Below are 56,117 nucleotides of genomic sequence, written 5' to 3' on the forward strand. Positions count from 1 at the left end.
GGTGCCAACCCCGAAGGGGCTCGGCCGCCCGTTGTTATCAAAAACGGGCGCGGGAACGGCGTTGCGGCTCCCTTGTGCAGAATGACTGCACGGCGGTCACCGCGCCTTGTTCGCGCGCAAAAGCGACTCGAGCGCGAGCGTGTACATTGATCAGTGTTTCCCTAGTTCTGGAGACCGCCGAATGGCCGCCCCCGAAGTAACGCACCTGCCCCACCTCCCCAACGACGTGGAGGGCCTGCGGCAATCGATTCGCGATGCCGTCGTCCGCGTGGTGGGAGAGGACCCGCGTGAGGCCAGCGACCGCGACTGGCTCGAGGCCCTGGCCTTCGCCATCCGCGAGCGCATGATCGAACGTCGTCTGCTGACCCGCCGCCAATTCGTCGAAGAAGACGTCAAGCGCGTCTACTACCTGTCGATGGAATACCTGATCGGGCGCATGCTCGAGGCGAACCTGCGCAACATGGGGATCCTCGACGAGGCACGCCAGGCGATGGCCGACCTTGGGGTGGACCTCGACGGCATCATAGACCTCGAGGATGACGCGGCCCTGGGCAACGGCGGCCTCGGTCGGCTCGCCGCCTGCATTCTGGAATCGCTGGCCACCCAGGGCTTCCCCGGTTACGGCTATGGCATCCGTTACGAATACGGCATGTTCCGTCAGGACTTCGAACCCTACCGGCAGGTGGAACACCCGGACACCTGGCTGCGGTACGGAAACCCCTGGGAGTTCCCGCGCTCGGACCGGAAGTTCCCGGTCCACTTTTACGGCTACGTCGTCGAGCACCACCACCCCCGTGGTGGCACCCGCTATACCTGGGAAGACGGAGAAGAAGTCCTGGCCATGGCCTACGACTACCCGACCGCGGGCTACGGAAGACGCAACGTCAACAACCTGCGCCTGTGGGCCGCCAAGGCGACCCGCGACTTCGACCTGCGCTACTTCAACGAAGGGGATTACATCCGGGCGGTGGCAGACAAGGCCGAGTCCGAGACCATCTCCATGGTGCTGTACCCGAACGACGCCACCGCAATCGGCAAGGAACTGCGTCTGAAGCAGGAGTACTTCTTCGTCTCCGCCTCGCTGCAGGATGCCCTTGAGCGTCACCTGGCGCTGGGCTACTCACTGGACGCCCTGCCGGACAAGGCCGCGATCCAGCTGAACGACACGCATCCCGCAATCGCCGTGGCCGAACTGATGCGACTGCTGGTCGACTGCCACGAAGTGCCCTGGGATCGCGCCTGGGACCTGACACGACGAACCCTCGCCTACACCAACCACACCCTGATGCCCGAGGCCCTGGAAACCTGGCCGGTCCCGCTGATGCAGCATGTACTGCCGCGCCACATGGGCATCATCTACCAGATCAACCACGAGTTCCTGGAAGAGGTACGGCACCGCTACCCGGGGGACAGTGACCGCCTGGCGCGCCTGTCGATTATCGACGAGGCAGGCGAACGCCGGGTCCGCATGGCGCACCTGGCGGTGGTCGGATCGCACCACATCAATGGCGTCGCCGCGCTGCATACGCGTCTGCTACAGGAGACCCTGTTCGAGGACTTCTACGAGCTCTGGCCGGAACGCTTCGTCAACGTCACCAACGGCGTAACCCCGCGGCTGTGGATGATCCAGTCCAACCCGGCCCTGACCGAGCTCCTGGGCCGGCGTATCGGCAACGACTGGCAATATGACCTGGAGCGCCTGCGCGCCCTGGAACCCTACGCCACCGACCCCGAATTGCAGCGGGAATTCATGTCGGTGAAGCGCGCCAACAAGGTCCGGCTCGCGGAACTGGTGCGCGAGCGCACCGGCGTGGAGCTGAACCCGGACGTGCTGTTCGACGTCCAGGTGAAGCGCATCCACGAGTACAAGCGCCAGCTGCTGAAACTGCTGCACGTGATTGACCTGTACCGCCGCATCCGCGCCGGCGAGGACATCCCGCCGCGCGTCGTGCTGTTCGGCGGGAAGGCGGCCCCGGGCTACGCCCGCGCCAAGGCGATCATCCAGGTGATCAACGAGGTGGCCGACATCGTGAACCACGACCCGGCCGTTGGCGACCGCCTGAAGTGCGTGTTCTTCCCGAACTACGAAGTCAGCGCGGCCAGCATCATCATCCCGGCCGCGGACCTCTCCGAACAGATCTCGACAGCCGGTTTCGAGGCCTCCGGCACGGGCAACATGAAACTGGCCCTGAACGGGGCCCTGACCATCGGCACGCTGGATGGCGCCAATATCGAGATCCGCGATGCGGTAGGCGACGACAACGTCTTCATTTTCGGCATGACCGCCGCCGAGGTTGTCGAACACCGCGCCCGCGGCGAACAGCCATCCACCATCCTTGAGCGCGCGCCCGGTCTGGCGGCCGCCGTGGACATGATCGAGTCCGGGTTCTTCACCCGTGACGATCCGGAGACCCACCGCGACCTGGGGCGCTACCTGCGCGAGGACGACCCGTTCTTTGTGCTGGCCGACTATCAGGCCTATGCGGAGGCCTGCGATCGAGCGGACGCCCTGTATGCGGACACGTCCGCCTGGGCCGAGGCGGCGATCCACAACGTCGCGCGCATGGGCTTTTTCTCCATCGACCGCACCGTGCGCGACTACGCCAACCAGATCTGGGACGTCGTCCCCGAACCGGTCGCCCCCTCCAAGACCAACGGGGCCGCCTGAGCCGGACTCCGCCTCAGTGCGCGGAGGGTTCGGGTGCGATCGCGCTGTAGATCGCGGAGTAGTCGGCATCCGCCAGCCCGCGCTCCTGCGCCTGCTCCAGCAGCTGCGCCAACAGGGGCAGCCACGGGGCCACCAGCTGTGCATCTTCGGCGGCCCGTTCGACCAGGTGCACGTCCTTCAAGAGGTGCTTGACAGGGAAATTCGCCTTCCCGAAATCGCCGGAAAGCATCTTGTCCAGCTTCTTGTCGAAGGTCGGCGCATACAATGCCGACTCGCGCAGGATGTCCATGAAGGTATCGATGTCCGCCCCCTCGCGGCGGACCAGACCCAGACTTAGCGAGAAGGCCGCGGTCAGGCTGGCGATCAGCTGGTTGAACGCGAGCTTCAGGGCCGCGCCCTGGCCCACCGGTCCGACATGGCGCGGGTTTTCACCCAGTGCGGCCAGCACCGGGGACGCCCGCGCAAACTCCGTCTCCTCGTCAGCGCCCGCCATGATCAGCAGCCTGCCCTCGCGTGCCTCCGGGATCGACCCCAGCACCGGGGCCTCGACATAACAGGCCCCGGCGCGGCGCAGGTGCTCGGCGAGCTGACGGCTCTCGGCCGGCAGGATCGTTGCCATCTGGATTACGCAGCGCCCGCTCAGCGCGCCTTGCGGCAATGCCCCCAGTGCGGACTGGATCGCGGTGGCGTCCGAGAGCATCAGCACCAGGGTATCGGCCCCGGCTACCGCGGTCGCCGGTTCGCTGTGTACCGGCACCCCCTCGCTGGCCAGCTCGCTGGCTCGCTCCGGCGTGCGGTTGTAGGCCTCGACATGGAAACCGGCGCGCAGAAGACGCAGGCCCATGGGTTGCCCCATGAGCCCACAGCCCAGCAGCGCCACGCGGGACGCAGCCATAGTGACCTCCTACTTGATCTTGTCGTCCAGATCGTCGGTATACCCGAGCAGGGTATGTGGCGGTGGCGCCTCTTTCTGGTACTTGGTGGGCGTGACGGCCTCGGTCTGATGCAGGCTTTTCCAGAGCCCGATCACCATCACCAGCATTACCACCGAAAACGGCAGGCCAACACTGATCGCCGCCGCCTGCAGCGCGGCCAGCCCCCCCGCCAGCAACAGGATCGAGGCCACAACCCCCTCGAGGACCGCCCAGTAGACCCGCTGGGTCACGGTCGGGTTGCGCACGTCGCCGGACGCCAGGGTGTCGATGACCAGCGAGCCCGAGTCAGACGAGGTCACAAAGAAGGTCACGATCAGGACCGTCGCAGCGGCCATCACCGCCACCGCAAACCAGTCCCACAACGGCATGGCCTGAATGGTCGCGAACAACGCGGTGGACACGCTTTCCTCGACCGCCCCGGTCAGGTCGGCCACGCCACCGAGCTCGTAGCTCATCGCGGTACCGCCGAACACGGCCAGCCAGACGAAGGCCGCAGCGGTCGGGGCCAGCAGCACGCCCACCACGAACTCGCGAATGGTGCGCCCGCGCGAGACGCGCGCAATGAACATGCCGACATACGGTGCCCAGGAGATCCACCAGCCCCAGTAGAAGATGGTCCAGGCGGTGGCCCAGCCGGTCTCGTCGATGGTATCGGCCCACAGGCTCATCGCGGGCAGGTGCTGCACGTAGGTGCCGGTGGACTCCACCAGCACGCGCAGGATAAACAGCGTCGGCCCCATGATCAGCAGCAGCGCGAGCAGGATCACCGCCAGCCCGATATTGAAGTTGGACAGCCGCTTGATGCCCTTGTCGATCCCGAGGGCAACCGAGCCCACCGCAATCAGGGTGATGATCGCGACCAGGGTGATCTGCATGGTCGTGGATTCCTCGATCCCGAACACGAAGTTCAGGCCCGAGTTGATCTGCATGACCCCGAGACCCAGCGAGGTCGCCACCCCGAACATGGTCCCGAACAGGGCCAGGATATCGATCAGGTGCCCCCAGGGGCCGTAGATGCGATCACCGATGAACGGATACAGCGAGGAGCGGATCAGCAGCGGCAGGTTATGCCGGTAGGCGTAATAGGCCAGCGACAGGCCGACGACGATGTAGATCGCCCAGGCGTGCAACCCCCAGTGGAAGAAGGTATAGCGCATCGCCTCGGCGGCGGCCTCGCTGGTCTCGCCCTCGGCATGCGGCGGACTCAGGTAGTGGTACATCGGCTCGGCGATGCTCCAGAACAGCAGCCCGATCCCCATGCCCGCCGAGAAGAGCATCGCAAACCACGCGGCGTAACTGAAACGGGGCGCCTCGAACTGGTCCCCGAGCCGTATGCCGCCGTAACGCGAGAACATCAAGTAAAGGGAAAAGACCAGAAAGACCGTCACCACCAGCATGTAGTACCAGCCGAGATACTCGGAGATGCCGGTCTGGAGCTGCTCGAAGATGCCCTCCGCCGTCTCCGGAAACAGTGCCCCGAACAGTACGAATACGGCGATAACGGCAGTGGAAATCCAGAAGACCGGGCTGCAGATCACACCGAATCCGGCGATCCGAGTCTGGTTCAGCCCCGGGCTCGAAGACGACTCTTCCATGGGTGGCTCCCCTTTCTTGTGTTGCGTTCCAACGCCGCACCGGCATGCTCGGTACACCCCCGGGACATTGCATCCCGAGCCTTCCCGTGTACCTGACGGTCGGGGACGCGCTCAGCCAGCGCAATCGCGGAGCCGACTGACGACGCCCTTACCGTAGCCAATGGCCTGACAAACTGCAAAGCACATTCCTGGCGCCCCTTCTCACGCACTTCGCGTCAGGAGAAGGCCTCGGGCCTGTCCGCCCACCCGTTCGCGCTCGATGTCCCAGCCGGCACCGGCCACGAGCGCCGGATCGAGGTCCGATTCCAGCTCCGCATAGACGCGCGCACCGGGGGCCAGCCAGCCCTGCGCGACCAGGGCCGCCAGTGCCGGCGTCACACGCTCCTGCCCAAAGGGGGGATCGAGAAACACGAGATCAAAGGGGCCGCCTTCGGGCGGCTGGCTTAACAGGCGGGCTACGTCGTCGCGCCGGACATGCACCTGAACGGCACCGAGCCGTTCCCGGTTGGCCTCGAGCTGAGACGCAGCACGCGCGTCACGCTCGACCAGCCAGACCTCCCGGGCTCCCCGCGAAGCCGCCTCGAACCCCAGGGCACCCGTCCCGGCATAAAGATCCAGCACCCGCGCCCCCGGGAGTTGCCGCTGCAGCCAGTTGAACAGGGTCTCGCGCTGGGCATCCGCGGTCGGACGCAGGCCACCGACGGACGGCACCGGCAGCCACTGCCGGCGCCAGGCCCCGCCAATAATGCGGATGCGCGCGCTGCGCCCCGGCGGACCTCGCCTAGTCTTCCTGGCCACCAACGATGACCGTCACCAGGGCTTCGGGGTTGAGACGCTCGGCCAGCTGCGCATTCATCGTCTCCAGTTCCACCGCCTGCATGCGCTCGACATAGCGCTCCAGGTAGTCATCGGCCAGGCCGTAGAAGCCCATCATGCCCAGCAGACCGACGATGTCGCTGTTGGACGCCAGCGACAACGGGAACGAGTTGATCACGTTCTCGCGCGAGGCCTCCATCTCGTCGGGCTCCACGCCGTTGGCATGCCAGCGCAGCACCTGTTCGCGCAGGACCTCGACGGCTTCATCGGCCTGATGTACACCGGTCTGCATATTGATCATGAAGGGGCCTTCGACCGCCATCGGCTGGAAACGGCTGTGCACGGAGTAGGCAAGGCCGCGGGCACTGCGCACCTCCTGGAACAGCCGCGACGTGAAACCGCCTCCGCCCAGGGCATGGTTGGCCAGCGTCAGCGCGAAATGGGCCTCGTCACCGCGGCTCAGGGCCGGAGCCCCCATGTAGATATGCGCCTGTTCGGACGGGAATGCGATCCGCTCCTCCACCGGCTCCTCGCGCATGGGTACCGGTGGCAGTGGATCCACCGCCCCACCAGCGGGCAGCGCGGCGGAGATCCGGTCGGCCAGTTCCTCGGCCTGCTCGCGGCTCACACCACCGGTGATCGCCAGCGAGCCGTTGCCCGCCGCGTAGTGGCGCTCGAAGAAGGCCCGCGCGTCGTCGCGCGTCATCGCCTCCAGCGAATCGACCTCGCCACCCGGCCAGCTGGCATACGGGTGGCCCTCGTACATCAGCTCGTAGAAGCGTCGGCTGGCCACTGCCGCAGGTTCCTGGCGCTCGCGCTGGAGGGACTGCAGGGCCTGGCGGCGGCTGCGCTCGAAATCGGCCTCGGGGAAGGCGGGGGCGGACAGCGCATCGGCCAGCGTGCCGACCGCCGTCTCCATCCAGTCCGGTTCGGTCAGCGTGCGCAGACTGACGATCGCCATGTCGCGCAGGGAACTGGTGCTGAAGCGCGCGCCAACGGACTCGAAGCGCTCGGCCAGCTCGGAGGCATCCATGTCCTCGGTGCCGTGGCGCAGACTGCGGGAGGTCATCATGGCCAGCCCCGGCAGATCGCCATCCCGTGCCGCACCGCCATCAAAGGTCAGGCGCAAGTCCACCATCGGCAGATCGGGCGCCTCGACATACAGGACCCGCAACCCCTCGTCGGTTTCCCAGCGGTCGACCTCCACCGCCTGTACCGGGATCGTCAGCAGGGTCAACGGCACCAGGGCCAGTCCCGCGAACAGAGACCGGCGCGATAGTTTCTTGATTGCGTGCAGCATTAGTGATCCCCCTCCGGATAGCCACCATCGAGGTCCGGGGCACCATAGGCCCCGGGTGCCGGGGCCTCCTCGTCATCCATCGGCTGCGGGTCGAGGACCCCGACCGTAAGCCGCTCGGGCACCAGGTACTCGCGCACCACGCGCTGGACGTCCTCGGCCGTCACCTCGCGCACCCGCTCCAGGAAACGATCGTTCTCCCGCCAGCCCACACCGACGGTCTCGAGCATACCCAGCTGGAAGGCCTGTGCCCGCACCGAGTCGCGCTCGTAGACCTCCGAGGCAATCACCCGCGCCTGCACGCGCTCCAGTTCGCGATCATCCACGGGCTCGTCAGCCAGGCGATCGATCTCGTCCAGAAGCGCCTGCTCCAGGGTCTCGATATCCGTGTTCGAGGTCGGCACGGCGGCAACCATGAACAGGTCGTCCAGCCGCGCGAACGGGCTGTAGCGTGCCGAAGTGGCGCTCGCCAGCTCCTGCCCCCGGACCAGTTCGCGCGCAAAGCGCGAGGCCTCGCCCGAATCCAGGATCCCGGCAGCCACCAGCAGGGCGTAGGCGTCCTCATGCGAGTCCAGCGTGTTCAGCACCGGGGTCTTCCAGCCCATCATCAGAAACGGGACCTGGGCCGGGGCCTGCACGGTAATCCGGCGTTCCCCCGTCTGCGGGGTCTCCCGGCGCGGCTTGGCCTCCGGCACATTACCGCCGGGGATGGCGCCAAAGTGCTTCTCCGCGGCCGCAACCACCTCGTCGGCGTCGACATCGCCCACGACCACGACCACTGCGTTGCTGGGGTGGTAGTAGCGGTCGTACCAGTCCTGGAGATCTTCCAGGGTGTAGGACTCGATGTCGGTCATCCAGCCGATCACGGGCTGACCGTACGGGTGGTTGAAAAAGGCCGTGGCCATCAGCTGCTCGCGCAGCAGGGCGTTCGGCTGATCCTCCACGCGCAGGCGCCTCTCTTCCTGCACCACCCGCAGCTCCGGACGGAACTCGTCCTCCTGCAGCCGCAGGTGCTGCATGCGCTCGGCCTCCATGGCCATCACGGTCTCCCAGTGGTCGGCCCCGATCACCTGGTGGTAGCCAGTATAGTCACGCCCCGTAAACGCGTTCTCGCGACCACCCATACGCGCGACGACACGCGAGAACTCGCCCGGCTCGTACTTCTCCGAGCCGCGAAACATCATGTGTTCCAGCATGTGCGAGACACCGGTGATACCGCTGTGTTCATCAGCGGATCCCACGCGATACCAGACCATGTTGGCCACCACGGGTGCGCGCCGGTCCTCCAGCACCAGCACGGTCAGACCGTTGTCCAGCGTGGCCTCCACCACATCCGATTCGATCTCCAGCTCCCCGGCCACAACACTGGCACCGAGCAGCCAGACCACCATCCATCCAACGAGACTTCCGAGCACTGCTCTACGCATTGCAATACGATCCCCGTGCTAGCATGAACACTTTCTACTGGACCTCCTGAAACATGTTCGGTTTCCGCAAGAAGAAATCCGAAGAATCCGCCACGCCCCGCCCCGAACCCCAGCCGGAGGCCCCGCCGGAATCCGCAGCGGCCCCCGAGCCGGAACCCGACGCGCAACCGGCCCGAGGCGGCTGGTTCCAGCGCCTGCGCCAGGGCCTGGCCAAGACCGGTCAGGCGCTCGGCGGCGACCTCAAGAGCCTGTTTCGGCGCAAGATCGACGACGAGCTGTTCGAGGAACTGGAAGAGCGCCTGCTCCTGGCTGATGTCGGCCTGGATGCGACCCAGCGGATCATGGATCGTATCACCCGCGAGGTAAAACGGCGCGAACTGGACGACGCCGACGCACTGATGGACGCGCTGGAGACCGCGATGGTGGAGATCCTGGAACCGGTCTCGCGGCCGCTGGAGATCCCGCAGGCCGAGCGGCCGTTTTCGATCCTGGTGGTCGGCATCAACGGCGCCGGAAAGACCACCACCATCGGCAAGCTGGCGCACCGCTTCCAGGCCGAGGGCCGCTCGGTGCTGCTGGCCGCGGGGGATACCTTCCGCGCGGCCGCCGTGGAACAGCTGCAAACCTGGGGGGATCGCAATGGCGTCGCGGTCATCGCCCAGGGGACCGGGGCCGACTCGGCCTCCGTGGTCTACGACGGCCTCCAGGCCGCCCAGGCGCGCAGCACCGATATCCTGATCGCCGATACCGCCGGGCGCCTGCACACCCAGACCAACCTGATGGACGAGGTGCGCAAGGTGAAGCGCGTGATGGGCCGGCTGGACGAAAACGCCCCGGACGAAGTACTGCTGGTGGTCGATGGCGGCACCGGGCAGAACGCGCTGAGCCAGGCACGGCAGTTCCACGAGGCCCTGGGGCTGACCGGGATCGTGGTCACCAAGCTGGACGGGACCGCCAAGGGCGGCGTCCTGTTCGCGCTGGCGGAGCAACTGGGGGTACCCGTGCGCTTTATCGGCGTGGGCGAGAAGGCCGAGGACCTCCAGCGCTTCGATGCCCGCGCGTTCGTGCGGGCGCTGCTGGGTCGCGAGGAAAACTAGCCGGCATGATCCAGTTGCAGCGCGTAACCAAGCGCTTTGGCAGCGCGTCCGATGCGCTGTCCAGTGTCAGCCTGCGCGTGGATGCCGGCGCCATGGCCTTTGTCACCGGCCCGTCCGGGGCCGGCAAGAGCACCCTGCTGCGCCTGATTGCCGGACTGGAACGGCCCACCCGCGGCCGCATCCGCGTGAACGGGCACGAACTGGACCGCCTGTCCGCGCGCGCCATCCCGCGTTTTCGCCGCAGCATCGGGCTGGTCTTTCAGGACCACCGCCTGCTGTTCGACCGCCCCGTGTTCGATAACGTCGCCCTGCCCCTGGAGATCCTGGCCTACCGCCGCCCGGAGATGCGCAAGCGGGTGCGCGCGGCGCTGGACAAGGTCGGGCTGCTGCACAAGGAGACAGCCAATCCGCGCACGCTCTCGGCCGGGGAGCAGCAGCGTGTCGGCATCGCCCGGGCCATCGTGCACCGCCCCGTGCTGCTGCTCGCAGACGAACCGACCGGCAACCTGGACCCGGCCCTGTCGCAGGAGATCCTCGCGCTGTTCGACGACTTCAACCGCGTGGGCATGACCGCCCTGATTGCCAGCCATGACCAGGAACTGATCGGCCGCATGGGCAAACCGGTGCTGCACCTGGAAAACGGCCGCATCGAGGCCCGCGGCGGGGCCAGCGCATGAGACCCGGGCGCCGCCTGATCGATGCCCTGCCCGCCTGGCTGGACAGCCACCGCGATGCCGCCCGGCGCAGTCTTGGCCGACGCCTGCAGGCACCGATCCTGAGTCTGATCACCATCGCGGTACTGGGCTTCATCCTCGCGCTCCCCGCGTATCTCTGGGTACTGCTGGACAATGCGCGCGCCCTGTCGGCGCACATCGACCACGACCCGCGCATCGCGCTCTATCTCGATCATGTCGACGAAGAGACCGCCGGGCGGCTCGAAGATGCGCTGGACGACGACGAGCGCGTTGCACGCTGGGAGCGCATCGACGCCGACACCGCACTCACCACGTACCGCGACAGCCTGCCGGACCCGGAGCTACTGGACTGGCTGGAGGACAACCCGCTGCCGGACGTAATCGACGTCGTACCCGCCAGTACGCAGCCCGACACGGTGGCCGCACTGCGCGAAGACCTGCGGGCGCTGGCGCCCGAGGCCGGGCTGGTCGCCGACGACGAGTGGGTACGCCAGCTCAACAGCCTGCACGAGCTGGGCCTGCGCATCCTGTCCGTAGTCGCCGCGCTGCTGGGCCTCGGGGCGGTGCTGATCCTGGCGCTCGCCACTGCCTCCGAGCTGCGCGAACGCCAGGAGGAGATCGCGATCTCGCGCATCAGCGGCGCCACCCACCGATTTCTGCGCCGCCCGTCGCTGTACGGGGGCGTGCTGACCGGGTTTGGCGGGGGCGTCTTCAGCGTGATTCTGCTACTGGCGGGGGTCGCGCTGAGCCGCGAACCGCTAACCGAGGCCGCCGCCGCCTTCGACCTGGAGTTCACCCTGCGCCTGCCGCATGCCGGGGATCTTCTGGGCCTGATCCTGGCAGGCCTGATATTGGGCTGGCTGGGCGCGCGACTGGGCAGCGGCCATGCCCTGCGCGATGCCCCCTGAGGCCGGCGGGATACCGGGTGAAGGGGGTGGAACTCCCGGAACTTTCGCCGGGTTTAGCACTCTATTTGCATGAGTGCTAATCTCTAACTTTATTCTCAGGAGGCATCCATCACGATGAGCAGCAAGGCCCTGGCAACCGTGCATGCAGACCTGCCCGTTCCCGTCGGGAACCTGGACCATTACATGCAGGCGGTCAGCCGAATCGAGGTACTGGACCCGGAACACGAGCGCGAGCTCGCGCGGTCGCTGCATGAACGCAACGACCTGGACGCGGCGCGCCAGCTGATCCTGCACAACCTGCGCTTTGTCGTGCATGTGGCCCGCGGCTACCAGGGCTACGGCCTGCCCCTGGGCGACCTGATCCAGGAGGGCAATGTCGGCCTGATGAAGGCCGTGCGGCGCTTCGACCCGAACCAGGGGGTGCGCCTGGTCTCGTTTGCGGTGCACTGGATTCGCGCGGAGATCCACGAGTTCATCCTGCGCAACTGGCGGATCGTGAAGGTGGCGACGACCAAGGCCCAGCGCAAGCTGTTCTTCAACCTGCGCAGCGCCAAGCAGCGCCTCGGCTGGATGTCGAACGACGAGGTCTCGGCCGTCGCCCGGGACCTCGGGGTATCCGAGAAAGATGTCTGGGAGATGGAGCGGCGCCTGTCCAGCCAGGATGCGAGCTTTGATCCCGTGCCCGAGAGTGACGACGAGCAGACCTACCTGGCCCCGGCCCAGCGCCTGAGCCTGGAAGACATGAGCGACGACCCGGCGCAGATGGCCGAAGACGAGGACTGGGACCGCCATTATCAGGAACAGCTGGCCACCACGCTGGGCAAGCTGGACGACCGTTCGCGCAACATCCTGGCGCGGCGCTACATGAGCGAACCCAAGGCCACGCTGCACGAACTGGCGTCAGAATACGGCGTCTCCGCCGAGCGCATCCGCCAGATCGAGAACAGCGCGATCAAGCGTATTCGCGCGGCCTTCGCCGACTGACGCACCGCGTCGGCAACGCCCAACGAAAAAGGCCCCGACCGCTTGCGCGATCGGGGCCTTTTTCATGGCTGCCTGCGCCGCTCAGGCGGCGCCCGGAAATCCCCGGCTCAGCCGCCGAACAGGATGACCGAGAAGAAGCTCAGCCAGGAGAAGATAATCAGGCCGGCCGTGAAGGTCAGCGGGAAATTCTCGAAGGTAAACCAGTCACGCATGGCGCAATCCCCTGAAACGGTTCGAATTCGTATGCGCAAAGGGTACGCCGGAGCGCCAGGGGCGCGCAAGTTTCCGGATCGCTCTGCTCAGTCTTCCCGATCCCGGCGCGCGCCGGATTCGTGCTCGTTGTCGTTATCCGGGGTCGGAATGCGCGGATCATCGTCATCCATCAGGATGCGGTGGGCCGGCCCCTCCAGATCCTCGTACTGACCCGACCGGATCGCCCAGAACAGGACCAGGCCCACGACCAGTGCGAACAGCATCGCCAGCGGAATCAGCAGGTAAAGAATCGTCATAGTGAACAGTCTAAGGAAACGCGAATCCCTGCCTCAACCCGGGGGGGCGGCCGAAACCGCACTCGCTGCACGGCTCGCGCGCTCGGGCGGCACAGCGACCCGGTCGCGCCCTGGACGCAGGCGCAGGGCATTCCCCACGACCAGCAGCGAGCTCATGGACATCCCCAATGCCGCCAGCCAGGGAGTGAGGAGGCCGGAAGCGGCGAACGGCAAGGCCACTACGTTGTAGCCGATCGCCCAGGCGATATTCTGGCGCACGACCCGGGTGGTTCGGCGGGCCTGGTCCAGCGCCTCCGGGAGCCGATCCAGGCGATCCGATGTCAGCACGAGATCGGCCTGGGTCTGCGCCAGTCGGGTGCCGCCCCCCATGGCCAGCGAGACATCGGCCCCCGCGAGCACCGGTGCGTCGTTGATCCCCTCCCCAGCCATCAGCACCGTCCGGCCCCGGGCCTGGAGTTCGCGCACGTGGCGCAGTTTGTCCTCCGGCGTCAGGCCGCCATGGACACGCTCGATCCCCAGGTGTTCGGCGAAGCGCTGCCCCGCCTCCGGCCGGTCCCCGGTCAGCAGGACCACCTCGAGCCCGCGGGCGCGCAGTGTCGCAACAGTCTCCGCCGCCTCGGGCCGCGGTGTGTCAGCGAGCCAGAAGGTAGCGACCGGCTGGCCGTCCACCACCAGCCAGACCGGGGATGCGAACGGGCGGTCCACAGGGGCCTGTGCATCAGGGGGTTCCGCGCCAGGCAGCATCGCACGCCCCCCAATCGCCGCCTCGTGCCCGTCAATGCGCCCGGACAAACCGCTTCCCGGCTCGTTGTGTACGTCCTGCGCCTCCACACCAGGGGCAGGAACGGCTTCGCGGAAAGCCCGAGACAGCGGGTGCTCGGAATGGGCCTCCAGTGCCGCTGCCCAGGCACGCCAGTCCTGACCCGCGGGTGGCGCGGCATGATCCTGCTGGGCGACCAGGCGCGGGCGGCCCTCGGTCAGGGTTCCGGTCTTGTCGAGGCAGACGGTATCAACGCGGGCGAGGGCCTCCAGGGTGCGCCCGCGTGTGACCAGGAGTCCGAGACGCGAGAGCGTACCCGTGGTCGCCGTCAGGGCAACCGGCGTTGCGAGCGCCAGCGCACAGGGGCAGGTGGCGACCAGCATGGCGACCATCACCCACAAGGCTCGGCTCGGGTCGATCCACGCATACCAGACCAGACCCGCCAAGGCAGTCAGGATCAGGACGGCTGCGACAAACCACCCGGTACCAGTCTCTGCGAGGCGGGCGATGCGGGGTTTCTCGCTCTGGGCACGATCGAGCAGGCGCTGGATCGCGGCCAGAGTGGTTTCGGCACCGACGCGACGGACCTGCACCACCAGCGGGCCATCGACGTTGACGGTACCGCCTACGACTTCGTCGCCGATGGCGACCGGATCGGGATCCGGTTCGCCGGTAAGCAGGGCGCGATTGATGGTGGAGCGCCCCTGGACGACCACTCCATCAGCGGGGACCGATTCTCCGGGACGGACCCGCACACGGTCGCCGGGGACGAGCTCGCCAAGGGCGACGGGCGCCTCGTGGCCGTCGCCATCCAGACGATGCGCCAGGGCCGGCACAAGTCGGTCCAGGCGATCGATCTCCTGACTCGCGTGCTGACGCGCGATCAATTCGAGGTAGCGGCTGGTGAGCAGGAAGAAGACAAACATGACCACGGACTCGAAATACACATGCTCGCCCGTTCCGAGAAAGACCGCGTAGAGACTCGCCACGTAGGTCACGATAATCGCCAGGCTGACCGGGACATCCATGCCGAGGCGCCTCTGGCGGAGGTCACGCCAGGCACTCTGGTAGAAGGGAATCGCCGAATAGAAGACCACCGGAGTGGTCAGGCCGGCCGCCACCCAGCGCATGAACTGCATCAGGTCGGCGTGCTGGGGATCGTCCTCGCCCAGCCAGATGGCGACCGCCAGCATCATCACCTGCATCATGCCGAGCGCCGCAACCCCGATCCGGCGCAGCGCCAGGCCACGTTCGCGGGCAATGGCTTGTTCGCGGGTGCCCGGGTCGTACGGGTGGGCGTGATAGCCGATATCGCGAATCGCCTTCAGGATCGCGGACAGGGCAATACGTTCCGGGTCCCAGACCAGGCGGGCGCGGTGGGTCGAGTAGTTGATGTTGAATTCGAGCACACCCGGGAGCGACTGCACGTGTCGCTCGTTCAGCCAGACACAGGCGGCACAGGTGATCCCCTCGAGAATCAGTGCGGCTTCGCGCCGGGCCTCGCCATGCCCCATGGCCGGGTCGTTACGGGTGACGAAAGAGCGCTGGACGGCCTCGGTGTCGAATAATTCAAGTTCGCGCAGTTCGTCGGGCACCAGTGGCTGGCCCGCCTGACCCGGTGGCGCTGGACGGTGGTGATAGTAGGCACCGAGCCCACGCTCGATGATGGCTCCGGCCACGGCCTGGCAGCCGGGGCAACAGGTGGGCCGTTCGCGCCCTTCGAACTCGACCGGATAGTGAGCGCCCTCCGGTACCGGAAGGCCGCAATGAAAGCAGTCAGCCACCGCCCCGGCAGTTCCAGCGGGCGATTCCGGCACGGGACGAGATCCCCTCACCGGCGGTTACGCAAACCTAGCTCGACTCGCCACGAACGCGCGTACGCGCCTGCTGCTCCACAAGCTGTCCGTCGTGCTCGACGTGGAACCGCAGGTCCCAGCGCCCCGGAGCGGGCAGCGTGAGCTCAACCTGATAAAGCCCCTCGCCTACGGACTGCATTCGGAAGGCCTGGTCTTGTCGTTCGTCGGCGACCCACATGAACAGGCCGTTGATATCGGCATCGGAGATCGGGCGCCCCTCGGCGTCGTGGACCTCTACCTGGAACGTGGCGGTCTCGCCCTGAACCGGGCTTTCCACCCAGCCCTGGCGCACCTGCCAGCCCAGTTCGCGCTGCTCCTGGAGACGCGACATGCGGTGGACTGCCAGGGCCTCGTCACGCTCCTGGATGCCGCCGACGGTTCCGGGGAAGGCCGAGGTCACGCGCTCAGCGGGTGTCTCGGGCTCGGGCAGCAGGGTACCGATATAGCGCTCCGGCATGCCGTTATGGGCCAGCGTGATCAGCACGGCCTGAACTGAGGCAATGATCGTGAAGAAGCCAACGATCACCAGGGGCGCCCAGTGGAAGCGGAAGCTGCCCTTCTCGCCGTTCGCGGCCTCCGCCTCCTTCTGCGTGAGGATGATCCCGAGCCCGTACGGGACGATGATGTACAGGGCCAGATGGATCGCGAACACGTCGGCGCCCTGCCACGTCAGAATCGAGGCCGGGATAAAGACGAACAACATGATCGCCACCACGACCGCAGCGGTGTGGTAGGCGCGAAGGCGCGTGAACTTGTAGATCAGCGCGAACAACAATGCCAGTGCGGCACTGCCAAGCCCCAGGGAAATGACAAGGTTACTCATGATGTCTTCATCGTCTCGTTCCGGCGCAGCAGGGTATCACTCGGCTGGCGGTGCGCCAGTTTCGTCAGCCGTATTGTCGGTTTTCGGGGCTTCAGCGATGGCTGAAGCGGGCATCGGCCTCGACCGGGTCAATCCGGCCCTCGCGGTCACTGATCACGAAGTAGAAACGGATGGGTGAATCCGCCCCGTCCTCGACTTCGTGGCGCACGCGCGCCAGCACCGTCAGCCGCTGCCCGGGCTCAAGCTGGATATCGCGAACCTGCCCCAGGTCGAGCTCCGCGCCTTCGAGCCCCTCAAGGTCGAGGGTGAAGTCCAGTTCCTCCTGGGAGACATTATTCAGGCGCAGTTCGTAGCTGTTCTGTACGCGCCCATCGGACATCTGCACGAACAACGGCTGCCGCACCTGGTTAACGTTCACGTCCACCGGGGGGCGCTCAATAATGCTGAACACGAGCGCCCCGAGGACCACCAGTATGGCCGCCCCGTAACCCAGGCTCTTGCCCTTCAGCCAGCGGGTCTTCTCGCCCTGCAGCTCGCGTTCCGAGGAGTAACGGATCAGACCGCGCGGCCAGCCCTGCTTGTCCATGATCGTGTCGCAGGCATCAATGCACAGCGCGCAATGGATACACGACACCTGCAAGCCGTCGCGGATGTCGATCCCGGTGGGACAGACCTGAACGCAGTAGCCACAGTCGATGCAGTCACCGACCCCCGCCGCCTGACGCTCCTCGCGCGTCTTCAGTCCGGCCTGGACCTTCGCCCGCCCGGCCGTCCCCTCGCCCCGGTTCGGATCGTAGGAGACGATCAGGGTGTCGCGGTCGAACATCACGCTCTGGAAACGGGCATACGGGCAGATGAAGGTACAAACTTGCTCGCGCGCCAGCCCGGCGAAGGTGTACGTCGTAGCGGTCAGCAGCCCCGCGGTCACATAGGCGGCAAACCGCGCATCCCCGGTGACGAAATCGCGCACGAGCGTCGGGGCATCCCCCCAGTACAGCACGAACCCAAGCGCCGTGGCGAAGGCGACAAGCAGCCACGACAGGTGCGTCGCACCCAGCTTCAAGACCTTCTCGGCATTCCAGGGTTGCTTGGACAGGCGGATACGGGCCGGACGCTCGCCCTGGATCTTCCGCTCCAGATACATGAACACGTCGGTCCACAGCGTCTGGAAGCAGAAATAACCGCAGAAGACGCGGCCCAGCACGCCGGTCACAAAGAACAGCAGCAAGGCCGCCAGGACAAGGATTCCCGCGAGCCAGAAGATATCCTGCGCGTAGACGACCAGATCAAACAGGAAGAACTGCCGGTTCGGGATGTCGAACAGCACGGCCTGGCTCGGCCCGAACTCGCGATCCCAGCGCAGCCACGGGAGTCCGAAGAACACCCCGTAGGCCAGGAAGAGGATCCCGGTCTTGAGGTTACGGAAGCGCCCCTTGACCGATCGCGGATGGATCGGGATGCGGGCCTCGTACATTGGCTGGGCTTGCGCCATGAATCCTCCCGGGCATGAACCCGGCGTGCGCACACCACTATGTGCGTGGGAATGTCTTCCCAACGGAAGCAGGGCCCGGTGCGGCGGTCAAGAAACCCGCGCGCGAGCCCTGTAGTGCGGCCCGGGACTCTTTACGTGGAGAGAGCCCCGGGATCCAAATCCTTACTGACCACCACCCAGCGAATGCACGTACGCCGTCAGCATCTTGATTTCGTCATCCGAAAGCCGATCGGCGAAGCCGGGCATCTCGCGCTGAATGCCATCGCGGATAAAATTGGACACCAGGCGCAGGCGCTCGGAATCGCTTTCCGCACCCGGGACGTCAATCAGACCCCACAGGTTGTTGGTCAGATTGGGCGCCCCCTGCGAGGCCAGTCCCTGCCCTTCCTCGCCGTGGCACTGGAAGCAGCCCCCTTCCATACCGGTGAAGATACGTTCACCGGCATCCGCCATGTCGGCGTCGACATCGTAGTCGTTCAGCGCCAGGACATACGCCGCCACTTCGTTGAGCTGGTCGCTGCTGAGGGTGTTGCGATAGCCCGGCATGTAGCCCAGGCGACCCTCGCGGATCGTCTGCTCGATCTGATCCACGGTGCCGCCCCACTTCCAGTGGTCGTTACGCAGGTTCGGGTACTGACCGATCACGCCGGCGCCACCCACCTGGTGACACGCCGCGCACCAGGTCCCGAACGAGCCCTGGGCATACGCGTTCACGAAGCTCATCGAATCGGCATCGGCCAGGATCGTCTCGTAGTCCTGGGCGGCGACCTGTTCCAGCATCTCGCGCTGACGCACCGCGTATTCGCCGGTCTGCATGTCGCGGGCCAGCAGGGCACGGGTATTCCAGTGCGTGGTGCGTTCCTCACCATCCACCTCGTAGGTAATGGTGGCAAAGCCCTTGGTAAAGGTGTCACCGATGGGCCAGGCCGGATAGATCAGCCAGTAGACCAGCGCGAACACAACCGTGGCGTAGAAGCCCCACAGCCACCAGCGCGGGAGCGGGTTGTTGTATTCCTGAAGGTTCTCGTCCCAGACGTGCCCAGTGGTCTCGACCTGATTCTTGTCGCCCTGGTTTTTATCGCGATTGTCCTGTGTGCTCATTGCTTTTCGCTCTCGGTTTTGTCGCGCCGGGCCGTGGGCTCCAGGTGCGAATCATCTTCTTCCAGAGGAATGTAGCGATACGTCTCGAATTTCCTGGCCCGGCTCGGCTTGGCGAACAGGTAAATCACGATTCCGATGAACGTGCTCATGAACAGCACCAGCGCGAACATCTTGCTGTTGCCGAGATCCGTGATCCATTCCCAGGCTGCTGCCATTTCTCCCAACCTTGGCCGGGCCGAATTCCCTAGCGGAATTCGGCGAAGTGGCCGTCGTCGTATTCGCTAAAGTCCACCATAGTGCCGAGCACCTGCAGGTAGGCCACCATGGCGTCCATCTCGGAGATGAACGAGGAATCGCCGTCGAAGTTCTCGGCCTGCGCCTGCTCGATCAGCATTTCCTCGGCGTTGTTGATGTCGAACATCCGCGCGTGCTCTTCGCCGAACTTCTCGACGTTGGCCTCGTACTCCTCTTCGGTAATGGAGTACGGCACGCCCACTCGCTTCAGGGCACGCATGCGCGCCGCGACATCGGAGTAGTCCAGCGGTGTGGTCGCCAGCCACGGATAGCCGGGCATGATCGACTCGGGCACCAGGGACTGCGGGTCGATCAGGTGCTGGACCTGCCACTCGTTGGAGTACTTGCCCCCCACACGCGCCAGATCCGGTCCGGTTCGCTTGGAGCCCCACTGGAAGGGATGGTCATACATCGACTCCGCCGCCAGCGAGTAGTGGCCGTAGCGCAGCATCTCGTCGCGGAACGGACGCACCATCTGCGAATGGCAGGTGTAGCAGCCCTCGCGGACGAAGATGTCTCGCCCGCGCTGTTCCAACGGGGTGTAGGGGCGCACGCCGTCCACTTCTTCGATCGTGTCGTCGATGTAGAACAGCGGGACGATTTCGACCAGGCCGCCCACACTGATCACCGCGAGCGTCAGGATGATCAGCAGGCCGGCATTGGTTTCAACGCTTTCGTGCTTCATGGATCTAGTCTCTCCCTATCAGGCCGTGCGGGCTTCGGCCGCGCGGGCTTCTTCACGCTCGCGAGCTTCGGACTTGATGCCCATGCGGACGGTCATGGCGATGTTCCAGGCCATGATCAGCATGCCGGCGAGGAAGAACCCGCCACCAATGGCACGCACCACATACGGACGGTGCAGGAACACCACCGACTCGGTGAAGGTGTAGGCAAGGTTCCCGTACTGGTCGAAGGCGCGCAGCATCAGGCCCTGACCGATACCGGCCACCCACATCGCGGTGATGTACAGCACGATCCCGATGGTCGCCAGGAAGAAGTGCACGTATACGAGCTTGAGGCTGTACAGGTTGACCCCCCACAGACGCGGGATCAGATGGTACAGCGAACCGAAGGTGATCATCGCCACCCAGCCCAGTGCACCGGAGTGCACGTGGCCGACGGTCCAGTCGGTGTAGTGCGACAGCGCGTTCACGCTCTTCAGCGACATCATCGGACCTTCGAAGGTCGACATGCCGTAGAACGACAGCGCGGTGATCAGGAACAGCATGATCGGGTCGGTGCGCAGCTTATCCCAGGCCCCCGACAGGGTCATGATCCCGTTGATCATGCCACCCCAGGAGGGCAGCAGCAGCAGGATGGAGAAGGTCGCCGCCAGGGTGGAGACCCAGTCCGGCAGGGCGGTCCAGTGCAGGTGATGCGCGCCCACCCACATGTACAGGAACACCAGCGCCCAGAAGTGGATGATCGACAGCTTGTACGAATAGATCGGTCGACCGGCCTGCTTGGGCACGAAGTAGTACATCATCCCGAGGAAGGCCGCGGTCAGGAAGAAGCCCACCGCGTTATGGCCGTACCACCACTGACGCATCGCGTCCTGCACGCCGGAGAACAGCGGGTAGGAGTGCGAGTGGAAGATGCCGACCGGCACCTCGAGGTTGTTGAAGATGTGCAGCAAGGCTGTCGCCAGGATGAACGACATGAAGAACCAGTTCGCCACATAGATGTGCGGCTGGTTGCGACGCAGCAGGGTCTGCAGGTAGATCCAGAAGTAGGCCACCCACACGACCAGGATGATGATGTCGATCTGCCAGTTGAACTCGGCGTACTCGCGGCCCTGGGTGATCCCCATCATGTAGGTAATCACGCCAAGGATCAGCGCCAGGTTCCACCCGTAGAAGGTGAAGCTCGACAGCGAATCACTGTACAGCCGTGTCTGACAGGTCCGCTGGACGACATAGTACGACGTCGCAAACAGCGCATTACCCCCGAAACCGAAGATGACCGCGGTGGTATGCACCGGACGGAAACGGCCGAAGGTGATCTGGGCGATATCGAAGTTCAGGAACGGGAACGCGAGCTGCGAGGCAATCCAGACCCCCGCGGCCATGCCGAAAACGCCCCAGAGGACGGCGGCAATCGCGAACCGCTTGACGATCGCGTAGTTGTACTGCTCGGTTGAAGCGACTGACGATGCGGGTACGGAACCCGCCGTAGTGGCTGCTTGCGACATGACTTTTTCCACCTTGCTGCGGGGAACACGGATGTCCCGATGGTTTCGGGGGGCGTGAACTTTACCCCATTCCAGACGCACAAAAAACCAAGACCGCCTGTAACACTCGGAAATAGTCCCAAGTCAGGCGGAACTTTCAGCGCCAGAGAGAATACATCTTTATGGGCGCGTTCTGCGAGGGGTCAGGCCACCCCAATTTGATCTGGATCAAGAGACCGGCCGAACGGGGATCACGCGGCCTTGCGGTCGCGAAGGCGGCGGGGCGTCCGGCACCCAGGCATGGCCGTACACGATCTCCCAGGTCGCCGGCAGGCGATCCTCGACCGCGAACGCCCGCGCATAGGCGCTGGCCACGGCCTGCAACCGGCGCGGGCCCAGCAGTCCACGCGCCCGCCCGGCCAGCGCATTGCGCACCCCTACCCCGCGCAGATCCCGCAGCAGGGTCTCGAAGTCGCCATAGGTAAGCGTCAGGGTCTCCTGATCCATCACGGGGTCCGCGAAGCCCGCACGCACCAGGGCATCGCCGATGTCATGCATATCGACAAACGCATTCACGTGTTGCGCGCCCCCGCCGTCGACCTCGGCAAAGGCCGCGCGCAGCTCGCGCAGGGTATCCGGGCCGAAGGTGGAAAAGGTCCACAGCGCCCCTGGCGCCAGCACGCGCCGCACCTCGGCAAAGGTCTGGTCGAGGCTGGAACACCACTGCAGCGCCGCGCTGGAGACCGCCAGATCGTAGTGCGCCTCCGGCAGAGGCAGGGCCTCGATATCCGCACAGGCGACCACAGGCCGTCGCCACCAGCGGCCGCGGCGCTGCGCCGCCGCGACCATGCCCGGAGCAAAATCGACACCGGTCAGCTCGGCCTTGCGGTAGCGCCGCGCCAGGAGGTCCAGCGCCTCCCCGGTCCCGCAGCCGAGATCCAGCACGCGGGCCGGCTGCAGCTTGACCAGATCGAGGCGCTCGAGCAGCCGCCCCTGGACCTCGCGCTGCAGTACCGCATGCGCCTCGTAGCCCGCGGCCGCCCGCCCGAAGGCCTCGCGTACGCGCGCCTTGTCCAGTGCGTATTCATCCACCTCCGTCATGGGTCGCCGACCACTCCAGTGCCGCTACAAACTCATTGATAAAGGCCGCCACGGGCGCCGGGTCCTGCCACCAGTGCGCATGCCCCCCGGGCAGCACAGCCAGCCGGGCATCCGGGCGCAGCCTGCGCAGGTCTTGCGCCACGGCGGGGGGCACCAGCGCATCGCCCTCGGCGAGACAGGCGCCGACCGGCCCCGGACTGGACTGCCAGCAGGCGCGCTGGTCGCGCCCCATCAGACAGGCCAGCCCGGCCGCGAGCCCCTGGTCGGTCGCCGGGGTACCCTCCAGCTCGCTCACCAGATCGGCGGCCAGCGAGGCCGCCTCCGGCGTCCCCCTGGCGCACAGCATGGCCAGGCGCCGGTGCAGCCGCCGCCGGGGTCCGTCGAGAGCCAATTGAAAGTCCGCAAGCTCCGCGGCCGGCAGCGCATGCGTCCAGCCCGGGGCCGCTGCAAAACGCGGCGTGGAATTAAGCAGCATGAGCCCCCGGGTGTCCGGCATCGTTCGCGCCAGTTCCAGCGCGATCAGTCCACCCAGCGACCAGCCCACCCAGACCGGACGTGAAAGCGTAGGCGGCAGCTGGGCACGGATGGCCTCGCAGGTGGCCACAGGATCGCCCAGGGCGTCGCCGGCGGCGAGTTCCCCGTGCCCGGGCAGGGCCGGCGCGTGGATCTCGACCTCGGGCAGCGCGGCGCGCAACGGTGCCCAGATCGAGGGCGAGAACCCCCAGCCGTGCAGCAGCACCAGGGTCGGGCGCGTCATCGCGGGCCAACCCGCCGCCATCCTGAACGCAGCGCCCCGGCTTGCGTATCATGGGCGCCGGTTCGCCCCACACCCCACCCAACCGAATCTTCAGGTCGAGTTTGCATGGACATCGTACTGGGCATTGTCATCGCGTATCTGCTGGGATCGCTTTCCACGGCCATCGTCGTGAGCAAGTTGCTGCGGCTGCCGGACCCGCGCCAGACGGGCTCGGGCAACCCCGGTGCGACCAACGTACTGCGCTACGGCGGCAAGAAGGCGGCCATCATCACGTTGATCGGGGATGTCGGCAAGGGCTGGCTGCCGGTGTTCGTCGCCGCCCAGCTCGGCATCTTTCCGACCTGGGCGCTCGGCCTGATCGGCCTGGCCGCCTTCCTCGGACACGTGTTCCCCGTGTACTACGGCTTTCGCGGCGGCAAGGGCGTGGCCACCGCGCTGGGCGTGCTGCTGGCACTCAACCCGCTGGTCGGCGGGCTCACGCTGCTGACCTGGCTCGTGGTCGCCGCGATCTGGCGCTACTCCTCCCTGTCGGCCCTGGTGGCTGCAGCCCTGGCGCCCGTCTATTTCGTATTCCTCGAGCCGGATTTCTGGGTCGCACTGATCGTGGCGGCCATGGCGGTGGTACTTTTCATCCGCCACGACAGCAACATCCGTCGCCTGATGCGCGGCGAGGAAGGCAAGATCGGCTACAAGAAGGACGAGGCGGAAGAACCGCCGCGAGACTAGCCATTTGCCTCAGGCGGAGAGTTCCGCCAGCGGCCAGCGGGCACGCGCCGTGATCGCCGGGGCCTGATCGTCGGGGGTCCAGCCCGCCTGCAGACGGCGCAGCCCGGCGAGCGCGATCATCGCGCCGTTGTCCGTGCAGAACTCGATCCGCGGGAAATACACCGGCACCCCCTGCTGCGCGGACATCGCCTGCAGCCCGGCGCGCAGCCGGGTATTCGCGGCCACCCCGCCGGCGACCACCAGCGCCGGGGCCTGGCTCTGCTCCAATGCCCGGCGGGTCTTCTCCACCAGGGTCTCGCTGACCGCCTCCTCGAACGCGCGCGCGACATCCTGCGGGCGGTATTCCTGCTTGTTCAGCGCGGTCAGCACGGCCGTCTTCAGGCCGGAAAAGCTCATGTCCAGCCCCGGCCGGTCGAGCATCGGGCGCGGCAGGCGCAGGGCATCGCTCGCCCCCTGCTCGGCCAGGCGCGACAGGGCAGGGCCGCCGGGATAACCCAGCCCCAGCAGCTTGGCGGTCTTGTCGAAGGCCTCGCCGGCGGCGTCGTCGATGCTCTCGCCCAGCAGTTCGTAGTCGCCCAGAGACCGGGCATGGATCAGCTGCGTGTGCCCACCCGAGACCAGCAGCACCAGGAACGGGAAATCGAGTCCGGCGTCTTCCAGGAACGGGGCGAGCAGATGGCCTTCGAGGTGGTGCACCGGCATCACCGGCACGCCCCAGCCCCAGGCGAGCGAGCGTGCGACCGAGGCCCCCGTCAGCAGGGCCCCGAGCAGTCCCGGCCCGCCGGTATAGGCGATTGCATCCAGCTCCGGACCCTTCACGCCCGCCTCGTCCAGCACCGCCCGCAGCAGTGGCAGCAGGCGCCGGATGTGATCGCGCGAAGCGAGCTCCGGGACCACGCCGCCGTAGACCGCGTGCAGGTCAGTCTGGCTGTACAGCCGGTGGGCGAGCAGACCGCGCTGATCATCGATCAGCGCCACGCCCGTCTCGTCGCAGGAGGTCTCGATACCCAGGACTTTCATAAGCGCAGCATGCCTCGGGGCACGGGTACGGGGAAGGATTCCGGGCGAACCGGACGGAATTGCGAGCCCTTCACAGGCGGCCGCGCCGATCGGGAATCGCGGAGAAGTCGAGCGCGGCACTACCGCGCCCGAGGGTCATCACCTGAAAGCGCTCGCCCATCTCTCCAGGCAGGGTCAGCATGCGCACGGCCTGGGCGGCCTGCATGGTCTTGCGGGCATCCTCGCCACTGCCGACGCGCGCCTCGAAGCGCTGCGCCAGGCCCGCACCCAGCAGGAACTCGCCCTGCGCGGCATAACCGAGCACATCGAGCCCCGCCGCATCCGCGGCCTCGGCCACCGCGGTGAAATCGACGCTGGCCGTCAGGTCCATCAGCCCGGGCTGCGCCAGGGGGTCCAGCATCATCTGCTGACGGTAATAGCCGACCAGCGTGCCCTGGTGGCGCTCCGCGGCGTAATACGCGGCCCGCGGAAACCCGTAGTCGACCAGCAGCGCCACACCCTGTTCCAGGCAGGCGGCCACGCTCGCAACCCAGGCCGCCTGCGCCGGACGCCACTCGGAGGTGTACCCGTCGGGCCAGGGGCCATGCGCCGCCTGCAGCTCGCGCACGACGTCCGCCAGTGGCGCGGGGGCCGGCTGTTCCGCCAGGACCAGCCGGCCGTCGCCATCCACTGCGACTCCCATCTGCCAGGGCTGGCCCTCGCGCCAGCGAAAGAGTTCCACCGGCAGCGCGTCGAGCACCTCGTTCGCCAACACCACACCCCGGATCGGCTCCTCGGGCAGGGCATCGAGCCATTCCACCCGGGCGTACTCCTCCGGCTCCAGGCATTCGGCCAGGTACTCCTGCTGCATGGCCCGCAGGTCCGGGCTGACCTCGATGATCTTGTAGCCCTGCCAGCCCACGCCCAGCTCGCGCAGTGCCACGAGCACATCGCCGGCCAGCCGGCCGCTGCCCGCACCAAACTCCAGCAGCTGACCCGCCCCTGCGAGCTCGTCGCGCAGCAGCGGGGCCAGCCAGCTGGCCAGGGTCTCGCCGAACAGCGAGGACAGCTCCGGCGCAGTCACGAAATCACCGCCCGCGCCCAGCTTGCGCACCCCGTTCACGTAATAGCCAAGCCCCGGCGCATACAGCGCCTGGTGCATGTAGTCGACAAACGGGAGGAACCCGCCCTGCTCGGCGATACTCTGTTGCAGGGAGTCGTGCATCTGCCGCGCGATGGCGGCAACCGGGTCATTCGACGTGGTTGTGCTAGGTTTCGGCGGCAGCATGGCCGCGAATAGTAGCAAGGGTGGGGAGTAGCGTGACGGAACACACACAGGGAGAGCCATCGGAAGCCGGCGTGGTACTGGTCACCGGATCCGCGCGCCGTGTCGGCGCAACCATCGTACGCTGGCTGCACAACGAGGGTCTGCGCGTACTAATCCACTATCGCGGATCACGCGAAGACGCTGCCGCCCTGGCCGACTCGCTGAATGCCCGTCGCGAGGACAGCGCGCGCATCCTGCAGGCGGATCTGCTGAACCTGAGCGATATCCAGCGCCTCGCACGCGAGGCCGAAGAGGCCTGGGGCCGCCTGGATTACCTGGTCAACAACGCCTCGACCTTCTATGCGACCCCGGTCGGCGAGATCGATATGCAGGCATGGGATGATCTGGTCGGGTCCAACCTGAAGGCCCCCACGTTTCTGACCCAGGCCTGCGCCCCGGCGCTCGCGCGCACCCGGGGGGCGGTGGTCAACATCGTGGACATCCATGCCCTGCGCCCGCTGAAGGGTTACCCCGTGTATTCCGCGGCGAAGGCGGGACTCTGGGCCCTGACCCAGGCCTATGCCCGCGAACTGGGCCCGGACGTGCGCGTCAACGGCGTCGCACCCGGTGCGATCCTCTCGCCCGAGGACCCGAACAATGCCGGCACGCACGAAGCGATGGTCGAGCGCACCGCCCTCAAGCGCGAGGGCCACCCCGACGACATCGCCCGTGCGGTACGCTTTCTGCTGCTGGATGCGCCCTACATCACCGGGCAGGTGATCCCGGTGGATGGCGGACGCTCCGCCTCGCAGTAACGATCCGCGCGACGCGCTACACTGAATACATCCCGAATCAAGAGAAGAGAACGGCCCATGATCGACCCCAAGCGCTTTGACGATCTCGCGCGCCGGATCACCGAGAGCCTGCCGGAGTCCGTGCGCCACATGCAGGAGGATGTCCAGCGTCAGGTCCGCTCGTCGCTGCAGCACGGCTTCGAGCGCATGGATCTGGTCACCCGCGAGGACTTCGACGTCCAGGTCGCGCTGCTGGAGCGCACCCGCGAACGCCTGGCCGAGCTGGAAGCCCGTGTGGAGGCACTCGAGGCCGAGCGCAAGACCGAGGAGTAACACTCCCCACAGAACCGCCGGGCACGGAGGCCCGGACCCGCGAATCTACGGAGGGCAAGGATGCCCATTGCCATCACCCATGCCCGCGCGGGCGCCGGCATCCAGGCACCGCTGGTCACCATCGAGACGCACCTGGCCAACGGCCTGCCGTCATTCCAGATTGTCGGCCTGCCGGAGGCGGCCGTGCGTGAGAGCCGCGACCGCGTCCGCGCGGCCATCCAGACCAGCGGCTTCGACTTTCCCCGCCGCCGCATCACGGTCAACCTGGCCCCGGCCGACCTGCCGAAGGATGGCGGGCGTTTCGACCTCGGCATCGCGCTGGGCATCCTGGCCGCCAGCCAGCAGATCCCGGGCAGCGCCCTCGAGGGGCGCGAGTTCCTGGGCGAACTGGGACTGGACGGGACCCTGCGACCGGTCGGCGGCACGCTGGCCGCCGCACTCGCGGCCGCCGTTGACGCGCGCGAGCTGATCGTGAACCCCGAGGACGGGGCCGAGGCGGGTCTGGCCAGCGCCGCGCGGGTGCGCACCGCAGACCACCTGATCACGGTCTGCGCCGGGCTGCAGGGCCAGGGCGAGCTGGACGAGGGCCGCCCCGTCGAAGCGGAACCGGATCGTTACCCCGACTTGGCCGACGTGCGCGGACAGCACCAGGCACGTCGCGCGCTCGAGATCGCGGCCGCCGGCGGCCACCACCTGCTGATGGTCGGCCCGCCCGGCAGCGGCAAGTCGATGCTGGCCGCGCGCATACCGGGCATCCTGCCACCGATGTCCGAGGCGGAGGCGCTGGAGACCGCCGCGATCCACAGCCTGCGCGACACCGGCCACCTGCAGCGCGACTGGCGCGCCCGGCCGTTCCGCTCGCCCCACCACACGGCGTCGGGGGTCGCGCTGGTCGGCGGCGGCTCCACGCCGCGCCCGGGCGAGATCTCGCTGGCCCATCACGGCGTGCTGTTTCTGGACGAGCTGACCGAGTTCCAGCGCAGCGTGCTGGATGTCCTGCGCGAACCGCTCGAGACCGGGACCATCCATATCGCCAGGGCCGCCCGGCAGGCCGAGTTTCCCGCGCGGTTCCAGCTGGTGGCCGCGATGAACCCCTGCCCGCAGGGCTTCGACTGCGACCTCGGGGCGCGCTGCCAGTGCTCGCCGGAACAGATGGCGCGCCACCGGCGGCGCTTGTCCGCGCCGCTACTGGACCGTATCGACCTGGCGATCGAGGTCCCGCGCATCCCGCCGCCCGAACTGGCCGCACACGGTGCACCCGGCGAAGACTCCAGGACCGTCGCGCAACGCGTCGCCCTGGCGCAGGAACGCCAGCGGCAACGCCAGGGCTCCCTCAATCGCGAACTGGCGGGCCAGGCGCTGGACCAGCACGCCACCCTCGAACCGGACGATCGCGCACTACTGGACCGGGCGGCCGAGCGCTTTCTTCTGTCGGCGCGCGCCTACCACCGCATCCTGCGGCTCGCACGAACGATCGCCGACCTCGAATCCAGCGACCCGATCACGACCGCGCACCTGACCGAGGCGCTAAGCTATCGCGCGCTGGATCACTGGCGTACCCAGTAAACCAGGCAAAGAAAAGGCCCGCACGGCAATTGCCGGTGCGGGCCTTGAGATCACATCAAACTCGATCAGTCGTCGAAGGTCGCGACGTACACCGCCAGGTCGGCAATGTCCTGGTCCGACAGGCGGGCCGCATTCGGCGCCATCAGGGCCGTGCGGTCACCCACGGTCTCGCCGGCACGATAGCGCGCGAGCTTGTCGGCGGTGTACTCGGCGGTCTGGCCGGCAATCTTCGGGAACGCGGGGGAACCCTGACCCTGGGCACCATGGCAAGCGATGCAGGTGCTGTACAGGGACTCGCCACGGCTCACATCGCCGTCGTCAAGCGGGATAGCCGCCAGCAGGTCATCGTCATCCTCAGCCGCGACTTCGTCGTTGCCGTTTTCCTCGCCATTGGCGTCTTCCGCCTCCCAGCCATGGTCAATGCCCGCTTCATCCAGCATGTAGGCGACCACCAGCTTGACGTCCTCGTCACTCAGGCTGGCATCGCCACCGCGCGGGGGCATCGCGCCCATGCCGCCGATGGCATTGTCGAACACCTCGTCCAGGCTGCGCTCGTCGAGACGGGCGGCCCAGGCGTCGGAATCGTCCTTGAGCGGGGCGTCGGAGGCTCCGGTATCGTGGCAAGCCGCACAGACGTTGCTATAGATATCGCCCGGGCTCAGGTCAGCGGCCTCCTCCTCGACGTCCACCGGACCGTAGGCCACGCGACCAATCGGCTGGATGCGCTCGGCGATGCGTTCGAGCTCGGCCTCGCCGGGCTCGCCCAGCTGGAGCCCTCCCATGAAGTTCGCCAACTGGATCAACAGGTAGATCACAGTGGCGAGCAGCGCCACGGACGAGATGAACATCAACACCTTGTTACCGGTGTCCATCTTGATCGGTTGATTCGCCACTTGCTCTCCCTCCGAAAAGTGCGGGCCGCGCGCGGCCGTAATGGTTCCTAGCCCAAGTCTTCCCACGCGCCAGGCGCGCAAATCGGGCGCCGAGTATAGGGCATCGTCCCGCTCGAGACCACAAACCCAGCAGGGCGGTCAAAAAATGCGCTGGACGGACCCATTCGGCGCCCCGTATCATTAGCCGTCTTGCGCCCGTAGCTCAGCTGGATAGAGCGCTGCCCTCCGGAGGCAGAGGTCAGAGGTTCGAATCCTCTCGGGCGCGCCATTACGCAGAAAGGGGCCCTCGTGGCCCCTTTCTGCGTAATGGGGTGTCTGAGGGCCCGATTCGAACCTCCGTTCGAGCCGAGGCCCGCGCAGCGGGCCGACGCGCGGCGCCGCCGCAGGCGGTGCCGGTCCGCAGGGCCAAGCGACCAAAGGTCGCGCAGCCATCCTCTCGGGCGCGACGTTTGAACACCCCCGAATCCAACCCCGCGAACCTCCGTTCGAATCGAGGCCCGCAAAGCGGGCCGACATCGCGGTACCGCCAACCGGCGGTGCCGGTCCGAAGGACCGAGCCGCCACAGGCGGCGAAGCCAGTCCGGCCCCTCGGCGATAGCCTCGGAGCGTTCGCCGGCGCGAAGCCATGCTTCGCGAAACCCCGGCTCACCCTCTCGGGCGCACTATTCGGTCCGCCCCCCAACATGCCTTGGCCCGACCAGCGCGGCGAACCGACATCCTGACCGGCAAAGGCCGCCACTCCCTTGATCCAGATCAAATCGAGGCCTCGGCAGCAGCGCTAGCGTGAAGGTGACCACTGCAACCGGGAGTGCGTGATGCTGACGGAAATCATGTTTCAATCGCCCATCGGGATCCTGACGATCCTGACCCTGGTGGGCATCGTGGCGTTCTTCGTGTACGTCGGGTACTTCATCCTGCATGGCATGCACGAGGACGACAAGGCGAAATAACCCGCCGCGGGGAAACCAGGGACCATAAAAAACGGGCCAGCATGCTGGCCCGTTTTCAGTTGGATATTCCCTGACCAGACCCTCGGCGGTCACCCGGCAACTGCGCCCGGTAACCGCCGAAGGCCGGCTGACTTCAGGAGCCGGAGCCCCCGGGGGTATCCCCCAGTTCCCAGCGGCGCGCGTCGGTCGGGTCCGTGACCGGCGCGACCGTGGTCCGGCCGCGAGCGGGCTCGGCCAGGGAGTTGGTGCAGGTCTGGGCACCGTGGTACAGGCGCACGACGTGCTTGGCCTCGGCGAAGAACAGCCAGCGCTCCATGCCGATGCCGACCAGGCTCGAGACCGCCGCCAGCCAGGCGATGCCGGCCGGGGCGCCCGACAGGATCGACGCGAACACCAGGACCGGGGCCACAAAGCCGAGCAGGAAGACGCCCATCTTCACGTTGTCGATGGTGTCCTTGCGCGGGTCGTAGCCGAACTCGTCGGTCAGGAAGGTGCCGGCGGTGTGGCCAGTATCCAGCAGACGCACGGTCGCCCGGTTGAAGGTCGTCGCGGTATTGATCGTCGGGCCGTTCACGCGCGAGATCCAGAAATAGTAGATCCCCTTGAGCACGGCGGCGGCGACCAGCGCGACCATCGCGACACCCGCGTGCAGCGTCGTGGCATTGCCGAACACGGTGGCAATAGCCGCGAACAGCGTGGCGCCAGTGGCGATGCCCAGCATGATGTAGTTGGCCGGGGTCAGCGCGGTGTTCCACTGGCGGATGGTCTTCAGACAGCCGTAGATCATGCCGGTGGAGAACAGGGTGATCACGGCCAGCACGGCGGCGATCACGCCGGCCAGCGCCGGCAGCGGCCCAATGGCCGCGCCCTGCAGCAGGACGCCCAGGCCGTAGATCCCGGCGAAGGGATAGAACAGCACTGCGAACACGGCCTCGCGCGACAGCCAGGAGGTCTTGAAGCGCATGAACGACCGCCAGGCGTTTTTCTTGTTCGCCAGGTGGCCGGTCGAGAAGACCAGGCCCAGGGTGATCAGGCCCAGTGACGCCACGCCGTGCGCCAGCAGCTCGCCGTGGCTCATGGCCGGGCCGATGCCCGCGAGGTGGAAAGCCGCCAGCAGGATGAACAGGCCGTAGCCCGCACCGGAGATGACGGTAAACAGGATGACGGAAAATGCCGGATGCATATGAATTCTCCCGATCGGGCCGCGCCTAGCGCGCGACCATCTTGTTGACCCAGTCCTTCACCGAGCTGACCACGCGGTTGGCCCGCACGTCGTCGATGGGGATGGGACGGGTGATACGCGGGGGCAGATAGGTGTTGACCGGCTTGTAGCCCAGCTCCGGCATCTGCTTCACGCCGCCGCGCTCGCGCACCAGGCGGCTGACCTCGGAGTTGTCGTCGTCGAAGTCACCGAAGAACCGGGCATGGGCCGGGCAGGTGATCACGCAGGCCGGCTGGCGCTCTTCCGGCGGCAGGGCCTCGTCGTAGATGCGGTCCACGCACAGCGTGCACTTCTTCATCACGCCGTCTTCGCGGTCCAGCTCGCGGGCACCGTAGGGGCAGGCCCAGGCACAGTAGTTACACCCCATGCACTTGTCCTGGTCGACCAGCACGATGCCGTCTTCCGGACGCTTGTAGGAGGCGCCGGTCGGGCAGACATTCACGCAGTCGGCATGCTGGCAGTGCATGCAGGACATCGGGATGTTCACGGTCTTGTTGTTGGGGTAGTCCCCGACCTCGTAGTGGCGCACACGGTTGAACCAGACGCCGCTCGGGTCCTCGCCGTACGGGCGATAGTCGGTCAGCGCACCGGTGGTGCCACTGGTGTTCCACTGCTTGCAGGCCACCGCACAGGCGTGGCAGCCCACGCAGGTGTCCATGTCGATTACGAGTCCAAGTCGCATACAACTACTCCTCAAATTTCCTCGGGCCGCCGGCCGGGGCCGGCGGCATGGCCCGGATCCGTGATGCCTAGCGGTCTTCGTCCAGCGAACCGCGGGTCAGCACGTCACGGATGGAACGATTCAGGTGCACCGGCTTGTGCGCGGCGTAGCGCAGCTGGTCCGGGGCCTCGGACATGCCGGGGGCCGGCTTGACCGTGTCGAAGTCGGGCCAGGTGCTGGTCTCTTCCGGATCGGCCGGGGTGATCTTGACCTTCAGGTCGTACCACGCGGCCTGGCCGGTCACCGGGTCGGAGTTGGTGATGTTGTCCACCGGATCGCCCTTCTTCGGCAGCAGCTCGCTGATCAGGTGGTTCATCAGGAAGCCCTTGTTGGACTCGTTCGCCTCCGGCTTCAGGCCCCAGGCGCCCTTCTGCTTGCCGATCGCGTTCCAGGTCCAGACGGTGCTCGGCTCGCAGCCCTCGATCAGCTTGACCTGCACGCGGACACGGCCGTTGTGCGATTCCATCCACACCCAGGACAGGTCCTCGATGCCCATGGATTCGGCCTTGCCGCGGTTCATGTACAGGTAGTTCTGGGCGCAGATCTGGCGCAGCCAGGCGTTCTGCGAATCCCAGGAGTGGTACATGAACATCGGGCGCTGGTTGACCGCGTAGAACGGGTACTCGTCCTCGTCGATACGGGTCTGCTCCAGCGGCTTGTGCCAGATCGGCAGCGGATCGAAGAACTGGGTCAGGCGATCCTTGTGCTCCTGCTTGGTCGGCTGCGGGCCGTCATACAGGCCCTGGCCGGCCAGCTTGAAGCGCTGCTGGGTCTCGGAGTAGAGCTCGATCGTGATCGGATCGGTCTTGCCCACCCAGCCGGCGTGTTTGGCCAGCTCCAGGTACTCCTTGTTCGCGAAGCGGTAGAACTGCTGGTTCGGCGCCAGGTGATGCACGAAGAACCCCTGGTTCTCGATGTACGCCTCCCACTGCTTCGGGTTCGGCTCGCCACGCAGGTGGGTCTTGCCATCCTTGCCGCGGTAGCCGGACAGGAAGCCGATGCCCGGCTCCTTCTCGAAGTTGACGATGAAGTCCTTGTAGTCCTCGAACTTGCGGCTGCCATCGTCGTTGGTGAACGCCGGGAACTTCAGACGGCCGGCCAGCTCGACCATCACCTCCTGCCACGGACGCACGTTGCGGTCGACCTCGAGGATCGGGTGGCGGATGGAGTCCGCTGCCGCGGCCGGCTCGGAGATCGGGCGGTCCAGCATGGAGATGGTGTCGTAGCGCTCCAGATAAGTCGTATCCGGGAGCACCAGATCGGCAAAGTTGACCGTCTCCGAGTGGAAGGCGTCCGCGACCACCAGGAACGGGATCTTGTACTCGCCGCTGTCGTCCTTGGCGCGCAGCATGTCCATCACCTCGGCGGTATTCATCGAGGAGTTCCAGGACATGTTCGCCATGAAGAAGATCAGCGTGTCGATCGGGTAGGGGTCGCCGTTGACCGCGTTGGTCACCACCATGTGCATCAGGCCATGGTTGGAGATCGGGGCATCCCAGGAGAAGGCCTTGTCGATGCGCAGCGGGTTGCCGTCGTCATCGATGACCAGGTCCTCCGGCGCGGTCGGGAAACCGAGCGGCGGGCTCTTCAGCGGGGTGTTCGGCGCGCATTCCTTGGCCGGCTTGATGCCCGGCGGGACGTGCTTGGGGTACGGCGGCTTGGCCAGGTGACCACCAGGGCAGTCCACCGAGCCCAGCATGATCTGCAGCAGATGGATCGCGCGGCAGGTCTGGAAGCCGTTGGAGTGCGCGGAGATGCCGCGCATCGCATGCATGGACACCGGACGGCCGAACACCTTGTCGTGCTTGCGGCCCCAGGAGTCGGTCCACTCGATGTCGAGCTCGATCGTCTCCTTGAACGCGACGTGGGCCATCTCCAGTGCCAGGCGCTCGGTCTGGTCGGCCGGCACGCCGGTGATCTTGGCGGTGTTTTCCGGGGCATATTCCTCGGACAGGTAACGCTCGGCCAGCAGCGTCATCACGGTCTTGACCGGGCGGCCGTCGGGCGCGGTGTACTCGCCGAACAGCGCCGGCTTGATATCGACCTGGGTGCCGTCGACGAACGCTTCCTGCTCCAGTTCCCAGACCAGCGGGTTGCCGGCCTCGTCACGCAGGATCAGGCCATCACCCTTCTGCCCCGGGGTCTGCACGACCAGCTGGGTGGCGTTGGTGTAGCGCACCAGGAAATCCCAGTCGAACTGATCGTTCTTCAGCAGCACGTGCAGCATCGACAGCGCGAACAGGCCGTCGGTACCGGGCTTGATGCCCACCCACTCGTCGGCGATCGCCTGGTAGCCGGTGCGCACCGGGTTGATGGCGACAAACTTGCCGCCGCGGCGCTTGAGCTTCTCCAGCCCGATCTTGATCGGGTTGGAGGCATGGTCTTCCGCCACGCCCCAGAGCATGTGGTACTTGGTGCGGTCCCAGTCGGGGTCGCCGAACTCCCAGAACGCGAAACCGGTGGTGTACAGACCGCCGGTGGCCATGTTGACCGAGCAGAAGCCGCCGTGGGCCGCCCAATTGTAGGTACCGAACTGGGTCGCCCAGAGACCGGTCAGGGCCTGCATCTGGTCACGGCCGGTAAAGAACGCCAGCTTGCGCGGATCGGTCTCGCGGATCTTCTGCAGACGCGTGGACAGCATGTCCAGGGCCTCGTCCCAGGAGATCGGCTCGAACTCGCCGGCGCCACGCTCGGTGCCCGGCTTGCGGCGCATCGGCTGGTGCAGGCGCGCCGGGGACTGCTGCTTCATGATGCCGGCGTTGCCCTTGGCACACAGCACACCCTTGTTGATCGGGTGGTGCCGGTTGCCCTGGATATAGCGGACCTTGTTGTTCTGGACCGTAACCTTGATGCCGCAGCGGCAGGCACACATGTAGCAGGTGGTGTACTTGATCTCCTGCTCGCTGTGGTTCTCGAACTCGGGTAAGGCACTCATTCAGGCGACCCCATAGATTATGGTTTGCTTATTCACGCTGGGCATATTGGCCATAAAGAAGCCTTTTGGCTAACGAAAAGTTCTTATCTATGAATAAGCAGAAATAATCTGCGAGAGAATTTATTTATTGCCGCATCGAATTTGGGGCCTTGTTGTGGCAATCGCGGAAAAGTGGTCTACGATGTGTACCATGAAACATATCGCCCCCAGCGGCAGGACGGGACACCGTATGCAACACGCCCTCAAGGACGAGAACGCCCTGGTCGACGCCTTCGGCCGCCGCATCGAATATGTCCGTCTCTCGGTTACCGACCGCTGCGACCTGCGCTGCTTCTACTGCATGCCCAAGGGCTTTCGTGACTTCGAGGAGCCGGAGCACTGGCTGAGCTTCGAGGAGATCGAGCGCGTGATGGGAGCCTTCGGGCGCCTCGGCACCCGCCGCGTGCGCCTGACCGGCGGCGAGCCGCTGGTACGCAAGAACCTCCCGGACCTGGCCGCACGCCTGAACGCCCTGCCCGGCATCGACGACATCTCGCTGTCCACCAATGCCACGCGCATGGGGCGCCATGCCCAGGAACTGAAGGATGCCGGGGTCGCCCGCATCAACGTCAGCCTCGACTCGCTCAAGCCCGAGGTCTTCAAGGAGATCACCGGCGGCAAGCTGGAGAAGGCGCTGGACGGCCTGATGGCCTCCAAGGCCGCCGGCCTGAACCCGATCAAGATCAACATGGTGGTGATGGGCGGGATCAACGAGCCGGAGGTCGAGGACATGGTCGACTTCTGCATCGAGCACGGCTTCACCCTGCGCTTCATCGAGACCATGCCGATGGGCGACACCGGCCGCGAGGCGAAAGAGGGGCACTATGTGAACCTGCAGGACGTGCGCGCCCGCCTGGAGCAGCGCTACAACCTGGTCCCCGGAGTGATGCCCGGCGGCGGCCCGGCGCGCTACATGCAGATCCCGGATACCGACGTGCGCATCGGCTTCATCACCCCGATCTCGCAGCACTTCTGCGACACCTGCAACCGCGTGCGCCTGTCGGTGGACGGCACCATCTACACCTGCCTGGGCAACGACCACAGCCTGAACCTGCGCCCCTACCTGCGTGAAGGCTGCAGCGACTCGGAACTGGAAGACCTGGTGATCCAGGCGATCAACCTGAAGCCGGAACGCCACGAGTTCTCGGAACGCCCGGAGAAGGTCATGCGCTTCATGTCCATGACCGGCGGCTGACACCGCCACAAGGCTTCCCAAAAGAAAGGCCCGTCTCGCTGGACGGGCCTTTCTTTTTTGGCATCCGCGCCGGGCACTGACGCCGCCAGGGGAAACGCTGACTAGCCGAGCAGTCCGCGCAGGATGAAGAAGAACACGATGGCGAGGATCGCCCCGGCCGGCAGGGTCACGATCCAGGACATGAAGATCATGCGCACCAGGCGCAGGTCGATCGCCGCGATCCCGCGCGCCATGCCGACACCGAGGATCGCCCCCACCAGCGTATGGGTGGTGGAGATCGGCAGGCCAGTACCGGAGGCCAGCACGACGGTCGCGGCCGCCGCCGCGGTGGCCGCGTAACCGCGACTCGGGGTGAGCTGGGTGATGCCGGTGCCGACCGTCGCGATCACCCTGTGGCCATAGGTAAACAGCCCGAACACGATCCCGAACCCGCCCAGCAGCAGGACCCACATCGGCACCACGGTCTCCGGGTCCACCTCGCCGGTCTGGATCACGTCCACCACCGCGGCCAGCGGCCCAACCGCGTTCGCGACGTCGTTGGAACCCAGCGCGAAGGCCATCGCGCAGCCGGTAACGACCATCATCACGCCGAAGACCTTCTCGACATCACTGAAGTGCGAGCCATGGGCCTGCGGGGAGGCCTCCTCGAAACGCAGGCGCCGGATCGCGAAGAGCCCGGCCGCCACCACCGCCAGGCTGATCAGCACGGCGAGGCCGTAGGCCTGCCCGCTGGTCAGGTCCAGCCCGACATGCGTCAGGCCCTTGAACATCGTGACCAGCGCGGTCACGAGGGCCGTCAGGAAGATATACAGCGGAGCCCAGCGCTTGGCGTTTTTCAGCGGGTCGACGGTATCCAGGATCAGCAGCTGGATGCTGCGAAACAGCGCGAAGGCGATCACCCCGCCGATCATCGGGGACAGCACCCAGGAGATCGCGATGGTCCCGACGCGCTCCCAGCGCACCACCTCGAACCCGAGGCCCACCACCGCAAACCCGATGATCGCGCCAATGATGGAGTGCGTGGTGGAGACGGGCCAGCCGAAATAGGAGGCGGTCAATAGCCAGGTGCCCGCCGCGGCCAGTGCCGCGAGCATCCCGTAGACGAGAAGCGAGGGGCTGTCCGCGAGCAGGGCCGAGTCCACCATCCCGCTGCGGATGGTCTGCGTGACCTCGCCGCCGGCCAGCCAGGCCCCGGCAAACACGAACACCGCGGCCACAAAGACCGCCTGGCGAATATTGAGGGCCCGCGAGCCGACCGAGGTACCCATTGCGTTGGCGACATCGTTGGCGCCGATGCCCCAGGCCATGAAGAGCCCGAAGATGACTGCAAGGCCGAGCAACAGGGTGCCGTATTCCATGCGGTCTGCGTCCGTTGGTGGCGGTGTTTACTTGGCCAGCATCAGCTGCAGGCGGCTGCCCACGCGCTGGGCCAGATCGGCCAGTTCGCCTATGGAGTCAATCACGCGGTACATGAAGATCACGTTCACCGGGGGCAACTCCGCCTCCTGGGCAAACAGGATCTCGCGCACCTCGCGCTGGGCCTCGTCGGATTCGTGCTCGATCTGGTCCAGCTCGGTCAGGATGTCGTTGACCACCTCGACCTCGTGCCCGCGAAAGCCCGCCTCGACCAGCTCGTCCAGCTCGTTGACCGCGCGCCCGGCCTGATTCACCGCGTCCACGCTGCGGTCCAGAAAGCGCTGCAACGGCTCCTGCATATTGGCCGGGAACTGCATCTGTCGGCCCAGCATCAGCCCTGCGATGTCCTTCGCCATATTCGCGATGCGGTCCTGGATCAGCAGGGTGTCGAGCACGTCGCGGCGCGACATCGCCAGCATCATCCCCTTGGGCAGTGCAGGCGCAGGTCCTTCTTCAGGCGGTCGGCCTCGTGCTCGAGCTTGACGATCTTCCTCTGCTGTACGCGCGCAGTGTCCCAGTCGTCCCGGGCCATCGCCTCGATGAAGGGCGGGAGCTCGGCGATGCAGGCGCGCACCTTCTCCATGTGCGCCTGCAGGGGGCGCACCGGCGAACGACCAAACAGTTCGAAGACGAAGTTCTTGGGGCTCATGGCGGCGCGAAGAATGTCACAAAGGCCTAATGTACCGCAAAACAACCCTCAATACCCTGTCACCTGCAGGCGAATGTGCGCCGCGTGCGCTACAATCGTCGCCCAGAGCTGGGGGTGCCCGTACCACATGTCGGGCTGAGAGAGTCCCCTAGGGAAACACGGACCAATGTACACGCTCGCGTTGGTGCCCCAGGTTTTCCGAGACAAGGCGCGCCGTGCAGCGGGTAGTGGTTCTACCCGCAAGCGGTGCAACGCAGGATCGGGGAACCTGGGGTACCAACCCCAAGGGGCTCGGCCGCTTTTGCGCGCGCACTGCGTTGCGGCTCCCTTGTGCAGAATGACTGCACGGCAGTCACCGCGCCTTGTTCGCACGCAAAAGCGACTCGAGCGCGAGCGTGTACATTGGTCCGTGTTTCCCCGCACCTGAACCGGTTAACACCGGCGGAGGGAAGCTCGGTCAACGGTCTGCTGTACCCGGGGTCCCTGCCCCGCGATCGCCCTGCCCGCGCCCCCTTCGCCTCACGCGACAGCAGCAGAGGTCCGATCATGAGCGCCATCCCCGAGTCGTTTGCCCGCAAGACCGCCGAGGTCTCCGCAGAGGTCACCCGCCCGTTCCCGAACTCCGAGAAGCGTTACGTCGAGGGTTCGCGCGCGGACATCCGCGTGCCGTATCGCGAGGTCGCGCAGACCCCGACGATGACCTCCGGCACGCCCGAAGAAAACCCGCCGATCCCGGTCTACGACACTTCCGGGCCTTACACCGACCCCGAGGCGAGCATCGACCTGCACCGCGGCCTGGCGGATCTGCGTGGTGGCTGGATCGACGAACGCGCGGACACCGAGTGGCTGGACGGCCCGAGCTCGGAGTACGGCCGCGCCCGCGCCGCCGATCCGGAACTGGCCAGCCTGCGCTTCGAGCACATCCGCCCACCGCGCCGGGCGAAGGCCGGCGCGAACGTCTCGCAGATGCACTACGCCCGTCAGGGCATCATCACGCCGGAGATGGAGTTCGTCGCGATCCGCGAGAACAACCGCCTGCAAGAGCTGCGAGCCGACCCGCGCTACCGAAAGCTGCTCCGGCAGCACGCCGGCGAGTCGTTCGGCGCCTCCATCCCCGAGGAGATCACCCCCGAGTTCGTGCGCGACGAGATCGCCCGCGGCCGCGCGATCATCCCGGCGAACATCAACCACCCCGAGCTCGAGCCGATGATCATCGGCCGCAACTTCCGGGTGAAGGTGAACACCAACATCGGCAACTCCGCGGTCACCTCCTCGATCGAGGAGGAGGTGGAGAAGCTCGTGTGGTCCGCGCGCTGGGGCGGCGACACCCTGATGGACCTGTCCACTGGCAAGAACATCCACGAGACCCGCGAGTGGATCCTGCGGAACTCGCCGGTGCCGATCGGCACCGTGCCGATCTACCAGGCGCTGGAGAAGGTCGACGGCAAGCCCGAGGATCTGACCTGGGAGCTGTTCCGCGACACCCTGATCGAGCAGGCCGAGCAGGGCGTGGACTACTTCACCATCCACGCCGGCGTGCGCCTGCAGTACGTGCCGCTGACCGCCGACCGCGTGACCGGCATCGTCTCCCGCGGCGGCTCGATCATGGCCAAGTGGTGCCTGGCGCATCACCAGGAGAACTTCCTCTACACCCACTTCGACGAGATCTGCGAGATCATGAAGGCGTTCGACGTCTCCTTCTCGCTGGGGGACGGCCTGCGCCCCGGCTGCCTGGCCGACGCCAACGACGCCGCGCAGTTCGGCGAGCTGGAGACCCTGGGCGAGCTGACGCAGAAGGCCTGGGCGCACGACGTGCAGGTGATGATCGAGGGCCCCGGCCACGTCCCGCTGCAGAAGGTGAAGGAGAACGTCGACAAGGAGCTGGAGGACTGCTTCGAGGCCCCGTTCTACACCCTCGGCCCGCTGGTGACCGACATCGCCCCGGCCTACGACCACATCACCTCCGGCATCGGCGCGGCCAACATCGGCTGGTACGGCACCGCGATGCTCTGCTACGTGACGCCCAAGGAACACCTGGGCCTGCCCAACAAGCAGGACGTGCGCGACGGCATCATCACCTACAAGATCGCCGCCCACGCCGCCGACCTGGCCAAGGGCTTCCCCGGCGCGCAGCTGCAGGACAACGCCCTGTCCAAGGCGCGCTTCGAGTTCCGCTGGGAGGACCAGTTCAACCTGGCGCTGGACCCGGAGCGCGCGCGCGAATTCCACGACGAGACCCTGCCGAAGGAGGCGCACAAGGTCGCCCACTTCTGTTCCATGTGCGGCCCGAACTTCTGCTCGATGAAGATCACCCAGGACGTGCGCGACTACGCCGCGGCCCAGGGCATCTCCGAACAGGAGGCGCTGGACAAGGGGCTTGAGGAGAAGGCCATCGAGTTCCGGGAGACCGGAGCGGAGATCTACCGGAAGGCTTGACGGCCAGGCAACGAGATCTGGCTGACCAGACAGGTCAGGCCAGCCGGATTCGAGAGCGGATACCAGGATCGCAAGGAAACGCTACCGAACGGCTGTTACGAGCAACCGATCACTGGCTCCAGGCAGGCGGGGCATCTACCCTTTCTGTACTGCGCCCCGCACCAACCTGTTGCCGGGAGGATTACGGCATGGCGACTACCCGCTGCTGTTGTGGCGCCAGCGCCCTTGCCGCAGTGCTGGCCGTCTGCCAGGTCGGAACGGCCGCGGCCGAGGAAGACGGGATGGCCCGGCAGTGGGCGGAGACCTCGGTCTTCGCCTATGGCGCACGCTGGACCGACACCCGCTTCGTCGAGATCCTCCGGTTCCAGACCGAGATGCAGGACTCGCACCTGGCGGCCGTCGGCCTCTCCCGTCGCCTGCACCGCTTCGGTGACCATCTGCATCTCGAAGGCGAGATCAATGTCGCCCGCCACTGGGGTCAGCAGGATCACCTCGAACTGAACGCGGCCGCCAACCTGCGCTGGACCCGCTTTCCCTGGGACCACCTGGTGGACACCTCGGCTGCCTGGGGCATTGGCCCCTCGCGTGCCCTCGGCGAGCCGGTCATCGAGGATAGTCGCCCCAGCCGCACCCAGGCGTTCATGATGGCGGAAATCGCCTTCGCGCCACCGGCGTCGCGGGACAGTTCCTGGGAAGCCTTCCTGCGCATCCATCACCGTTCCGGCGTCTTTGGTGTGGTCAGCGATGCCAGCGGCTCGAATTTCATCGCCACCGGGCTGCGCTTCCACTTCGGGCCCCGGTAACGCACGACCCGGCCCTCCAGTCCTCGTCTGGTCCGACTCAACGCGGCTTGCAAGCGCTCTCGGCAGCGGGAGCGCGGCCCCGGTGTTCGCCCTGATGGCCCCACCGCGAGGCATGCCCGCATCCAGGGCCCGGCGCTCCTGTGTACGACTCTCCTTGATCAGCGTACCTCTATGCGGTTGCGGCCGTTCTTCTTGGCCGCGTACAGGGCCCGGTCGGCCCGATCAAAGGTGTCGACCATACGTTCACCCGGACGGTATTCGGTCACGCCGAAGCTTGCCGTCCGCCGGCCTGCCGTGTCGAAGTCGAAGGCATTGATCCGGGACTGGAGGTCGCGGGCCGCCGCTTGCGCCTGCGCGACATCGGTTTGCGGCAGCAGCACGAAGAACTCCTCGCCACCAATCCGGCCAATGGCATCCACCTTGCGCAGATTCTGGCGCAGCAGCTCGGCAAACTGTCGCAGCACCGCATCACCAGTACTGTGGCCCCAGGTGTCGTTCACGGCCTTGAAGTGGTCGACGTCGATCAGGATCACCGAGAACGGCTGGCCATAGCGCTCGTTACGTGCACGCTCCTCCTCGAACAGCTGCTCGATATGTGCACGGTTCCACAGGGAGGTCAGTTCGTCGGTCTGCGCAGAGCGGGCCAGCTGACGTTGTTGCAGGAAGGTGTGCTTGTATGCCTTTTCCAGGACAAAGGCACTCAGACAGCCGAACGAGAAGGCGGCCAGCACCCAGAACAGATGCAGCTGCTGCAGGCCTGGCTCCAGGGGCGCGTATGACGCAGCCACGATCACTAGCGCGACGATGGCGGTGGCCGCGATGACGGCCTGACGCAGGGCCAGCCCGGAGATCGCAAAGGTCCACATGATGCTCAGATAAATTTCGGGAGCGAAGACCAGGAACTGGGGCGATCCCGCATTCAACCCCAGGTTGGCGGCATTCGCGACCACTGGTGCCACGGTCAACAGGGCCCACATCGGCGGCTGGAACCGCGTACGAAAACTCATGGCTGCCACGGACAGCAACAGGCCGGGCACCAGTACTGCGTGGGCCAGTAGCCGCAGACTCGACGAATCGGCAGCGACTGCCTGCTCGATGACGGCATACAGCAGATACAGTGCAGCCGTCAGAAACGCGATATAGCGGACCTGCGGAATACGTGTCGTGCGCAGCCAGCTCGTAAACGCTTGCCGTGTCTCCTCGCACTCCCCGTACAGCGGATCCGCCCGCATCCGCAGTCGCCTTGCTATATCCAAGATTGTGTTCCTTGCTGCCGGGGCCGACCGCCGCGGCGCCGGTTCGCGTACACCGTTCCGGCGGGGAGGTGCCCCCGGTATTACTGCACGTGTTCGGCCATGCCGCCGACCCCCATCATCCCGACGCCGATGCCGAACAGCATGCCGACGACCATCAGGATCAGGTAGATCAGCAGCAGCACGCCAAAGATGGTGAAGTAGATGCGCAGCCGGCTCAGCGCATACTTGATCTCCAGCGGGTCGGCGCTGTCGAAGGCGCGCTGCGAGGCACCCGCCGCCTGCATCAGCACCACGCCGGCCCAGATCGGGATCCAGGCGATCAGGATGCCGACAATGGACAGGGCGGTGAGCACGCCCGAGATGATCAGCATCACACCGATCAGCTGCATCCAGAACTTGCCGCGAACCAGTGGCTCGATCAGCTCGCGAAGCTGCGGGTTGCCTGTCGATTCTGCTTCCATGCGGTCCTCCTGTCCGTTGGATTGCAACGGTCTCGAGCATAGCAGGCTGACCAGCGCGCCGCGCATTGTTCGCCATCGGGGCGGAGGGCATACTCGGGCGGTACACCGCAGCTGCGCAATGGAGGCCGCATGAGCGATCAGGGACGAGACAGTGAACGCGAGCGCAGTGGCCCGCAGGGGACCATGCTGTTCCAGGGCGCGGCCTTGCCCGAGACCGAAGCCGCTGGCGAACACTCGCATACGCCGCCTGGTGGACATCCCGTGCTGGTGGGCGTGGCCGAACCCTTCCGTCAGCAACGCCTGACCCTCAAACCCGGCAAGCAGTCTGTCGGCCGACAGGGCGACAATGACATCGTGCTGCAGGAAGGCAGTGTCTCGTCGCAGCACGCCTGGCTGGTCAACGACGGCGGGGCCTGCCGGGTGGTCAACCTGCTCTCGACCAACGGCACCTGGGTCAACGACCACAAGGTCCACGAGGCCACGCTGAATGACGGCGACCATGTCCGCTTCGGGCGCGCAGAGTTCATCTTCCGGCGCCGGGACGACGGCTCGGAGGCGGTGCCCGCGCGTGGCGTGCGGCGGTCTTCGTGGCGCTGGATCGGCGTGGCGGTCGCGATCCTGGTACTCGCCGCGGTCGCTCGCATCCTGCTCGAAAGCACCTGAACGGGCCGCCCGGCGTGCAGCGGATCGGTCGCTACGACGCAGGCGAGGAAATCGGTCGCGGGGCCATGGCCGTGATCTATCGCGGCTTCGACCCGGAGATTCGCCGCGAGCTGGCGATCAAGTGCCTGCAGGATGACTACGCCCGGCGGCCCGAGTACCGCCGCCGGTTTGTGGCCGAGGCGCGCGCGGCCGGCACGCTGACCCACCCGGGGATCGTGACGATCTTCGATGTCGGCGAGTCCGATGATCGCCCGTTCATCGCGATGGAGCTGCTGGACGGGATCACGCTCGCTGCATTTGCCGAGCAGTTCCGCCCGCTGCTGCTGCGCAACGTGCTGAAGATCGCGATCCAGCTGACCGAGGCACTGGATTACGCCCATCGCAATGGCGTGGTTCATCGCGACATCAAGCCGGAGAACATCATCGTCACCAGCGCCACGGTGAACATCAAGGTGATGGACTTCGGCATTGCCCAGACCCTGAATGACCCGGCCTGGCGGGCCGACTCCGATGGCTACGTCGCCGGCTCGCCCCACTACATGGCGCCCGAGCAGGTGCAGGGCCTGCCCACCGACGCCCGTGCGGACCTCTACTCGGTGGGCGTAGTGCTGTATGAGCTGCTCACGGGCTCGACACCGTTTCGCGGGCACGAGGTCGAAGGGCTGCTGACCCGAGTCGTGCGCGACCCGGCACCGCCCTTGCGCCCCATTGTGGGGGATTGTCCGCCCGAGCTGATCGAGCTGGTCGAACGCCTGCTGGAGAAGCAGCCGGAGAAGCGCTACCAGTCAGCCGGGGAGCTGCTGGTGGACCTGCAACGCCTCGACGAAGAGCGCGTGGAACGCGAACGGGCCGGCGCCGGGAGTCGGGTCATCCCGCTGCGGTGGCGCTGGCCGGCAATCCTCGGAGCGACGGTGGCCATCACCCTGACGATCGCCGGAGCCCTGGTACAACACAAGCAGAACGAGGTCATCACGGATCTCGCCTTCGACTACGGGTCCACACTGGCGCAGATCATCGCGGTGGAGAGCGCGGAGGACCTGCTGCTGGAAGACACCATTGCCGTACAGGGGCGGCTGCAGGACATGCAGGACAATCGCGAGATCGCGCTGCTGAGCGTGGCGGATCACCGGGGACGCGTGGTGGCGAGCAGCGACGACGCCTCGCTCGGCAATTCGTTTGAGCCCCTCCCGGACGAACAGTTACTGGCTCGCCGCGGAGGGCAGGCGATCTGGTCCAGAGAGGACCCGGAGGGGCGCGAGATGATCGTGTTCGAGTCGCCGGTGCGGTTTCAGGAGATGGAGATCGGGCGGCTGCAGGTAGGGCTCTCGACCCGCTCCCTGCGGGCCGCCAATCAGACGACGTGGCTGGCCCTGACGCTGCTCGCACTGGTCACGCTGCTCGCGGTATCGCTGGGCGCCTACGTACTCGCGCGCCGCTTGCAGGCACCACTCGACACCCTGCGCGGCGCCCTGGAACAGACTGGTCAGGGCCGGCTGGACACGCGCATCCGCGCCCGGCGGCGCGATGACTTCGAGCGGGTTTACGCCGCCTACAACGCAATGGCGGACTCGCTGGAGGCGCGCATGAAACAGCGGCCGACAGCCCGACAGGACCCGTCGGCGCAATCCGACAGCGAACGCACGCTGGTACTGGAGGAGGAGACGGAGTCGTCACGCTCGGAGCGTACCCCACCGGCCTGAGCGAGCGCGGTCCGGGCTACAGGAGCTCGGTGTCGTCGTGCGAATAGGGCGGCGAGCAACTGCACAGGATGTGCAGCGGTTCTTCCCCGGTGTTGCGGATGTTGTGCGGGGTACCAGGATGGATACAGACGGTATCCCCGACCGTCACCTCGAAGGTCTCCGCCCCGAGCCGCATCTCCCCCCGTCCGCGGGTGATGTGGTAGAGCTCCTCGGTCTTCGCGTGGCGATGCAGGTGCGTGGTCGCACCCGGTTCCACGATCGCTTCGGCCAGACTCTGGGCCGCATTGCCGTGGCTGTCCGGATGCATCAGCTCGCGGATCTCGGAGCCGTCCTTGGTGTCATAGGCCGGGATGTCGGCGTAGCGCGTATGCATCGTCGGCCTCAGGCGGGCTCCGGAACTTCCTCGAGCAACAGGCTGGCCCCACCCATCGCAGCGGGCTTGGGCACGCCCATCAGCTCCAGCACGGTCGGCGCCACGTCGGCCAGACCACCACCGGTGCGCAGACGCCAGCGCTGCGAGTCGGTGATCATGCACATCACCGGGTAGATCGTGTGCTGGGTATGCGGATCGCCGGTCACCGGGTCGACGTACTCGTCGCAGTTACCGTGGTCAGCAGTCACGATCGCGGAATACCCGGCCTCCTTCGCCGCATCCAGCACACGCCCCACCTCGCGGTCGAGAGCCTCTACCGCCTGGATCAACGCCTCGCGCTTGGCCGTGTGGCCCACCATGTCGCCATTGGCAAAGTTGACCAGGATAAAGCCGTAGCGCCCGCTCTCCATCGCCTGGATGGTCTCGTCGGCCACTTCGACCGCGCTCATTTCCGGCTGCTCGTCGTAGGTATCCACGGACGGCGAGGGCACCATCACGCGCTGTTCACCAGCGTAGGGCTCCTCCTTGCCGCCATTGAAGAAGAACGTGACGTGGGCGTACTTCTCGGTCTCCGCACAGTGGAACTGCGGGATGCCGGCAGAGGCGATGGTACTCCCCAGGGTGGTCGAGGGGCGCTCCGGCGGAAAGGCGATCGGCGACAGAAAGCGCGGATCGTATTCGGTCAGACAGATCTCTGCGACCGGGCGGAAGTCACCACGGTCGAAACCATCGAAGTCGTCCAGACCCAGCGCGGCGGTCAGCTGGCGCGGCCGATCGTTGCGGAAGTTGAACAGCACACAGACCGCATCCTGGCCGAGCGGGGCCCCGCCATTGATGATCCTTGGCTTGATGAACTCGTCATCCTCGCCAGCGGCATAGGCGGCCTCGATCGCCTCGCGCGCCGAACCGGCGGGTTCACCCTCGGCAAAGGCGATTGCCCGGAAGGCCATTTCGGTGCGATTCCAGCGCTTGTCGCGATCCATCGCGTAATAGCGGCCGCAAACGGTGGCGATGGCACCACCGGCGCTCGCCAGTTCCTCTTCCAGCGGATCGAGGTAATTGAGCGCGGAGCGCGGGGGCGTATCACGACCGTCGGTGATCATGTGCACCATCGGACGCGCGCCCTCGTGCTGGCAGATCTCGACCAGCGCCCGCAGATGGCGGATATGCGAATGCACACCGCCGTCGGAGACAAGCCCGATCAGGTGGAGCGGCAGGTCATTGTTGGCGGCCGCACGTGCGGCACTGACCAGGGCATCATTCTCGTAGAAGGAGCCATCGGCGATGGAGTCGTCGATGCGCACGAGATCCTGGTTGATCACAGTACCGGCACCGAGCGTCAGGTGCCCCACCTCCGAGTTGCCCATTTGCCCATCCGGCAGGCCAACGGCACGACCACAGGCATCCAGCGTGGTGTGGGCATGTGTGGACAGGTACTCGTCGAGACGGGGGGTGTTGGCCTCGGCATAGGCATTGTTCACCTTCGAGGGGTTTACACCCACCCCGTCCATGATGAGGAGCAGAACAGGGCGGCGGGGAGTCGGACGCGGGTCGGCCATCGCGGGTTCATTTCCTGGGTCAATGGGTTATCGGGGCATTTTAGCAAGTTCCGATGCGCGTATGGACGCCACAGGGATCCCGTCACATTAATCCGCTAGCGATAACGGCCCTCGTCATAGTCCTCCTGCGACGGCCCATCCTCATCCGGGACATCGTCACTGGCTGGCTCTTGCGGCTCGCCACCCTTCGTCGTACCCGTCTCGGGAGCTTCGTCGGTCGGCGCCTGCGCGGACTTGCGGGCATCCCTCTGACGCTGGAGTTCGGCCTGCTCTGCCTCGATACGATCCAGCTCGGCGTCCATCTCGTCGTCAGTCATTGGGGTATAGCCGGCGCGCGCAGAGGCCGGGGTTTCCCGAGCACCAGCACTGGAGGCTGCCGCGCCCCCCGTGGCCGCAGCCGCCGAACCCTTGCGGTCGGGGGCGCCGGTCGCACCCTTGCCACCGCCACCGGGACCGCCGCCCGGGTCGTCGGGGCCATCGCCCGAATCGTCGCTCAAGTCGTCGGGCTCGTCACCCCCCCGTTCGCGGCGCTCGCGGGCTTTCTTGCGCTCCATGATGCGCGAAAGAACGAGACCGATCTCGAACAGCAACCACATCGGCAGTGCCAGCAGTGTCTGCGAGATGATATCGGGCGGGGTGAGCACCATTCCGACCAGGAATACCCCCACGATCACGTAGGGACGCTTCTTGGCGAGCTTTTCGGGTGTTGTCGCGCCCAGCGAGACCAGCAGAATCGTCGCCACCGGCATCTCGAACGCAATCCCGAACGCGATAAACAGCATGATCACGAAGGCGAGATAGCGGGAGATATCGGTCATCACCGCTACGCCCTCGGGCGCCGTCGCCGTAAAGAAGGCGAAGATCAGCGGGAAGACCACAAAGTAGGCGAAGGCCATGCCGAGGTAAAACAGGATGGTGGATGATGCCACCAGCGGCAGGGCCAGGTTCTTCTCGTGGCTGTACAGCCCCGGAGCGACAAACGACCAGACCTGGTAGAGCAGATACGGGATGCTGATCACCACCGCCAACAGCAGGACCAGCTTGAACGGAATCAGGAATGGCGCAGCCACGTCGATCGCGATCATGCTGGTGCCTTCCGGCAGGTGCTGCATCAGCGGATCCGCCAGCCAGGTGTAGATCGGGTTGGCGAACGGGAACAGCACCAGGAACACCACCAGAATGGCGATGAACATCCTGAGGATGCGGTCACGCAGCTCGATCAGGTGCGTGAGCAGGGTTTCGGTGGCCTCCGGACTCGGTTCGACCTCCGGCTTGGTCTTGCTCATGAGTGCTTGTCGGGGGCCTGGTCGTCGTGGGTGGAATCGCCGGTCTGATCCGGGCCGGCATCCGGACGGTCTGCACCGTCATGCGGGTCACGCCCCGAGTCGGTGACCGGGGTAGCGTCCACCTTGTCGGTCCGCCGGGGGCGAACCGCCGGCTTCTTGCGTTTCGGTCGCTCACCGTCCGCGGCACGCGCCTTGCGTTCAGCCGCCAGCGCCGGGTCATCGGTCATCAGGTTGCCGTCCATGCCCGAGCGGGTTGGTACCCGGCGTACCTCGGGCTGCTCGGGCTCGGGCTCGCCCGTCGCGTCATCGGCATCCTCCGTGCGGCGCGGACGCACAGCCGGCTTCTTCGCCTTCGTTTCCGCCGCCGTGCGCCGGTCGTCCAGGGCACGCAGGTGGTCCTGCGTCAGCCCCTTGCCCTTGGCGGGTTTCCCTTCGATATCCTCGCGCAGGTCCTTTTCGGTTTCCTCGAGGTCCTCGCGGAGATCCTTCTCGGTCTCCTCCATCGTGCCCTTGAGCTGACGGATCTCGCGTTCCTGGCTCTTGAGCATCTTGCGCAGCTCTTCGGTCTGCAGCTCCTGCTCGAAGTCCGAGCGCACGCTGTGCACGAAACGCCGGGTCTTGCCGACCCAGCGCCCGATCTCGCGCGCAAGGCCGGGCAGCCGCTCCGGCCCCACGACCAGCAGCGCGACCAGCACGATGATGATGATCTCCCAGAAACCGATGTCGAACATGCGCTAGCGCCGCCCGAGTCCGGCCATTCCGCGCACGGCGCGGATCAGGATTTCTTGTCCGACTGCGAGGTCTCGGTCTCCTGCTCCGAGCTCTTCTTCGCCTCGCCGTCGACTACACGCCCCTTGTCACCGGTCTGATCCTCGACCTCGGGGGCCTCGCCATCCTGGCCTTCCGCGTTTTCATCCTGCTTGTTCTCGCCATCCGGGTCCTTGACCGCCTGCCGGAAGTTCTTCAGTGCGGAACCGACGTCGCCGCCCATATTGCGCAGCTTCTTCGTGCCGAACAGCAGCACGACGATGAGCAGGATAATAAGAAGTTGCCAGATGCTGATGCCACCAATACCCATGGACTCTCTCCAAGATCATTCAACTTTGAGATCAAGCCTGAACGGCGTCAGGCCCATAATCAATACGCAGCGTTTTATTTATCGTTTTTATCGGAGCGCTGCCCGCTGGCCCGTCGCGCGGCCTTTTCCGCGACGCCTGACAGCCCGAAGCGCCGCGCCAGCTCGTCGAGGACGTCGTCGGGGTGTCGGCCCCGGGCCGCGAGGACGACCAGGCTATGAAACCACAGGTCAGCCATCTCCGACACTAGCGCATCGCTGTCCTCGTTCTTGCCAGCGATAATCGTCTCCGCCGACTCCTCGCCCAGCTTTTTCAGCATTTCGTCGAGCCCCCGGGCATGGAGCTTCGCCACATAGGACTGCTCCGGGTCGGCCTGGCGACGCTGCTCGATCACTTCGGCCAGTTTGCTCAGGAGCTCGTCACCTGCCGGTGCCTGTGCCGCACGCCCGGCCATCAGGCGGCCACTCCGGCGTCATTGGGCCGCACGGGCACGCCCGCCGCGGCCATCGCGTCCTTGGCCTCGCCCACCGTGTGCTGCCCGAAATGGAAGATGCTCGCCGCCAGCACCGCATCGGCATGCCCCTCGGTCACGCCCTCGACCAGGTGCTGCAGCTCGCCCACGCCACCGGAGGCGATCACCGGTATGCCTACCGCGTCGCTGACCGCCCGGGTCAGCTCCAGATCGAACCCGATCCGGGTGCCATCTCGATCCATGCTGGTCAGCAGGATCTCGCCGGCCCCGAGAGACTCCATCCGCTGCGACCACTCGACGACTTCCAGACCGGTCTCCCGGCGCCCGCCGTGGGTAAATACCTCCCAGCGGGGGGGCTCGCCTTCCGCGCTGACGCGCTTGGCGTCGATCGCGACCACGATGCACTGGCTACCGACCCAGTCGGCCGCCTCGCGCACCAGTTCCGGGCGGTGCACGGCAGCAGTATTGATCGAGACCTTGTCGGCCCCGGCATTGAGCAGGCGGCGGATGTCCTCGACCGCGCGTACGCCACCGCCGACAGTCAGCGGGATGAAGACCTCGCGTGCGACAGCCTCGACCACATGCAGGATGGTGTCGCGATCGTCACTCGAGGCCGTGATGTCGAGGAAGGTGATTTCGTCCGCGCCCTGCGCGTTGTAGCGCCGCGCGATCTCGACCGGGTCGCCGGCGTCGCGGATGCCCACAAAGTTCACGCCCTTGACGACGCGGCCGGCATCGACGTCCAGGCAGGGGATGATGCGCTTGGCCAGCATCTCAGCCTCCGGAGGCCGCCTTGCGTGCCTCTTCAAGCGTAAACGCACCCTCGTACAGCGCACGCCCGACGATCGCACCGGTGATGCCCTCCTCCTCGTTCTCGGCGAGCTTGCGCAGGTCGTCCAGCGAGCTGATGCCGCCGGAGGCAATCACCGGTACACGCACGTTACTCGCAAGGCGAGCGGTGGCCTCCACATTGGGCCCCTTCATCATCCCGTCGCGGGCGATATCGGTATAGACGAAGGCCACCACTCCATCCGCCTCGAAATGCTGGGCCAGGTCGATCACATCGTGGTGCGACAGCTTCGACCAGCCATCCACCGCCAGCTTGCCGTCCTTCGCGTCCAGCCCCACGATGATGCGCCCGGGAAACTCCAGGCACAGATCATTGACGAAGTGCGGCGCGCTCACCGCCCGGGTGCCGATGATCACGAACTCCACCCCGGCGTCCAGGTAGGCCTGCACGGTATCCTCGTCGCGAACCCCGCCACCGATCTGGATCGGCAGATCGGGGAAGGCCTCGGCGATCGCGTGCACGGCCTCGGCGTTACGCGGATGGCCGGCGAAGGCGCCATCCAGGTCGACGATGTGCAGGCGCTCGGCCCCGGCATCCACCCAGCGCCGGGCCATCTCCACCGGGTCTTCGCCGAACACAGTGGAATCCTCCATCTTGCCCTGGCGCAGGCGCACGCACTTGCCTTCCTTCAGATCGATTGCGGGTATGACCAGCATCTTCGACTCCTCACACGGCCCCGGGACCCTCACCGTCCCAGCGCAGAAAGTTGTGCAACAGGCGCAGCCCGCAGGCGGCGCTCTTCTCCGGGTGGCACTGCATGGTAAACAGCGGACCCCGTGCCAGTGCCGAGGCAAAGGTCTCGCCATAATCGGTGCGCCCGGCGACATCCGCCTCGTTCTCCGGCAACACGCGATAGCTGTGTACAAAATAGAACCACGGGGTCTCGGGCAAGCCGTGCCACAAAGGATGATCGCCGGCCGGCAGGACCCGGTTCCACCCCATGTGCGGGATCTTCAGAGGGCGGCCCTCCGGGCCCTCGCGTTCCGGAAAGCGCGCGACGCGCCCCGGCAGTATGCCCAGAAGATCGACACCCCCGCTCTCCTCGCTGTGCTGCATGAGAATCTGCTGCCCCAGGCAAAGACCGAGAAAAGGCCGATCCGCGGTCAGCGCGGGCAACAGACGGTCGAGTCCGCGGCTGCCGAGCGCCTGCATCGCATCACCGGCCGCCCCCTGCCCCGGAAAGACCAGGCGGTCGGCCTCGCGCAGGGTGTCGGGGTCGTCCGTCAGCAGCACGCGCTGGCCGATATCGGCCTCGTGCTCGAGCGCGCGAACCACCGAGTGCAGGTTACCCATGCCGTAGTCAATGACGGCAATTGTTTCCATGGTGGAGGAATCCCTTCAGTGATTCGCGTTAGAGGCTGCCCTTGGTCGATGGAGTCATTCCCTCCGCGCGCGGGTCACCCTCGGCCGCCATGCGCAGGGCACGCCCGAAGGCCTTGAAGATGGTCTCGGCCACGTGGTGCGCGTTGTCCCCGCGAATGCTGTCGATGTGCAGCGTCATCCAGGCGTGGTTGACCAGCCCCTGGAAAAACTCGTGGAAGAGATCGACATCGAACTCGCCGATGTGCGAGCGCCGGAAGTCGGCGTGCATCTCCAGCCCCGGGCGTCCGGAAAAATCGATCACCACCCGTGCCAGGGCCTCGTCCAGGGGCACGTAGGCGTGGCCGTAGCGACGAATGCCCTTCTTGTCCCCCAGGGCCTTCGCCAGCGCCTGCCCGAGCGTGATGCCGACATCCTCGACCGTGTGATGCGCGTCAATGTGCAGGTCGCCCTGCGCACGCACGGACAGATCGACCATGCCATGGCGTGCTACCTGGTCAAGCATGTGATCGAGGAAAGGGACACCCGTTTCCAGTTGGCTCGTGCCCGTGCCGTCGAGATTGATTTCGACGGCGATCTGGGTCTCCAGGGTGTCGCGGCGGACGCTAGCGGTACGTTCAGTCATGATCCCGATTCAAGGCGGCAAAGTCCCAGTGTAGCAAGGCTGGCCGCGCCCCGGTACGCACGGCGAACCGCAAGCTCCGTTCGCCATGCGTTGGGTAAAAAAAAGCCGGGACCCGAGGGCCCCGGCTGGACTTCAGGAAGCAGGGCCTCCTTAGCCGACTTCGACTTCGGTCGAATCGGATTCACCCTTGTTGTCCGTCCAGGAGACGGACACGGTGTCACCGGCAGACCCGTCAAACTCGCACTGCAGGAACGGGTTGCGGGAGACGGTGAAGTTCCAGTGGGCGGTCACGGCGTCTTCGCCGTTACGCTTGATTTCCACGGTCTCGATGAAGTGCGGGCCACCGTCATCATCCGGGACCAGCATGTCGTGGCTCATCAGAGCGCGGACATTGATAACGCCGTTACTTTCCTGGGCGCGAACTCGAATAGACATATCTTATTCCTCCAATAGGGTTCGATCAGCGATAGGGGCGCGCGGCTTAACCGCCGCAGCCACCGACCGTGACCTTCACTTCGCGGACCGTCTTGTACCAGTTGTCGCCGGACTTCACGGCCGCTACGACATTCGAGGACTCGCCCAGACGGATACGGCCGGAGATTTTCGGCTTGGTGCCGGAGGCCAGGACGTAATGGGCGGTCGCGGAGAAGTCGTTTTCTTCGGCGAAGATGGCGATCTCGCTGACATCGTCCATCGTGGTTTCGACAGAAACCGGGACCACGGCGCCGTTTTCGGCGATTTCCGGGGCGCTCAGGTCGATGTCGTCGCTGTCCGGGATATCGCTGGAGCCGAGCGCGGCTTCCATCGCGGCTTCCAGGCCCTCGGCCTCGAACATTTCAGACGGCCAGGCGGCCAGCAGCTTGCTCGGAGCCAGCAGGCCAGCCCCAACAGCCACGCCGACAGTGCCGGCGGCGAGAGTGCCTTTCAGGAAGACACGACGCTTGGTGCTAATCATGGAGATCTCCTCTCATCTTTTTGGGTCAATTCCGGATTATCCGGCGGCGTTTTGGCGGTTACCCGCGCTAACGCCTGTTGCTTTGGACGGCGACCCCGGGGGTTCTATTCCGCGGGGCCGGGCTCCATCGCTGACCAGCTACAGTGGTCTTTCGCTGGTCTGGCAGGTTCATCCTCCCAAAGTTCGCTGAATCGATGATGAACGGATCACCAAGGGTTCAAAATCGGGTGAATGGCAACGGATGGACCTGAAGCCAGCGCCGTATCAATGGCACACTATCGGCCCTCATTGCAACGACACCCCGGAACGAACATGCGCTCATGCAAGGCCCAGTGGCTCCTGATTGCGGTCGTGGTCGTGCTTGGCACGATGCAGATGCTTGCCTCCTGCGGACAGAAGGGCGACCTCTACCTGCCCGATGATGACGACCCCGCCGAGGAGCGCCGCTGAATGGACTATTTCGACTACCACGGCGACACCCTGCATTGCGAAGGCGTCGCCCTCGACGGCCTCGCCGAACTGGTGGGCACGCCCGCCTACGTTTATTCCCGCGCCACGCTGGAGCGGCATTATCGCGCGTTCAGCGAGGCCCTGATCGGCACCCCGCACCAGGTCTGCTTCGCGGTGAAGGCGAACTCCGCGCTGGGGGTGCTGAACGTGCTCGCGCGCCTGGGCGCCGGCTTCGACATCGTCTCCGGCGGCGAACTAGAACGCGTGCTGCGCGCCGGCGGCGACCCGGCCAAGATCGTGTTCTCCGGCGTCGGCAAGACCGCGGCCGAGATGCGCCGGGCGCTGCAGGTCGGCATCCACTGCTTCAATGTCGAGTCCGCCCCCGAGCTGGAACGGCTGGAGTCTGTGGCCGCCGAGATGGGCGTGGCCGCGCCGGTCTCGATCCGGGTCAATCCGGATGTCGATGCCGAGACCCATCCCTATATCGCCACCGGCCTGCGCGAGAACAAGTTCGGCGTCGCCATCGAGGAGGCGCCGGCGCTGTATGCCCGGGTGCGCGACAGCCAGCACCTGGAGGCCACCGGTGTCGATTTCCATATCGGCTCGCAGCTGACCCGCATCGACCCGTTCACCGATGCCCTCAAGCGGGTGCTGGCACTGGTCGACCAGCTGGCCGCAGACGGCATCGAACTCGAACACATCGATGTCGGCGGCGGGCTGGGCGTGCGCTACCGCGACGAGACGCCGCCGGAGCCGGACGCCTGGGCCAGCGCCCTGCGCGAAGTAATGGGCGAGCGCCCGCTGAAGGTGCTGCTGGAGCCGGGCCGCGCGATCGCGGCGAA

At 66.2% G+C, this 56,117-nt stretch carries 53 protein-coding genes, 1 tRNA gene and 1 pseudogene (1 of these 55 running past the window's edge); 18 read left to right on the top strand and 37 right to left on the bottom strand.

Features of this window, described 5'->3' with window-relative positions; translation table 11 throughout:
* The first annotated feature begins 181 nt into the window (after positions 1–181).
* Positions 182–2,668 carry a glycogen/starch/alpha-glucan phosphorylase gene (locus G372_RS0108180; protein ID WP_019623758.1) on the top strand — a complete coding sequence of 829 codons (2,487 nt, stop codon included), beginning with the start codon at positions 182–184 and terminating at the stop codon, positions 2,666–2,668.
* Positions 2,669–2,681: 13 nt separating this feature from the next.
* On the opposite strand, the gene G372_RS0108185 is transcribed toward G372_RS0108180, so the two are convergent.
* The 5 genes from G372_RS0108185 to G372_RS0108205 all read right to left on the bottom strand — a co-directional run bounded on the left by G372_RS0108185 (position 2,682) and on the right by G372_RS0108205 (position 8,702).
* Positions 2,682–3,563, bottom strand: coding sequence for an NAD(P)-dependent oxidoreductase (locus G372_RS0108185; RefSeq protein WP_018863140.1), 882 nt, complete (start codon positions 3,561–3,563; stop codon positions 2,682–2,684).
* A gap of 9 nt (positions 3,564–3,572) precedes the next feature.
* Positions 3,573–5,198 (bottom strand): BCCT family transporter, encoded by a 1,626-nt coding sequence (locus tag G372_RS0108190; RefSeq protein ID WP_019623759.1) that lies wholly within the window; start codon positions 5,196–5,198, stop codon positions 3,573–3,575.
* Positions 5,199–5,399: 201 nt separating this feature from the next.
* On the bottom strand, positions 5,400–5,942 hold the full coding sequence (gene rsmD, locus G372_RS0108195; RefSeq protein WP_244263197.1) for a 16S rRNA (guanine(966)-N(2))-methyltransferase RsmD: 543 nt from the start codon (positions 5,940–5,942) through the stop codon (positions 5,400–5,402).
* Between the two features lie 37 nt (positions 5,943–5,979).
* Positions 5,980–7,314: a M16 family metallopeptidase gene (locus G372_RS0108200; RefSeq protein ID WP_019623761.1), complete on the bottom strand. Its 1,335-nt coding sequence runs from the start codon at positions 7,312–7,314 to the stop codon at positions 5,980–5,982.
* The gene (locus G372_RS0108205) at positions 7,314–8,702 is read right to left on the bottom strand and encodes a M16 family metallopeptidase (RefSeq protein ID WP_018863144.1); all 1,389 of its coding nucleotides are present in this window, start codon (positions 8,700–8,702) and stop codon (positions 7,314–7,316) included. The genes G372_RS0108200 and G372_RS0108205 overlap by 1 nt, the downstream gene beginning before the upstream one ends.
* An 89-nt stretch (positions 8,703–8,791) precedes the next feature.
* Here G372_RS0108205 and ftsY point away from each other — a divergent pair, with 89 nt between their 5' ends.
* From ftsY to rpoH, 4 genes are all read left to right on the top strand, one after another.
* On the top strand, positions 8,792–9,835 hold the full coding sequence (gene ftsY / locus G372_RS0108210) for a signal recognition particle-docking protein FtsY (RefSeq protein ID WP_018863145.1): 1,044 nt from the start codon (positions 8,792–8,794) through the stop codon (positions 9,833–9,835).
* 5 nt (positions 9,836–9,840) lie between these two features.
* Positions 9,841–10,512, top strand: coding sequence for a cell division ATP-binding protein FtsE (gene ftsE, locus G372_RS0108215; protein WP_018863146.1), 672 nt, complete (start codon positions 9,841–9,843; stop codon positions 10,510–10,512).
* Complete coding sequence (locus G372_RS0108220; RefSeq protein WP_019623762.1) at positions 10,509–11,438, top strand: cell division protein FtsX; 930 nt, start codon at positions 10,509–10,511, stop codon at positions 11,436–11,438. The genes ftsE and G372_RS0108220 overlap by 4 nt, the downstream gene beginning before the upstream one ends.
* 114 nt (positions 11,439–11,552) lie before the next feature.
* Positions 11,553–12,422 carry an RNA polymerase sigma factor RpoH gene (gene rpoH, locus G372_RS0108225; protein ID WP_019623763.1) on the top strand — a complete coding sequence of 290 codons (870 nt, stop codon included), beginning with the start codon at positions 11,553–11,555 and terminating at the stop codon, positions 12,420–12,422.
* 299 nt (positions 12,423–12,721) lie between these two features.
* Here rpoH and ccoS read toward each other — a convergent pair whose 3' ends face one another.
* From ccoS to G372_RS0108280, 10 genes are all read right to left on the bottom strand, one after another.
* Positions 12,722–12,931 (bottom strand): cbb3-type cytochrome oxidase assembly protein CcoS, encoded by a 210-nt coding sequence (ccoS, locus tag G372_RS0108235; RefSeq protein ID WP_018863150.1) that lies wholly within the window; start codon positions 12,929–12,931, stop codon positions 12,722–12,724.
* A 33-nt stretch (positions 12,932–12,964) separates the two neighbouring features.
* On the bottom strand, positions 12,965–15,526 hold the full coding sequence (locus G372_RS0108240) for a heavy metal translocating P-type ATPase (RefSeq protein WP_026340327.1): 2,562 nt from the start codon (positions 15,524–15,526) through the stop codon (positions 12,965–12,967).
* 16 nt (positions 15,527–15,542) lie between these two features.
* Positions 15,543–16,370 carry a FixH family protein gene (locus G372_RS0108245; protein ID WP_018863152.1) on the bottom strand — a complete coding sequence of 276 codons (828 nt, stop codon included), beginning with the start codon at positions 16,368–16,370 and terminating at the stop codon, positions 15,543–15,545.
* A 91-nt stretch (positions 16,371–16,461) separates the two neighbouring features.
* Positions 16,462–17,862, bottom strand: coding sequence for a cytochrome c oxidase accessory protein CcoG (gene ccoG / locus G372_RS0108250; protein ID WP_026278868.1), 1,401 nt, complete (start codon positions 17,860–17,862; stop codon positions 16,462–16,464).
* Positions 17,863–18,024: 162 nt separating this feature from the next.
* Complete coding sequence (gene ccoP / locus G372_RS0108255) at positions 18,025–18,963, bottom strand: cytochrome-c oxidase, cbb3-type subunit III (protein WP_018863154.1); 939 nt, start codon at positions 18,961–18,963, stop codon at positions 18,025–18,027.
* Positions 18,960–19,178, bottom strand: coding sequence for a cbb3-type cytochrome oxidase subunit 3 (locus tag G372_RS0108260; protein ID WP_012981575.1), 219 nt, complete (start codon positions 19,176–19,178; stop codon positions 18,960–18,962). Before G372_RS0108260 ends, ccoP begins: the two co-directional genes overlap by 4 nt.
* A 29-nt stretch (positions 19,179–19,207) precedes the next feature.
* Positions 19,208–19,942 (bottom strand): cytochrome-c oxidase, cbb3-type subunit II, encoded by a 735-nt coding sequence (gene ccoO / locus G372_RS0108265; RefSeq protein WP_018863155.1) that lies wholly within the window; start codon positions 19,940–19,942, stop codon positions 19,208–19,210.
* Positions 19,943–19,960: 18 nt separating this feature from the next.
* Positions 19,961–21,448, bottom strand: a complete 1,488-nt coding sequence (ccoN, locus tag G372_RS0108270) for a cytochrome-c oxidase, cbb3-type subunit I (protein WP_018863156.1) — start codon at positions 21,446–21,448, stop codon at positions 19,961–19,963.
* A 207-nt stretch (positions 21,449–21,655) separates the two neighbouring features.
* Positions 21,656–22,528, bottom strand: a complete 873-nt coding sequence (bioC, locus tag G372_RS0108275) for a malonyl-ACP O-methyltransferase BioC (RefSeq protein WP_019623766.1) — start codon at positions 22,526–22,528, stop codon at positions 21,656–21,658.
* Positions 22,512–23,285: an alpha/beta fold hydrolase gene (locus G372_RS0108280; protein WP_019623767.1), complete on the bottom strand. Its 774-nt coding sequence runs from the start codon at positions 23,283–23,285 to the stop codon at positions 22,512–22,514. The genes bioC and G372_RS0108280 overlap by 17 nt, the downstream gene beginning before the upstream one ends.
* A gap of 105 nt (positions 23,286–23,390) precedes the next feature.
* On the opposite strand from G372_RS0108280, the gene plsY reads away from it, so the two are divergent.
* A complete protein-coding gene (plsY, locus tag G372_RS0108285; RefSeq protein ID WP_019623768.1) occupies positions 23,391–24,011 on the top strand; it encodes a glycerol-3-phosphate 1-O-acyltransferase PlsY in 621 nt (206 codons plus the stop codon).
* Between the two features lie 9 nt (positions 24,012–24,020).
* Here plsY and tsaD read toward each other — a convergent pair whose 3' ends face one another.
* A complete protein-coding gene (gene tsaD, locus G372_RS0108290) occupies positions 24,021–25,031 on the bottom strand; it encodes a tRNA (adenosine(37)-N6)-threonylcarbamoyltransferase complex transferase subunit TsaD (protein WP_019623769.1) in 1,011 nt (336 codons plus the stop codon).
* A gap of 70 nt (positions 25,032–25,101) precedes the next feature.
* The gene (locus G372_RS0108295; protein ID WP_019623770.1) at positions 25,102–26,235 is read right to left on the bottom strand and encodes a class I SAM-dependent methyltransferase; all 1,134 of its coding nucleotides are present in this window, start codon (positions 26,233–26,235) and stop codon (positions 25,102–25,104) included.
* 134 nt (positions 26,236–26,369) lie between these two features.
* On the opposite strand from G372_RS0108295, the gene G372_RS0108300 reads away from it, so the two are divergent.
* The 3 genes from G372_RS0108300 to G372_RS0108310 are packed head-to-tail and all read left to right on the top strand — an operon-like array spanning position 26,370 to position 28,970.
* Positions 26,370–27,092: a pteridine reductase gene (locus tag G372_RS0108300; protein WP_019623771.1), complete on the top strand. Its 723-nt coding sequence runs from the start codon at positions 26,370–26,372 to the stop codon at positions 27,090–27,092.
* Between the two features lie 57 nt (positions 27,093–27,149).
* Positions 27,150–27,404 (top strand): ubiquinone biosynthesis accessory factor UbiK, encoded by a 255-nt coding sequence (ubiK, locus tag G372_RS0108305; RefSeq protein ID WP_018860919.1) that lies wholly within the window; start codon positions 27,150–27,152, stop codon positions 27,402–27,404.
* A 60-nt stretch (positions 27,405–27,464) separates the two neighbouring features.
* Positions 27,465–28,970 carry a YifB family Mg chelatase-like AAA ATPase gene (locus G372_RS0108310; RefSeq protein WP_019623772.1) on the top strand — a complete coding sequence of 502 codons (1,506 nt, stop codon included), beginning with the start codon at positions 27,465–27,467 and terminating at the stop codon, positions 28,968–28,970.
* A gap of 65 nt (positions 28,971–29,035) precedes the next feature.
* Here G372_RS0108310 and G372_RS0108315 read toward each other — a convergent pair whose 3' ends face one another.
* Positions 29,036–29,863, bottom strand: a complete 828-nt coding sequence (locus G372_RS0108315; protein ID WP_018863164.1) for a c-type cytochrome — start codon at positions 29,861–29,863, stop codon at positions 29,036–29,038.
* A gap of 191 nt (positions 29,864–30,054) precedes the next feature.
* On the opposite strand from G372_RS0108315, the gene G372_RS0108320 reads away from it, so the two are divergent.
* Together G372_RS0108320 and G372_RS14515 are read left to right on the top strand one after the other, a co-directional pair.
* Positions 30,055–30,131 (top strand) — tRNA-Arg (locus G372_RS0108320).
* Positions 30,132–30,678: 547 nt separating this feature from the next.
* Positions 30,679–30,813 (top strand): hypothetical protein, encoded by a 135-nt coding sequence (locus G372_RS14515; protein WP_012981562.1) that lies wholly within the window; start codon positions 30,679–30,681, stop codon positions 30,811–30,813.
* A 133-nt stretch (positions 30,814–30,946) separates the two neighbouring features.
* Here G372_RS14515 and G372_RS0108330 read toward each other — a convergent pair whose 3' ends face one another.
* The 3 genes from G372_RS0108330 to G372_RS0108340 form a co-directional block, all read right to left on the bottom strand.
* Positions 30,947–31,996 (bottom strand): dimethyl sulfoxide reductase anchor subunit family protein, encoded by a 1,050-nt coding sequence (locus G372_RS0108330; protein ID WP_019623773.1) that lies wholly within the window; start codon positions 31,994–31,996, stop codon positions 30,947–30,949.
* Between the two features lie 25 nt (positions 31,997–32,021).
* The gene (locus G372_RS0108335; RefSeq protein ID WP_018863166.1) at positions 32,022–32,717 is read right to left on the bottom strand and encodes a 4Fe-4S dicluster domain-containing protein; all 696 of its coding nucleotides are present in this window, start codon (positions 32,715–32,717) and stop codon (positions 32,022–32,024) included.
* A gap of 67 nt (positions 32,718–32,784) precedes the next feature.
* Positions 32,785–35,691 carry a molybdopterin oxidoreductase family protein gene (locus tag G372_RS0108340; RefSeq protein ID WP_019623774.1) on the bottom strand — a complete coding sequence of 969 codons (2,907 nt, stop codon included), beginning with the start codon at positions 35,689–35,691 and terminating at the stop codon, positions 32,785–32,787.
* 229 nt (positions 35,692–35,920) lie between these two features.
* Here G372_RS0108340 and moaA point away from each other — a divergent pair, with 229 nt between their 5' ends.
* A complete protein-coding gene (moaA, locus tag G372_RS0108345; RefSeq protein WP_019623775.1) occupies positions 35,921–36,925 on the top strand; it encodes a GTP 3',8-cyclase MoaA in 1,005 nt (334 codons plus the stop codon).
* A 101-nt stretch (positions 36,926–37,026) separates the two neighbouring features.
* Here moaA and G372_RS0108350 read toward each other — a convergent pair whose 3' ends face one another.
* Positions 37,027–38,283: an inorganic phosphate transporter gene (locus G372_RS0108350; protein WP_019623776.1), complete on the bottom strand. Its 1,257-nt coding sequence runs from the start codon at positions 38,281–38,283 to the stop codon at positions 37,027–37,029.
* A 27-nt stretch (positions 38,284–38,310) separates the two neighbouring features.
* Positions 38,311–38,990, bottom strand: a pseudogene (locus G372_RS13560) (TIGR00153 family protein).
* A gap of 546 nt (positions 38,991–39,536) precedes the next feature.
* On the opposite strand from G372_RS13560, the gene thiC reads away from it, so the two are divergent.
* Together thiC and G372_RS0108365 are read left to right on the top strand one after the other, a co-directional pair.
* Positions 39,537–41,426, top strand: coding sequence for a phosphomethylpyrimidine synthase ThiC (gene thiC / locus G372_RS0108360; protein WP_019623779.1), 1,890 nt, complete (start codon positions 39,537–39,539; stop codon positions 41,424–41,426).
* A 188-nt stretch (positions 41,427–41,614) separates the two neighbouring features.
* The gene (locus tag G372_RS0108365; RefSeq protein ID WP_026340328.1) at positions 41,615–42,229 is read left to right on the top strand and encodes a hypothetical protein; all 615 of its coding nucleotides are present in this window, start codon (positions 41,615–41,617) and stop codon (positions 42,227–42,229) included.
* Positions 42,230–42,387: 158 nt separating this feature from the next.
* Here G372_RS0108365 and G372_RS0108370 read toward each other — a convergent pair whose 3' ends face one another.
* Together G372_RS0108370 and G372_RS0108375 are read right to left on the bottom strand one after the other, a co-directional pair.
* A complete protein-coding gene (locus G372_RS0108370; RefSeq protein WP_019623781.1) occupies positions 42,388–43,461 on the bottom strand; it encodes a GGDEF domain-containing protein in 1,074 nt (357 codons plus the stop codon).
* A gap of 104 nt (positions 43,462–43,565) precedes the next feature.
* Entirely contained in the window at positions 43,566–43,946 is a 381-nt protein-coding gene (locus G372_RS0108375; RefSeq protein WP_018863174.1) for a DUF5362 family protein, read from the bottom strand.
* Positions 43,947–44,075: 129 nt separating this feature from the next.
* On the opposite strand from G372_RS0108375, the gene G372_RS0108380 reads away from it, so the two are divergent.
* Positions 44,076–44,609, top strand: a complete 534-nt coding sequence (locus G372_RS0108380; protein ID WP_018863175.1) for an FHA domain-containing protein — start codon at positions 44,076–44,078, stop codon at positions 44,607–44,609.
* A 14-nt stretch (positions 44,610–44,623) separates the two neighbouring features.
* Positions 44,624–46,309: a serine/threonine-protein kinase gene (locus G372_RS0108385; RefSeq protein ID WP_019623782.1), complete on the top strand. Its 1,686-nt coding sequence runs from the start codon at positions 44,624–44,626 to the stop codon at positions 46,307–46,309.
* 16 nt (positions 46,310–46,325) lie between these two features.
* Here the strand turns inward: G372_RS0108385 and G372_RS0108390 are convergent, their stop codons facing one another.
* The 12 genes from G372_RS0108390 to soxY form a co-directional block, all read right to left on the bottom strand.
* Positions 46,326–46,682: a cupin domain-containing protein gene (locus tag G372_RS0108390; RefSeq protein ID WP_018863177.1), complete on the bottom strand. Its 357-nt coding sequence runs from the start codon at positions 46,680–46,682 to the stop codon at positions 46,326–46,328.
* 8 nt (positions 46,683–46,690) lie between these two features.
* Complete coding sequence (gpmI, locus tag G372_RS0108395) at positions 46,691–48,241, bottom strand: 2,3-bisphosphoglycerate-independent phosphoglycerate mutase (RefSeq protein ID WP_018863178.1); 1,551 nt, start codon at positions 48,239–48,241, stop codon at positions 46,691–46,693.
* Between the two features lie 95 nt (positions 48,242–48,336).
* On the bottom strand, positions 48,337–49,527 hold the full coding sequence (tatC, locus tag G372_RS0108400) for a twin-arginine translocase subunit TatC (RefSeq protein WP_019623783.1): 1,191 nt from the start codon (positions 49,525–49,527) through the stop codon (positions 48,337–48,339).
* Positions 49,524–50,258, bottom strand: a complete 735-nt coding sequence (tatB, locus tag G372_RS0108405; RefSeq protein WP_019623784.1) for a Sec-independent protein translocase protein TatB — start codon at positions 50,256–50,258, stop codon at positions 49,524–49,526. Before tatB ends, tatC begins: the two co-directional genes overlap by 4 nt.
* Before the next feature lie 44 nt (positions 50,259–50,302).
* Positions 50,303–50,605 carry a twin-arginine translocase TatA/TatE family subunit gene (tatA, locus tag G372_RS0108410; RefSeq protein ID WP_018863181.1) on the bottom strand — a complete coding sequence of 101 codons (303 nt, stop codon included), beginning with the start codon at positions 50,603–50,605 and terminating at the stop codon, positions 50,303–50,305.
* A gap of 74 nt (positions 50,606–50,679) precedes the next feature.
* Positions 50,680–51,057, bottom strand: a complete 378-nt coding sequence (locus tag G372_RS0108415; protein WP_018863182.1) for a phosphoribosyl-ATP diphosphatase — start codon at positions 51,055–51,057, stop codon at positions 50,680–50,682.
* Positions 51,057–51,848, bottom strand: coding sequence for an imidazole glycerol phosphate synthase subunit HisF (hisF, locus tag G372_RS0108420; protein WP_018863183.1), 792 nt, complete (start codon positions 51,846–51,848; stop codon positions 51,057–51,059). The genes G372_RS0108415 and hisF overlap by 1 nt, the downstream gene beginning before the upstream one ends.
* Position 51,849: 1 nt before the next feature.
* Positions 51,850–52,581, bottom strand: a complete 732-nt coding sequence (hisA, locus tag G372_RS0108425) for a 1-(5-phosphoribosyl)-5-[(5-phosphoribosylamino)methylideneamino]imidazole-4-carboxamide isomerase (RefSeq protein WP_018863184.1) — start codon at positions 52,579–52,581, stop codon at positions 51,850–51,852.
* A gap of 10 nt (positions 52,582–52,591) precedes the next feature.
* Positions 52,592–53,248, bottom strand: coding sequence for an imidazole glycerol phosphate synthase subunit HisH (gene hisH, locus G372_RS0108430; RefSeq protein ID WP_019623785.1), 657 nt, complete (start codon positions 53,246–53,248; stop codon positions 52,592–52,594).
* 28 nt (positions 53,249–53,276) lie between these two features.
* The gene (hisB, locus tag G372_RS0108435) at positions 53,277–53,870 is read right to left on the bottom strand and encodes an imidazoleglycerol-phosphate dehydratase HisB (protein ID WP_019623786.1); all 594 of its coding nucleotides are present in this window, start codon (positions 53,868–53,870) and stop codon (positions 53,277–53,279) included.
* Positions 53,871–54,020: 150 nt separating this feature from the next.
* On the bottom strand, positions 54,021–54,305 hold the full coding sequence (gene soxZ / locus G372_RS13565) for a thiosulfate oxidation carrier complex protein SoxZ (RefSeq protein WP_038070471.1): 285 nt from the start codon (positions 54,303–54,305) through the stop codon (positions 54,021–54,023).
* 46 nt (positions 54,306–54,351) lie between these two features.
* Positions 54,352–54,825 carry a thiosulfate oxidation carrier protein SoxY gene (gene soxY / locus G372_RS0108445; protein WP_019623788.1) on the bottom strand — a complete coding sequence of 158 codons (474 nt, stop codon included), beginning with the start codon at positions 54,823–54,825 and terminating at the stop codon, positions 54,352–54,354.
* Positions 54,826–55,137: 312 nt separating this feature from the next.
* On the opposite strand from soxY, the gene lptM reads away from it, so the two are divergent.
* Both lptM and lysA read left to right on the top strand, forming a co-directional pair.
* Positions 55,138–55,275 (top strand): LPS translocon maturation chaperone LptM, encoded by a 138-nt coding sequence (lptM, locus tag G372_RS13970; protein ID WP_017926463.1) that lies wholly within the window; start codon positions 55,138–55,140, stop codon positions 55,273–55,275.
* Positions 55,276–56,117 carry the 5' portion of a diaminopimelate decarboxylase gene (lysA, locus tag G372_RS0108455; RefSeq protein ID WP_019623789.1) on the top strand. Its footprint extends 448 nt past the window's final position, so only the first 842 of its 1,290 coding nucleotides appear in the window; the start codon lies at positions 55,276–55,278; its stop codon lies off the right edge, out of view. It begins immediately after the preceding gene.

This window comes from Thioalkalivibrio thiocyanoxidans ARh2, assembly GCF_000385215.1.
Lineage (GTDB): Bacteria > Pseudomonadota > Gammaproteobacteria > Ectothiorhodospirales > Ectothiorhodospiraceae > Thioalkalivibrio > Thioalkalivibrio thiocyanoxidans.

What these genes read in the sequence shown, in the direction of transcription:
- G372_RS0108180 (WP_019623758.1), top strand. Translation starts at nt 182, where the DNA reads ATGGCCGCCCCCGAAGTAACGCACCTGCCCCACCTCCCCAACGACGTG.
- G372_RS0108185 (WP_018863140.1), bottom strand. Translation starts at nt 3,563, where the DNA reads ATGGCTGCGTCCCGCGTGGCGCTGCTGGGCTGTGGGCTCATGGGGCAA.
- G372_RS0108190 (WP_019623759.1), bottom strand. Translation starts at nt 5,198, where the DNA reads ATGGAAGAGTCGTCTTCGAGCCCGGGGCTGAACCAGACTCGGATCGCC.
- G372_RS0108200 (WP_019623761.1), bottom strand. Translation starts at nt 7,314, where the DNA reads ATGCTGCACGCAATCAAGAAACTATCGCGCCGGTCTCTGTTCGCGGGA.
- G372_RS0108205 (WP_018863144.1), bottom strand. Translation starts at nt 8,702, where the DNA reads ATGGTGGTCTGGCTGCTCGGTGCCAGTGTTGTGGCCGGGGAGCTGGAG.
- ftsY (WP_018863145.1), top strand. Translation starts at nt 8,792, where the DNA reads ATGTTCGGTTTCCGCAAGAAGAAATCCGAAGAATCCGCCACGCCCCGC.
- ftsE (WP_018863146.1), top strand. Translation starts at nt 9,841, where the DNA reads ATGATCCAGTTGCAGCGCGTAACCAAGCGCTTTGGCAGCGCGTCCGAT.
- G372_RS0108220 (WP_019623762.1), top strand. Translation starts at nt 10,509, where the DNA reads ATGAGACCCGGGCGCCGCCTGATCGATGCCCTGCCCGCCTGGCTGGAC.
- rpoH (WP_019623763.1), top strand. Translation starts at nt 11,553, where the DNA reads ATGAGCAGCAAGGCCCTGGCAACCGTGCATGCAGACCTGCCCGTTCCC.
- ccoS (WP_018863150.1), bottom strand. Translation starts at nt 12,931, where the DNA reads ATGACGATTCTTTACCTGCTGATTCCGCTGGCGATGCTGTTCGCACTG.
- G372_RS0108245 (WP_018863152.1), bottom strand. Translation starts at nt 16,370, where the DNA reads ATGAGTAACCTTGTCATTTCCCTGGGGCTTGGCAGTGCCGCACTGGCA.
- ccoG (WP_026278868.1), bottom strand. Translation starts at nt 17,862, where the DNA reads ATGGCGCAAGCCCAGCCAATGTACGAGGCCCGCATCCCGATCCATCCG.
- ccoP (WP_018863154.1), bottom strand. Translation starts at nt 18,963, where the DNA reads ATGAGCACACAGGACAATCGCGATAAAAACCAGGGCGACAAGAATCAG.
- G372_RS0108260 (WP_012981575.1), bottom strand. Translation starts at nt 19,178, where the DNA reads ATGGCAGCAGCCTGGGAATGGATCACGGATCTCGGCAACAGCAAGATG.
- ccoO (WP_018863155.1), bottom strand. Translation starts at nt 19,942, where the DNA reads ATGAAGCACGAAAGCGTTGAAACCAATGCCGGCCTGCTGATCATCCTG.
- ccoN (WP_018863156.1), bottom strand. Translation starts at nt 21,448, where the DNA reads ATGTCGCAAGCAGCCACTACGGCGGGTTCCGTACCCGCATCGTCAGTC.
- bioC (WP_019623766.1), bottom strand. Translation starts at nt 22,528, where the DNA reads ATGACGGAGGTGGATGAATACGCACTGGACAAGGCGCGCGTACGCGAG.
- G372_RS0108280 (WP_019623767.1), bottom strand. Translation starts at nt 23,285, where the DNA reads ATGACGCGCCCGACCCTGGTGCTGCTGCACGGCTGGGGGTTCTCGCCC.
- plsY (WP_019623768.1), top strand. Translation starts at nt 23,391, where the DNA reads ATGGACATCGTACTGGGCATTGTCATCGCGTATCTGCTGGGATCGCTT.
- tsaD (WP_019623769.1), bottom strand. Translation starts at nt 25,031, where the DNA reads ATGAAAGTCCTGGGTATCGAGACCTCCTGCGACGAGACGGGCGTGGCG.
- G372_RS0108295 (WP_019623770.1), bottom strand. Translation starts at nt 26,235, where the DNA reads ATGCACGACTCCCTGCAACAGAGTATCGCCGAGCAGGGCGGGTTCCTC.
- ubiK (WP_018860919.1), top strand. Translation starts at nt 27,150, where the DNA reads ATGATCGACCCCAAGCGCTTTGACGATCTCGCGCGCCGGATCACCGAG.
- G372_RS0108310 (WP_019623772.1), top strand. Translation starts at nt 27,465, where the DNA reads ATGCCCATTGCCATCACCCATGCCCGCGCGGGCGCCGGCATCCAGGCA.
- G372_RS14515 (WP_012981562.1), top strand. Translation starts at nt 30,679, where the DNA reads ATGCTGACGGAAATCATGTTTCAATCGCCCATCGGGATCCTGACGATC.
- G372_RS0108330 (WP_019623773.1), bottom strand. Translation starts at nt 31,996, where the DNA reads ATGCATCCGGCATTTTCCGTCATCCTGTTTACCGTCATCTCCGGTGCG.
- G372_RS0108335 (WP_018863166.1), bottom strand. Translation starts at nt 32,717, where the DNA reads ATGCGACTTGGACTCGTAATCGACATGGACACCTGCGTGGGCTGCCAC.
- G372_RS0108340 (WP_019623774.1), bottom strand. Translation starts at nt 35,691, where the DNA reads ATGAGTGCCTTACCCGAGTTCGAGAACCACAGCGAGCAGGAGATCAAG.
- moaA (WP_019623775.1), top strand. Translation starts at nt 35,921, where the DNA reads ATGCAACACGCCCTCAAGGACGAGAACGCCCTGGTCGACGCCTTCGGC.
- G372_RS0108350 (WP_019623776.1), bottom strand. Translation starts at nt 38,283, where the DNA reads ATGGAATACGGCACCCTGTTGCTCGGCCTTGCAGTCATCTTCGGGCTC.
- thiC (WP_019623779.1), top strand. Translation starts at nt 39,537, where the DNA reads ATGAGCGCCATCCCCGAGTCGTTTGCCCGCAAGACCGCCGAGGTCTCC.
- G372_RS0108365 (WP_026340328.1), top strand. Translation starts at nt 41,615, where the DNA reads ATGGCGACTACCCGCTGCTGTTGTGGCGCCAGCGCCCTTGCCGCAGTG.
- G372_RS0108370 (WP_019623781.1), bottom strand. Translation starts at nt 43,461, where the DNA reads ATGCGGGCGGATCCGCTGTACGGGGAGTGCGAGGAGACACGGCAAGCG.
- G372_RS0108375 (WP_018863174.1), bottom strand. Translation starts at nt 43,946, where the DNA reads ATGGAAGCAGAATCGACAGGCAACCCGCAGCTTCGCGAGCTGATCGAG.
- G372_RS0108380 (WP_018863175.1), top strand. Translation starts at nt 44,076, where the DNA reads ATGAGCGATCAGGGACGAGACAGTGAACGCGAGCGCAGTGGCCCGCAG.
- G372_RS0108390 (WP_018863177.1), bottom strand. Translation starts at nt 46,682, where the DNA reads ATGCATACGCGCTACGCCGACATCCCGGCCTATGACACCAAGGACGGC.
- gpmI (WP_018863178.1), bottom strand. Translation starts at nt 48,241, where the DNA reads ATGGCCGACCCGCGTCCGACTCCCCGCCGCCCTGTTCTGCTCCTCATC.
- tatC (WP_019623783.1), bottom strand. Translation starts at nt 49,527, where the DNA reads ATGAGCAAGACCAAGCCGGAGGTCGAACCGAGTCCGGAGGCCACCGAA.
- tatB (WP_019623784.1), bottom strand. Translation starts at nt 50,258, where the DNA reads ATGTTCGACATCGGTTTCTGGGAGATCATCATCATCGTGCTGGTCGCG.
- tatA (WP_018863181.1), bottom strand. Translation starts at nt 50,605, where the DNA reads ATGGGTATTGGTGGCATCAGCATCTGGCAACTTCTTATTATCCTGCTC.
- G372_RS0108415 (WP_018863182.1), bottom strand. Translation starts at nt 51,057, where the DNA reads ATGGCCGGGCGTGCGGCACAGGCACCGGCAGGTGACGAGCTCCTGAGC.
- hisF (WP_018863183.1), bottom strand. Translation starts at nt 51,848, where the DNA reads ATGCTGGCCAAGCGCATCATCCCCTGCCTGGACGTCGATGCCGGCCGC.
- hisA (WP_018863184.1), bottom strand. Translation starts at nt 52,581, where the DNA reads ATGCTGGTCATACCCGCAATCGATCTGAAGGAAGGCAAGTGCGTGCGC.
- hisH (WP_019623785.1), bottom strand. Translation starts at nt 53,248, where the DNA reads ATGGAAACAATTGCCGTCATTGACTACGGCATGGGTAACCTGCACTCG.
- hisB (WP_019623786.1), bottom strand. Translation starts at nt 53,870, where the DNA reads ATGACTGAACGTACCGCTAGCGTCCGCCGCGACACCCTGGAGACCCAG.
- soxZ (WP_038070471.1), bottom strand. Translation starts at nt 54,305, where the DNA reads ATGTCTATTCGAGTTCGCGCCCAGGAAAGTAACGGCGTTATCAATGTC.
- soxY (WP_019623788.1), bottom strand. Translation starts at nt 54,825, where the DNA reads ATGATTAGCACCAAGCGTCGTGTCTTCCTGAAAGGCACTCTCGCCGCC.
- lptM (WP_017926463.1), top strand. Translation starts at nt 55,138, where the DNA reads ATGCGCTCATGCAAGGCCCAGTGGCTCCTGATTGCGGTCGTGGTCGTG.